The organism is Pandoraea norimbergensis, assembly GCF_001465545.3.
In the GTDB taxonomy this organism is placed as follows: domain Bacteria; phylum Pseudomonadota; class Gammaproteobacteria; order Burkholderiales; family Burkholderiaceae; genus Pandoraea; species Pandoraea norimbergensis.
Map to the genome: position 1 here is coordinate 803510 of NZ_CP013480.3, position 56994 is coordinate 860503.

Annotated in this window: 52 protein-coding genes and 1 pseudogene (2 of these 53 only partly in view); 26 read left to right on the forward strand and 27 right to left on the reverse strand. The window is 62.8% G+C overall.

The annotated features are described in order from the left end of the window. The 7 genes from AT302_RS03635 to AT302_RS03665 all read right to left on the reverse strand — a co-directional run. Nucleotides 1-245 carry the 5' end (the start) of an ABC transporter permease gene (locus AT302_RS03635; RefSeq protein ID WP_058377256.1) on the reverse strand. The gene continues 748 nt to the left of window position 1, outside the view, so 245 of the gene's 993 nt are visible here — the first part of the coding sequence; its start codon is at nucleotides 243-245; its stop codon lies off the left edge, out of view. A 24-nt stretch (nucleotides 246-269) separates the two neighbouring features. Further along, nucleotides 270-1943 carry an ABC transporter substrate-binding protein gene (locus AT302_RS03640; protein ID WP_058377257.1) on the reverse strand — a complete coding sequence of 558 codons (1674 nt, stop codon included), beginning with the start codon at nucleotides 1941-1943 and terminating at the stop codon, nucleotides 270-272. A 99-nt stretch (nucleotides 1944-2042) separates the two neighbouring features. After that, nucleotides 2043-2480: a PaaI family thioesterase gene (locus tag AT302_RS03645; RefSeq protein WP_058377258.1), complete on the reverse strand. Its 438-nt coding sequence runs from the start codon at nucleotides 2478-2480 to the stop codon at nucleotides 2043-2045. Next, on the reverse strand, nucleotides 2477-3493 hold the full coding sequence (locus AT302_RS03650) for a quinone oxidoreductase family protein (RefSeq protein ID WP_058377259.1): 1017 nt from the start codon (nucleotides 3491-3493) through the stop codon (nucleotides 2477-2479). Before AT302_RS03650 ends, AT302_RS03645 begins: the two co-directional genes overlap by 4 nt. A gap of 178 nt (nucleotides 3494-3671) precedes the next feature. Continuing rightward, complete coding sequence (locus AT302_RS03655; RefSeq protein WP_058377260.1) at nucleotides 3672-4787, reverse strand: M14 family metallopeptidase; 1116 nt, start codon at nucleotides 4785-4787, stop codon at nucleotides 3672-3674. Then, on the reverse strand, nucleotides 4784-5644 hold the full coding sequence (locus AT302_RS03660; protein ID WP_058377261.1) for a VOC family protein: 861 nt from the start codon (nucleotides 5642-5644) through the stop codon (nucleotides 4784-4786). Before AT302_RS03660 ends, AT302_RS03655 begins: the two co-directional genes overlap by 4 nt. A 206-nt stretch (nucleotides 5645-5850) precedes the next feature. Continuing rightward, on the reverse strand, nucleotides 5851-6771 hold the full coding sequence (locus AT302_RS03665) for a LysR family transcriptional regulator (RefSeq protein WP_058377262.1): 921 nt from the start codon (nucleotides 6769-6771) through the stop codon (nucleotides 5851-5853). A gap of 124 nt (nucleotides 6772-6895) precedes the next feature. Between AT302_RS03665 and AT302_RS03670 the strand changes: the two genes are divergently transcribed. Then, complete coding sequence (locus tag AT302_RS03670) at nucleotides 6896-7339, forward strand: cupin domain-containing protein (protein ID WP_058377263.1); 444 nt, start codon at nucleotides 6896-6898, stop codon at nucleotides 7337-7339. A 12-nt stretch (nucleotides 7340-7351) separates the two neighbouring features. Here the strand turns inward: AT302_RS03670 and AT302_RS03675 are convergent, their stop codons facing one another. Further along, nucleotides 7352-8158 carry an aldolase gene (locus AT302_RS03675; protein WP_058377264.1) on the reverse strand — a complete coding sequence of 269 codons (807 nt, stop codon included), beginning with the start codon at nucleotides 8156-8158 and terminating at the stop codon, nucleotides 7352-7354. Nucleotides 8159-8198: 40 nt separating this feature from the next. Further along, a complete protein-coding gene (locus AT302_RS03680) occupies nucleotides 8199-8909 on the reverse strand; it encodes a haloacid dehalogenase type II (RefSeq protein ID WP_058377265.1) in 711 nt (236 codons plus the stop codon). Between the two features lie 119 nt (nucleotides 8910-9028). Between AT302_RS03680 and AT302_RS03685 the strand changes: the two genes are divergently transcribed. After that, nucleotides 9029-9877: a LysR family transcriptional regulator gene (locus tag AT302_RS03685; RefSeq protein WP_058377266.1), complete on the forward strand. Its 849-nt coding sequence runs from the start codon at nucleotides 9029-9031 to the stop codon at nucleotides 9875-9877. Between the two features lie 5 nt (nucleotides 9878-9882). Here AT302_RS03685 and AT302_RS03690 read toward each other — a convergent pair whose 3' ends face one another. Next, nucleotides 9883-11508, reverse strand: coding sequence for an MFS transporter (locus AT302_RS03690; protein ID WP_157125671.1), 1626 nt, complete (start codon nucleotides 11506-11508; stop codon nucleotides 9883-9885). Continuing rightward, nucleotides 11486-12031 carry a GlcG/HbpS family heme-binding protein gene (locus tag AT302_RS03695; protein WP_084656517.1) on the reverse strand — a complete coding sequence of 182 codons (546 nt, stop codon included), beginning with the start codon at nucleotides 12029-12031 and terminating at the stop codon, nucleotides 11486-11488. The genes AT302_RS03690 and AT302_RS03695 overlap by 23 nt, the downstream gene beginning before the upstream one ends. Nucleotides 12032-12251: 220 nt before the next feature. On the opposite strand from AT302_RS03695, the gene AT302_RS03700 reads away from it, so the two are divergent. Then, nucleotides 12252-13160, forward strand: a complete 909-nt coding sequence (locus tag AT302_RS03700) for a LysR family transcriptional regulator (RefSeq protein ID WP_058377267.1) — start codon at nucleotides 12252-12254, stop codon at nucleotides 13158-13160. Between the two features lie 74 nt (nucleotides 13161-13234). Then, nucleotides 13235-13696 (forward strand): GNAT family N-acetyltransferase, encoded by a 462-nt coding sequence (locus AT302_RS03705; RefSeq protein WP_058377268.1) that lies wholly within the window; start codon nucleotides 13235-13237, stop codon nucleotides 13694-13696. A 9-nt stretch (nucleotides 13697-13705) separates the two neighbouring features. On the opposite strand, the gene AT302_RS03710 is transcribed toward AT302_RS03705, so the two are convergent. Beyond that, a complete protein-coding gene (locus AT302_RS03710; protein ID WP_058377269.1) occupies nucleotides 13706-14578 on the reverse strand; it encodes a LysR family transcriptional regulator in 873 nt (290 codons plus the stop codon). Between the two features lie 167 nt (nucleotides 14579-14745). On the opposite strand from AT302_RS03710, the gene AT302_RS03715 reads away from it, so the two are divergent. From AT302_RS03715 to AT302_RS03745, 7 genes are all read left to right on the forward strand, one after another. Beyond that, nucleotides 14746-15597 (forward strand): transporter substrate-binding domain-containing protein, encoded by an 852-nt coding sequence (locus AT302_RS03715; protein WP_058377270.1) that lies wholly within the window; start codon nucleotides 14746-14748, stop codon nucleotides 15595-15597. An 11-nt stretch (nucleotides 15598-15608) separates the two neighbouring features. Next, complete coding sequence (locus tag AT302_RS03720) at nucleotides 15609-16289, forward strand: amino acid ABC transporter permease (RefSeq protein ID WP_058377271.1); 681 nt, start codon at nucleotides 15609-15611, stop codon at nucleotides 16287-16289. Next, entirely contained in the window at nucleotides 16279-16941 is a 663-nt protein-coding gene (locus AT302_RS03725; RefSeq protein ID WP_058377272.1) for an amino acid ABC transporter permease, read from the forward strand. The genes AT302_RS03720 and AT302_RS03725 overlap by 11 nt, the downstream gene beginning before the upstream one ends. Before the next feature lie 43 nt (nucleotides 16942-16984). Further along, entirely contained in the window at nucleotides 16985-17956 is a 972-nt protein-coding gene (locus AT302_RS03730; RefSeq protein WP_058377273.1) for an agmatinase, read from the forward strand. Nucleotides 17957-17964: 8 nt separating this feature from the next. Then, entirely contained in the window at nucleotides 17965-18711 is a 747-nt protein-coding gene (locus AT302_RS03735) for an amino acid ABC transporter ATP-binding protein (protein ID WP_084656519.1), read from the forward strand. A gap of 6 nt (nucleotides 18712-18717) precedes the next feature. After that, entirely contained in the window at nucleotides 18718-19131 is a 414-nt protein-coding gene (locus tag AT302_RS03740) for a RidA family protein (RefSeq protein WP_058377275.1), read from the forward strand. Nucleotides 19132-19360: 229 nt separating this feature from the next. Continuing rightward, the gene (locus AT302_RS03745; RefSeq protein ID WP_167365776.1) at nucleotides 19361-20581 is read left to right on the forward strand and encodes a hypothetical protein; all 1221 of its coding nucleotides are present in this window, start codon (nucleotides 19361-19363) and stop codon (nucleotides 20579-20581) included. 54 nt (nucleotides 20582-20635) lie between these two features. On the opposite strand, the gene AT302_RS03750 is transcribed toward AT302_RS03745, so the two are convergent. The 3 genes from AT302_RS03750 to AT302_RS03760 are packed head-to-tail and all read right to left on the reverse strand — an operon-like array spanning nucleotide 20636 to nucleotide 23640. Further along, nucleotides 20636-20950: an AtuA-related protein gene (locus tag AT302_RS03750; RefSeq protein ID WP_058377277.1), complete on the reverse strand. Its 315-nt coding sequence runs from the start codon at nucleotides 20948-20950 to the stop codon at nucleotides 20636-20638. 1 nt (nucleotide 20951) lies between these two features. Beyond that, the gene (locus AT302_RS03755; protein ID WP_058377278.1) at nucleotides 20952-22310 is read right to left on the reverse strand and encodes an acyclic terpene utilization AtuA family protein; all 1359 of its coding nucleotides are present in this window, start codon (nucleotides 22308-22310) and stop codon (nucleotides 20952-20954) included. Between the two features lie 25 nt (nucleotides 22311-22335). Further along, nucleotides 22336-23640, reverse strand: a complete 1305-nt coding sequence (locus AT302_RS03760) for a CitMHS family transporter (protein WP_058377279.1) — start codon at nucleotides 23638-23640, stop codon at nucleotides 22336-22338. A gap of 100 nt (nucleotides 23641-23740) precedes the next feature. Between AT302_RS03760 and AT302_RS03765 the strand changes: the two genes are divergently transcribed. Then, nucleotides 23741-24634: a LysR family transcriptional regulator gene (locus AT302_RS03765; protein WP_058377280.1), complete on the forward strand. Its 894-nt coding sequence runs from the start codon at nucleotides 23741-23743 to the stop codon at nucleotides 24632-24634. 27 nt (nucleotides 24635-24661) lie between these two features. On the opposite strand, the gene AT302_RS03770 is transcribed toward AT302_RS03765, so the two are convergent. Both AT302_RS03770 and AT302_RS03775 read right to left on the reverse strand, forming a co-directional pair. After that, the gene (locus tag AT302_RS03770) at nucleotides 24662-25252 is read right to left on the reverse strand and encodes a hypothetical protein (protein WP_058377281.1); all 591 of its coding nucleotides are present in this window, start codon (nucleotides 25250-25252) and stop codon (nucleotides 24662-24664) included. 259 nt (nucleotides 25253-25511) lie between these two features. Beyond that, a complete protein-coding gene (locus AT302_RS03775; protein WP_084656010.1) occupies nucleotides 25512-27848 on the reverse strand; it encodes a mechanosensitive ion channel family protein in 2337 nt (778 codons plus the stop codon). Between the two features lie 161 nt (nucleotides 27849-28009). Here AT302_RS03775 and AT302_RS03780 point away from each other — a divergent pair, with 161 nt between their 5' ends. Next, nucleotides 28010-28318 (forward strand): hypothetical protein, encoded by a 309-nt coding sequence (locus AT302_RS03780; protein ID WP_157125673.1) that lies wholly within the window; start codon nucleotides 28010-28012, stop codon nucleotides 28316-28318. Nucleotides 28319-28488: 170 nt separating this feature from the next. On the opposite strand, the gene AT302_RS03785 is transcribed toward AT302_RS03780, so the two are convergent. Together AT302_RS03785 and AT302_RS03790 are read right to left on the reverse strand one after the other, a co-directional pair. Beyond that, nucleotides 28489-28905, reverse strand: coding sequence for a Spy/CpxP family protein refolding chaperone (locus AT302_RS03785; RefSeq protein WP_237172052.1), 417 nt, complete (start codon nucleotides 28903-28905; stop codon nucleotides 28489-28491). 150 nt (nucleotides 28906-29055) lie between these two features. Continuing rightward, entirely contained in the window at nucleotides 29056-30045 is a 990-nt protein-coding gene (locus AT302_RS03790; protein ID WP_058377283.1) for a LysR substrate-binding domain-containing protein, read from the reverse strand. A 219-nt stretch (nucleotides 30046-30264) separates the two neighbouring features. Here AT302_RS03790 and AT302_RS03795 point away from each other — a divergent pair, with 219 nt between their 5' ends. Genes AT302_RS03795 through AT302_RS03805 form a run of 3 tightly spaced genes read left to right on the forward strand, consistent with a single transcriptional unit; the run spans nucleotide 30265 to nucleotide 33693 of the window. Beyond that, the gene (locus AT302_RS03795) at nucleotides 30265-31635 is read left to right on the forward strand and encodes a 2-hydroxycarboxylate transporter family protein (protein WP_218918983.1); all 1371 of its coding nucleotides are present in this window, start codon (nucleotides 30265-30267) and stop codon (nucleotides 31633-31635) included. A gap of 40 nt (nucleotides 31636-31675) precedes the next feature. Then, on the forward strand, nucleotides 31676-32854 hold the full coding sequence (locus tag AT302_RS03800; protein ID WP_058377284.1) for a CaiB/BaiF CoA transferase family protein: 1179 nt from the start codon (nucleotides 31676-31678) through the stop codon (nucleotides 32852-32854). A 20-nt stretch (nucleotides 32855-32874) separates the two neighbouring features. Next, nucleotides 32875-33693 (forward strand): HpcH/HpaI aldolase/citrate lyase family protein, encoded by an 819-nt coding sequence (locus AT302_RS03805; RefSeq protein ID WP_058380081.1) that lies wholly within the window; start codon nucleotides 32875-32877, stop codon nucleotides 33691-33693. Between the two features lie 9 nt (nucleotides 33694-33702). Here the strand turns inward: AT302_RS03805 and AT302_RS03810 are convergent, their stop codons facing one another. Next, nucleotides 33703-34290 carry a BPSL1445 family SYLF domain-containing lipoprotein gene (locus AT302_RS03810; RefSeq protein ID WP_058377285.1) on the reverse strand — a complete coding sequence of 196 codons (588 nt, stop codon included), beginning with the start codon at nucleotides 34288-34290 and terminating at the stop codon, nucleotides 33703-33705. Between the two features lie 199 nt (nucleotides 34291-34489). Beyond that, nucleotides 34490-36217 (reverse strand): mechanosensitive ion channel family protein, encoded by a 1728-nt coding sequence (locus AT302_RS03815; protein ID WP_058377286.1) that lies wholly within the window; start codon nucleotides 36215-36217, stop codon nucleotides 34490-34492. Between the two features lie 232 nt (nucleotides 36218-36449). Between AT302_RS03815 and AT302_RS03820 the strand changes: the two genes are divergently transcribed. Continuing rightward, nucleotides 36450-37598, forward strand: a complete 1149-nt coding sequence (locus tag AT302_RS03820) for a hypothetical protein (protein ID WP_157125674.1) — start codon at nucleotides 36450-36452, stop codon at nucleotides 37596-37598. A gap of 22 nt (nucleotides 37599-37620) precedes the next feature. Here the strand turns inward: AT302_RS03820 and AT302_RS03825 are convergent. Continuing rightward, a pseudogene (locus AT302_RS03825) lies at nucleotides 37621-38481 on the reverse strand (hypothetical protein); the annotation flags it as partial. Nucleotides 38482-38823: 342 nt separating this feature from the next. Here AT302_RS03825 and AT302_RS03830 point away from each other — a divergent pair. Together AT302_RS03830 and AT302_RS03835 are read left to right on the forward strand one after the other, a co-directional pair. Beyond that, nucleotides 38824-40323, forward strand: a complete 1500-nt coding sequence (locus AT302_RS03830; RefSeq protein ID WP_084656011.1) for a sensor domain-containing diguanylate cyclase — start codon at nucleotides 38824-38826, stop codon at nucleotides 40321-40323. After that, nucleotides 40308-41720 carry a DUF2252 domain-containing protein gene (locus AT302_RS03835; RefSeq protein ID WP_058377290.1) on the forward strand — a complete coding sequence of 471 codons (1413 nt, stop codon included), beginning with the start codon at nucleotides 40308-40310 and terminating at the stop codon, nucleotides 41718-41720. Before AT302_RS03830 ends, AT302_RS03835 begins: the two co-directional genes overlap by 16 nt. A gap of 18 nt (nucleotides 41721-41738) precedes the next feature. Here the strand turns inward: AT302_RS03835 and AT302_RS03840 are convergent, their stop codons facing one another. Beyond that, the gene (locus tag AT302_RS03840; RefSeq protein WP_084656012.1) at nucleotides 41739-42110 is read right to left on the reverse strand and encodes a response regulator; all 372 of its coding nucleotides are present in this window, start codon (nucleotides 42108-42110) and stop codon (nucleotides 41739-41741) included. Between the two features lie 257 nt (nucleotides 42111-42367). On the opposite strand from AT302_RS03840, the gene AT302_RS03845 reads away from it, so the two are divergent. Together AT302_RS03845 and AT302_RS03850 are read left to right on the forward strand one after the other, a co-directional pair. After that, nucleotides 42368-43117 (forward strand): DUF2092 domain-containing protein, encoded by a 750-nt coding sequence (locus AT302_RS03845; protein ID WP_237172053.1) that lies wholly within the window; start codon nucleotides 42368-42370, stop codon nucleotides 43115-43117. Nucleotides 43118-43121: 4 nt separating this feature from the next. After that, nucleotides 43122-43640, forward strand: coding sequence for a hypothetical protein (locus AT302_RS03850; RefSeq protein ID WP_058377293.1), 519 nt, complete (start codon nucleotides 43122-43124; stop codon nucleotides 43638-43640). A 27-nt stretch (nucleotides 43641-43667) separates the two neighbouring features. Here AT302_RS03850 and AT302_RS03855 read toward each other — a convergent pair whose 3' ends face one another. Together AT302_RS03855 and AT302_RS03860 are read right to left on the reverse strand one after the other, a co-directional pair. Next, entirely contained in the window at nucleotides 43668-45584 is a 1917-nt protein-coding gene (locus AT302_RS03855) for a sensor histidine kinase (protein WP_058377294.1), read from the reverse strand. Next, nucleotides 45581-46204 (reverse strand): response regulator transcription factor, encoded by a 624-nt coding sequence (locus tag AT302_RS03860; protein ID WP_058377295.1) that lies wholly within the window; start codon nucleotides 46202-46204, stop codon nucleotides 45581-45583. The genes AT302_RS03855 and AT302_RS03860 overlap by 4 nt, the downstream gene beginning before the upstream one ends. 469 nt (nucleotides 46205-46673) lie before the next feature. On the opposite strand from AT302_RS03860, the gene AT302_RS03865 reads away from it, so the two are divergent. The 5 genes from AT302_RS03865 (at nucleotide 46674) to AT302_RS03885 (ending at nucleotide 54667) form a co-directional block, all read left to right on the forward strand. Further along, on the forward strand, nucleotides 46674-48659 hold the full coding sequence (locus tag AT302_RS03865; protein ID WP_058377296.1) for an alkyl/aryl-sulfatase: 1986 nt from the start codon (nucleotides 46674-46676) through the stop codon (nucleotides 48657-48659). Between the two features lie 229 nt (nucleotides 48660-48888). Beyond that, entirely contained in the window at nucleotides 48889-50418 is a 1530-nt protein-coding gene (locus AT302_RS03870) for a DUF1214 domain-containing protein (protein ID WP_237172054.1), read from the forward strand. A gap of 153 nt (nucleotides 50419-50571) precedes the next feature. Next, nucleotides 50572-51987, forward strand: coding sequence for a DUF1254 domain-containing protein (locus AT302_RS03875; RefSeq protein ID WP_237172055.1), 1416 nt, complete (start codon nucleotides 50572-50574; stop codon nucleotides 51985-51987). 234 nt (nucleotides 51988-52221) lie between these two features. After that, entirely contained in the window at nucleotides 52222-53559 is a 1338-nt protein-coding gene (locus tag AT302_RS03880; RefSeq protein ID WP_058377298.1) for an MFS transporter, read from the forward strand. A gap of 124 nt (nucleotides 53560-53683) precedes the next feature. Beyond that, nucleotides 53684-54667 carry a M14 family metallopeptidase gene (locus AT302_RS03885; RefSeq protein WP_058377299.1) on the forward strand — a complete coding sequence of 328 codons (984 nt, stop codon included), beginning with the start codon at nucleotides 53684-53686 and terminating at the stop codon, nucleotides 54665-54667. Between the two features lie 115 nt (nucleotides 54668-54782). Here the strand turns inward: AT302_RS03885 and AT302_RS27915 are convergent, their stop codons facing one another. Both AT302_RS27915 and AT302_RS27920 read right to left on the reverse strand, forming a co-directional pair. After that, nucleotides 54783-56231 (reverse strand): GntP family permease, encoded by a 1449-nt coding sequence (locus AT302_RS27915; RefSeq protein WP_058377300.1) that lies wholly within the window; start codon nucleotides 56229-56231, stop codon nucleotides 54783-54785. Continuing rightward, nucleotides 56232-56994 carry the 3' portion of a patatin-like phospholipase family protein gene (locus tag AT302_RS27920; protein ID WP_058377301.1) on the reverse strand. 290 nt of this gene lie beyond the right edge of the window, so the window shows 763 of its 1053 coding nt (coding positions 291-1053); its start codon lies off the right edge, out of view; its stop codon occupies nucleotides 56232-56234.

Below are 56994 nucleotides of genomic sequence, written 5' to 3' on the forward strand. Positions count from 1 at the left end.
TAGCCGAGATCGAGATGCGCGACCGCATTGATGTAATGCAGCAACTGCTCCCACAGCGGCTTGTCCATGCCGTATGTCACGCGCAGGCGCTCGATCAAGGCCGGGTCGGTCACCTGCTGCTCGGCCGTCATCACGTCGAGCAGCGTGCCGGGTACCGACTGGATCAGGCAGAAGTTCATGACGATGACGCCAAGCAGCAGCGGCACCGCCTGCACCAGACGGCGGAACAACAGACGCGTCACCATGGCGGTGGCCTCCTCATCGAGCCGTCACGACGCGAGCCAGACGTCGGCGAGCGCATCGCCCTGCACGTTGGCACTGGTCGTGGCGCTGCGCACGTTGGTGCGCGAGAGCGTGAACGATTCCATCTCGACGAGCGGCACCAGTGGCACATCGGTGGCCGCCAGGCGGGCGAAGTCGTGCGCGAGCTGTTTGCGCTTGGCGTTATCGGTCTCGACCGTGAGCCGGTCGACCAGCGCATCCATGGCCGGGTTCGAATAGCCGGTGGCGTTGCGGAACGCGGCGCCCTTGACGATGCCGTCCGTCGTGAAGAACTGCGTCACCACCGGCACCAGCTCTAGCGGCGCGGTGAAGTTCGACACGGCAATGTCGTAGTCGTAATCGCTGTAGATGCGCTTGAGTGCCGTGGCGCGGTCCACCGAATCGAGCTTCACGGTGATACCGACATCCTGAAACGCCTGCTTCAGATACTGGCCGAGCTTCGCGTTTTCTTCGAACCATGCGGCGGCGACGAGATTGAGGGTGAAGCGCGAGCCGTTCTTCTTCGGCAGCCCGGCCGCATCGAGCAGCGCGTTGGCCTTGGCCGGATCGAACGGATACTTGGGCACGTCATCGGTGAAGAACAGCGGGTTACTGCGGAAGATCGGCGACACCGCCGGTTTGCCGCGCCCGAAGTAGATCGTGTCGATGATGAACTTGCGGTCGATGGCGAGCAGCAGCGCTTGCCGGACCTCGCGACGTTTGACGTGTTCGCGTCGCTGATTGAATTCCACCGTGACCGTCCACGCGGCGTTTTCATAGCCTTTGGTGTCGAGCACGATCTTGCCGGTCTTGACCAGACGCTCGATCTCGCGCCCGGGCACCGGGTTCGAGAACGCCACGGCGAGTTCGCCGGTCTCCAGCGCAGCAGCGCGCGATGCGGGGTCGCCCCACCAGCGGATGATGAGCTTGTCCGGATACGGCTGCGCCGCATTCCAGTACTGCTCGTTGCGGGAATAGGCGACGTGGCTGCCGCGCACCCATTGCCCGTATTTCCACGGGCCGGTGCCGACGGGCGTGTTGTTGAGCGGGTTCGTGATGATGTCTTTGCCCGCATACAAGTGCTTGGGCACGACGACCTGATACTGACCGGCGAGAATCGACTTGAAGAAGAACTCCGGTACCGGGGTCGTGAATTCCAGCTTCACGGTATGCGCATCGACGGCGCTCACACGCTTGAGCGCCTTGAGGGCGACACCCGCAGAGATCGGCTTCCAGTGTTCCTGCACGTTGTAGACGACATCGTCGGCAGTGAACGGCGTGCCATCGTGCCAACGCACGTTCTGGCGCAGCGCGACGGTGTAGGTCTTGAAGTCGGCGGAGGCGCGCACGTCGGTCGCCAGCACCGGCTGAAACGCCAGCTTCTCGTCGATCTTGAGCAGGCGTTCGAGAATCTTGGTCGAGGTCATGAACGGACTGGAACCGCCGCCGCCCGGCACAAACAGCGCCTGCGGCTCAAGCCCGCCCCAACTGGCCACGAGCGTGCCGCCGCGACGCGGGACAGCAGCGCCCGGCGCATCGGCGGCCACGGCACGCGTTGGCGAGATCAGCCAGCCTGTGGTGCCGGCAACAGTGGCAGCAACAGTGGCACCAGCAGTGGCGAGCGTGCCGCCAGCGGTGCGGTAGAGGAAGTGGCGTCGGGACATGCCCCGGGTATTGCGCATGATGAACTCCGGAAAACGCGGCGCTCACGCTTTTGCGCTGGCGCCTTGATACGTGTGGCGTACGTCGGTGCGGCGTTTTTGCCGCATCAGATCAATGCTTCAAGCGGGTGGCAGCGTGGCGTAGCTCGCTCGGCCGATGGCCACGAGGGCGCCTTGCGAATTGAAGAGATCGACGTCGGCCACGCCGATGCTCTTGCCGAGGCGGCGCACGCGGGCAACGGCGCGCAGATCGGTGTCGATGGCGGGGCGCAGATAATCCACGCGGAAATTGACCGTCGGCAGACCGCGGCCGACGAGCATGCCCACGGCAAAGTCACCGACGGTATCGATCACGGCCGCGAGCGGGCCGCCATGCCACTGACGGGTGCCGGAGCCGCGCTCGAACGCGTTTTGAAACGGAATCTCGACGTCGAGCGTTTGCGCGTCGTGGTCGATGCCGGTCACGCGCATGCCGAGCCACGCGATGAAAGTCGACTTGTCGAAGGCCTGCTGAACCTGTTCGGCCGAGAGAGTGACGGGGGTGACGGCGGTGCTCATGCGGCCACCAGTACCTTGCCGACGATCTGGCGGTTTTCCAGAGAGGCGAGGGCGTCGGCACCTTGTTCCAGCGGCCACTTCTTGTCGACGAGCACGCGCAGCTTGCCCGAGGCCACGAGGTCGAGCAGTTCGTGCAGGTCTTCGCGCTCCCAACCGTTCGAGCCGCGCACTTGCAATTCGAACGTCCAGATGAAGCGCAGGTCTTCCTTGGGATCGAAGCCGGCGGTGGCGCCGCACGTCAGAATGCGGCCGCCTTGGCGCAGGCAGCGCAGCGAGCGTGTCCACGTGTCGCCGCCGGTGAAGTTCACCACGACGTCCACGCCGCCGTTGTTACCCGCGCCGCGACGGCGTGCCGCCTTGCCGTAGCGCGTGCGCACGACTTCCACAAAGTCTTCTTCCGTGTAGAGGATGATGTCGTCCGCGCCAATTTCGCGCAGGCGCTCGCCTTTCTCGACCGAGCCTGCGCAAGCAATGACCTCTGCACCCGCCAGCTTGGCGAGTTGCACGGCGCACACACCGACGCCGCCGCTGGCGCCGAGAATCAGCACACGCTCACCGGCTTTCACCTGCCCGATGCGCTGCATCATGCGCAGTGCGGTCCCATAGGCCACCGGCAACGCTGCGGCGTCGTCGAACGATACGGCGTCCGGCAGGCGTACGAGTTGGTGTGCCGGTACGCGGCACAGTTCGGCCAGACCGCCGTGGGTGGTCTCGCCCACGAGGCCGCCGGTTACGCGATTGATCGGGTCGACGAGCACGCGCTCACCGACTTGCCAGCCGTCGACGCCCGGGCCGACGCTGGCGATTTCCCCAGCAACGTCGAGCCCGATGATGACGGGGAACGGCAGCTTGATGCCGGGCATGCCGCGACGCGTGAACACGTCGTGATAGTTCAGCGACGAGGCGCGCACGCGCAGCACCACTTCGCCGTCACCGGCCACGGGATCGGGGAAATCGGTTTCGAGACGGAGGGCGTCGTTGCCGCCGTGTTCACGCAGGACAATGGCTTTCATAGTGGCGATTCGTCAGTTTCAGGGTGAGCGACGCCCTCGGGCAGTCGCCGATCATTTAAAAAAGAAAGCGGGAAACGAACCCTGTTGGTGCCTATCGATGCAGGTCGCGGCTTAGGTGGCTAGAGCCGCGGGGCATCGAGTCGGGGTTGGCTGGATTCGTATCAGGAAGGTCAGGCGGTCATGAGGCTTCGGGCGCGCTCGCCAGTCCGTGAATCGCCTGCGCAGTGATTTGCAGGCCATGCGTGAGCACGCTGTTGCGCCACACCGATGACACCGGCAGGAACGCGTCGAGCACGTCCGCGCGCAATTGACGGTCGCGCAAGGCGTCGGGCTTGGCCGGTGCACGCGAGCGCAGCCATTGATCGAGCCGGTTGGCGACGCTGGCGTTCGAACCACGCGTGCCGAATTCGACTACGGCCCCGATCACCGGGCGGCCCTTGGCGAATTGCTCCACGCCACGGAACACGAGCCCCTGATAGTCGGGGCGGCGCAGACCGTGCGGCCGTTGATCGAGCACACGTTCTGCACCCCACCAGCGGGCGGCTTCGCGTTGTTCGGCACTGTCTTCGCCGTTGAAGCACAGGAAGAACGGCTCGCCGTACTCGCCAATGCCCGTGTGCCAGTCGATCAGACCGATGCGCTGCGCCTGCGACAGGTCGCGCTCGATGATCGTCTGAAGCGTGACGTTCGACCATTCGCGCGATTGGCCGCCATAAATCAGGCCGTCCGGGTGCGTGTACTGGCCGCTCGCCAACGTATTGAACAGGGCGTCGGCACCCTGTTCGGCACGAAACGCATCGATGGTGCGTGCGCTCTGCGCGAGACCGTCAGTGGTCCATTCCAGCGGAATCAGATGCTCGTGCAGTGTCGCGTAAGCGGCGTTCTGCGGATACGGCTTGGCATGGTCGACGAAGTTGCGATTCAGATCGACGTTGTGCTCAGTCGTACGCGTGGCATGGGCAAAGCCGTAGGGATTGAGCGCATGCACGAAGGTCACGGCGACATCGGCGGGCAGAGAGTGGGCGGCGTGCGTGAGCCATGCCGTTTGCACGGCAGACCCTGCGCCGCCTTCGAGCCCATGCGTGCCGCTGATCGCGAGCAGTTGATGCGGTGCGCGAGCCGGGCCGAGCCGGGCGACGTCGATGCTCAGCTCACTGCCGTCAGGCGCTTTCGCGTCCGGGTGAACGTACGTGCTGAGGTCGGCGCCCGCGTGATCGGCCGCGGTGCGAAAGCGCTGACGCGCATCCGCATAGTCCACGCCGAACGCCTGCCACCAAGTGGGTTGCTGGCTCATGCCAGGTCTCCCTCGATGAATTGCAGCGCGACGTGGAAGCCGTCAGCGGCGGCCACCAGCACGCTGCCGTCGGCCAGCGTCGTCGACGGTACGCGGTTTTCCTTGAGCGTCGCCAATACTTGGGCGAGCGAGCGCGTGCGCAGAATCAACGCGACGTTGCGCTCGCTGCCGTCTTGCGTCGTCTCGACCTTGCCAAAGCGGCGTTCGGCTTCAGCGGGCGTGACGAATTGCACGCGTGCGCGACCGGCTTGCAGCGCATAGCCGTCGTGACCCGAGGCCGTGAGCACACCCGGGCCGAAGACGCGGTCGTAGAGGGCGGCGGTCACGGCAGGGTTCGGCGACGCGATGACGAAGCCGACGATGTCGGTCACGCCATTCGGGTGTTCGCGCCACTCATCGCGCCACACATGTTCTGGCGTGAAGTGGTGGCAGAAGAACGTGCGGCCGTTGCGCACGAGTTCCGTCGACAGGCGCACGGTGCGGAAGCGGGCATCTTGTGTGGTGCCGTCGGGCAGGCGCACCGGGCGGAAGAATTCGGCGGGTGTTTCCACGGCGACGCCGCGTGCTTCCAGTCCGGCGTGCAGCGCGTGCGAGTCTTGCGTCTTGAAGACGAGTCCGGTCAGGCCGAGCGGGGCCTGCGTCACGTCGGGGCGTGCGGTCGACTTGCCGGCTTCGTAGCCGAGCAGTTCGAGATAGTTCTCGCCGAAGATGGCCAGATGGTTGCTCGTGCCCAGCGAATGGTGACCGCGCTCGGTCAGGGCGAAGCCCAGACGGCGGTAGGTGTCCACGGAGGCTTCGAGTTCGCCTTTGACGTTGATGACAACGTGATCGAGGACCGGGGCGGGGATCTGGCTCATGCGCGGCCCCCGTTGCTGTGGCGTTGGCGGCGCTGGATCAGCGGGGACGAAACGGACGAAACGGACGAAACGGACGAAACGAGGGTGGCGGCGATGGCTACGCCTTGATCGATACGACTGGACACGACAGCTCCCGGCAGAAATAGGACGACGCGTCCATTCTAGGAGGAAGTGTCCGCCGGGCAAACTGACCGTTTTTGCTTTGCTTAGCGACGCTGGCGGGATCGTGAGGCGCTCACGACGCCGGGGGCCTCGGCAGGGGCTTCAAGGGTGTTCACGAGATGGTCGGAGAACGCCTTGACGCGGGGGCTCAGTTCGCGCCGTGAAGGGTACACGAGATAGAGGCCCGCTTGCGAGGACGTTGGTGACGACTTGCCCGCCGGTGTGGCGAGCGCCCAACGCACGAGTTCACCGCGCGCAACTTCGGGTTCGCAGGCGTGTTCGGGCAAGACGGCCACGCCGGCCCCCTTGAGCGCCAATTGTTTGAGCAACGCAAAGCTATTGGTCGCCACCACCGGGTGAGCGGGCGGGGCCAGTGCAGCGGAGCGGGGCAGCGCGGCGGGAGCGGCGCGGCTTTTGAACGCCAGTTGAGGCGCATCGGGCATCGCAGCCTTTCCATAGGCCGGATTGACGAATCTCCCGAAGCTGAAGGACGCAATGCGCCGCGCGATGACGTGATCGCCGCCCGGGTTGCCGCCTCGAATCGCCATATCGAGGTTGTCGTCCACAAAATCGCTCACGCTGTCGTCGACGAGGATGTCGAAGCGAATCCCGGGATGCGCGGCCCGAAACGAGACGATGGCTTCGCTCAACGCCTCAAAGGAAAAGTCGAACGGAACACTCATGCGGATCGACCCGGCGAGCGCAGACACGCCCGGCACACCCTGATCTTCGGCCTCGCGCAGTGCTGCAATCGCCGGGGCGACACGTTCGTAATAGGCCCGTCCGTCGTCCGTCAACGCGATACGCCGTGTCGTACGCCGCAACAGCACTACGCCGAGATGCGCTTCGAGGGCGGCCACACGGGCACTGACTGTTGAGCGGGGAATATCCAGCAGGCGTGCCGCGCCCGAGAAGGCGCCGCACTCCACGACGGTCACGAAGGCGAGGGTGGCATTGAGATCCATTGTCCAGTCCATTGGCAAGTCTTGCCAATTTTAGACGGCTTATCGTGCAGATGGCGAGTCGGCAGAATGCGGGTGAATCTCACCGTGTGTGAGCCTCAATTTCCGAGAAGGAGCCAGACGTTTCATGCAATCCGAATTCAATCCGCATGCCGACACCGTGTCTTTCGCCAACATGGAAGTCCGCTTGATCGAAGGCGTTAGCACGCCGCGCCACGGCAGCGCACGCGATCTCACCATCATGGACATGACGGTCAATCCGCACGGCGGCGCGCCGATGCATCGTTCGCTCGATGAGGAAAAGACGTTCGTTCTCTCGCAGGGGCGCTTGCGATTCACGGTGGGTGAGACGACGCAAGACGTCGCCGCTGGCGACACCGTCAACGTCGCGAAGGGCGAGGTGCACGGCTTCACGAACGACACCGATACGCCCGCCCGCATGTTGCTGGTGTCGACGCCCGCGCGTCACGACGCGTTCTTCCGCGCCATGGCGGCGCTGCCGGTGCCGCACGAGCCCGAGGCAGTGCGCAAGGTATGCGAGACCTACCGGCAGGTGATTCTGGGGTTGTAACCCCGCTCCGGCTTATTGGTCGAACGGCACACCCGCTGCGCGCAGCCGTCGCATGGCGCTATCCAGATGGGCCCGCGCACTGTGCGGGTCGCCTGCGCGCATCTCGGCGGCGGTGCGGCGCGCAATGGCTTCGGGCACTGGGCGAAGTTCGCGCCCGGTACTCATGGCCTTGCATTGCACTTCGCAAGCACGCTCGAGGTAGTAGAGGTCGTCCCATGCTTCTGCAATGTTCGGCCCCGCGACCATCACGCCATGATGTTTCATGAAGACGATATCCGCATCGCCCATTGCTGCGGCGATGCGGTCGCCTTCTTCATTGCCCAGCGCGAGGCCGTTGTAGTCGGTGTCGAGTGCCACACGGCCGTAGAACTTCAGTGCCGTCTGCCCTGCCCAGACGAGCGGCTCGCCTTCGCTCATCGCGAGTGCCGTGGCCCACGGCATGTGCGTGTGAAAGGCGACGCGCACGCGCGGGTTGGCGCGATGCAGACGCGCATGGATATAGAAGGCGGTCGCCTCGGGCACACCGTCGCCCGCGACGATACTGCCGTCAAGATCGCACACCAGCAGACTCGACGCCGTGACTTCCTCGAACGCCAATCCGAACGGGTTCACGAGAAACCATCGGTCGCTGCCGGGCAGCATGGCCGAGAAGTGGTTGCAGATACCTTCCTCAAAACCATGCATCGCCGCCAGACGAAAGCACGCCGCGAGTTCTTCGCGGGCGGTGCGCACGGCGGGGGCATCGAGATCAATATCTGCCGTACGGCCATGCGGCGATGTCGTCGCACCATCGTTGTTCAGGGTCAGCGTGTGTGCCATGTCGTCGTCTCCATGAGCGAAGGGGCTGGCGTCGTGCGCCTTACCAGCCGCATCCGTCGAATAATGGCACCACGGCGTCGAGCGTGGGAAGTGTGGCGTCGGGCGTGTAGTCAGGCAGGCGCTGACGGCCCGTGCCGCGATCGATCCAGACGCAGCGGAAGCCGATGTCGCGTGCCGCCGCATGATCGAGATGCGGGCTGGCACAGATATGCACCACGTCGTCCTTCGTCACGCCGAGTTGCGCATGCGCATGGTCGAACAGACGCCGGTCCGGTTTATACGCCCCGGCTTGCTGCGCGGTGATTACCCGGTCGATATGGCCGCCGAGTTGTGCCACGTTGCCCGCGATGATGTCGTCATCCGTGTTGGATACGATGCACAACCGGTAGCCGCGCGCCTTGAGTGCGGCCAGCGTGGCGACAACTTCAGGGAACGGTGGCATGGCCGAAATATTGCCGGTCAGCACTTCGATGTCCTGCGGCGAGGCTTGCAGCCCGAGGTCTTGCAGGGCGAGTCGCAAGCCTTCGCCGGCCACGTCGCGAAAGCGCTGGAACGGCGGCGTTTGCTCAAGCCGGTGCTCGTGGTGATCGAACCGTGCAAGCAGGTCGCGCGTGGCGATCCGATGATCCGGCTTACTCGCGAGAATGCGCTCGACGGCATTGCGCAGGCCTTCATCCCACTGGATCAAGGTGCCGTAGCAGTCGAAGGTGAGCCATTGCGGCCGGGAGCTTTGCTTGAGCGAGTGGGACATAGCGGGTGGCGCGCGAAGCGCGTTATCGATGGGAACACCGCCAGCGTATGGTGTTCGACTCATATTTTGAAATTAAATTAAAATGCATCACTTATCGATAATGTAAATATGGTGCCGCCATGCTCGACCTTGGCTTGCTCAGAACACTTGTCGCCGTCGTGGACGAGGGCAGCTTCACGCGTGCGGCCGAGCGGGTGCACCGCACGCAGTCGACCGTGAGTCAGCAGATTCGCCGTCTCGAAGACGATCTGGGACGGCAACTGCTGATGCGCGACCGCTCCGGCGTGCTGGTCACGCCTACGCCGCACGGCGAGTTGCTGGCGCAATACGCGCGCAAGCTGCTGGCGATCTCGACCGAGGCGCTCGATGCCATGGAAAGCGATAACCGCGTGACGACGGTGCGGGTGGGCATGCCCGAGGACTTCGATGCGCGACGCATGGCCGACATCCTGTCGCAGTTTGTGCGGGCGCAGCCGGATATCCGGCTCGAAGTGCTGGCGGGGATGAGTACGGATCTTCGTCAGCGGCTCGCGGCGGGCGATCTTGAACTGGCGCTCGTGAAACGCGAGCCCGGGCAAGGGGAGTGTCTTGCCGCGTGGCCCGAGCGATTGGTCTGGGCGATGGCGGCCGACGCGGGCGCGCAGGCCTTTGCCGATGCCCCGGTGCCGCTCGCGCTGTTTCCGCAGGGATGTATCTACCGGCAGCGCGCCATTCGCAGTCTGGACGCGCAGCACCGGCCGTGGCGCATTGCATTCGGCAGTCACAGCCTGACGGGGATTCAGGCCGCCGTGTCGTCAGGACTTGGCGTATCGGTGTTGCCCGAGAGTGCGCTGCTGGACGATCACACGGTATGCAACACGCTGCCCCCGCCACCGCCGTCGGAAATCGCGTTGATCGACGGTGGCGGTCCGGCATCGGCGTCGCAACGCGTGCTGGCCGATTTTCTACGTCACACGGTGATGGCGTAACGCGATCACACGGCGCCCGACGCCGACTCGCCCCGGCGCTCGCGCGCGTCGGCGGGCCCCATGCTCATCTGCACGGCCAGCGCACACAGGAACGCGAAGATGCCAGCGGCAAGAAACGCGCCGCTGAAGCCGCTGCTGTACGCCACCCGACCGGCGTCGAGCAGCGCGGTGTTGAGTGCGGGGGGATACAAATGCAGTGCCTGCGCAAAGTCGCCTGCCGAAATAGCATCGGCGAAATCGAGCCGGGTGGCCACGTCGTGGGCAGCAGCGACCGGCGCTGTACTCACCACCTGCGGCAAATGCGCGGCGACGCTGCGATGCACGCCCGCCGTGAGGACGGCGCCCAGCGCGGTGTAGCCGAGCAAAATTCCCGAGAAGCGGAACGTTGTGCTGATGCCCGAGGCCATGCCCGCCCGCTCGCGCGCAATCGTGCCCATGATGGCCTTCTGCGTTTCACCGTTGAGCAAGCCGCCGCCGCTGCCGAGCACGAACATCGCGAGCATTAGCGACAGCGTCGAATGGGCCAGATCCTGCGACGACACATACGACATCGCCAGATTGCCCACACCAGTGAGTCCCAACCCGATTACGAGAATCCGGTACGACGGCAGCCATGCTGCCAGCCGCTTGCCCACTTGCGGCAGCAGCAACATCGCCACGGCGAACGGCAGCATCGCGATACCGGCACCCAACACCGTCTCGCCCCGCGCGTTCTGGAGAAATTGCGGCAACAACGAGGCCATCACTTGCGCACACGCGGCGTACGAGAACATGGCGAGCGTGGCACCGGCGAAAGGCCACGAGCGGAACAGCGACAAGTCGAGCATCGGATGCTCACGTGCGCGCTCCACCATCGCGAAGACGATGAACAACGCACCGCCTGCCGCGATGCGCAGGAGAATGCCCGGGCTGGTCCAGCCCTGCGCCGGGCCGACGATGAACGCCCATGTCACGCAGAACATCGCCGAGGCAAACAACGCGATGCCGGGCACGTCGACAGGACGCTGCACCTGCGCTTTCGACTCGGGCACGATGCGCACGACGGCAAACGCCAGCGCCGCACAAATCGGCGCGTTGACGTGAAACGCCCAGCGCCAGCCCAGTGTGTCGCCGATGATGCCGCCGATGAGCGGCGAGAGCACCATCGTCAGGCCCATCACCGCGCCCCACAAACCCCATGCGCGGGCGCGGGCTTCCTTCTCGTGAAAGCCGTGACCGATGATGGCGAGCGCAGGCGCGAGCAGGAAGGCCGCCCCGACGCCTTGCGCTGCGCGAGAAAAATAGAGCCACTGCGCCGTGGGGGCGAGGCCGCACGCGAGCGAAGCCAGCGCGAAGCCCGCGATGCCGCACAAAAACACCCGGCGGCGGCCAAAGCGGTCGGCAATCGACCCGGCGGGCAGCAACAACGCGGCGAAGCACAGCACATAGGCGCCGATGACCCACTGCACGTCGGCGAAGCTCGCATGCAACTGCGCCGAGATTGTGGGCAGCACCACGCCGACGACATTGGTGTCGAGCACCGTCATGGCGCAGCCCGTCGAGGCCGTCAGCAACAGCGCCAGACTGCCCGTCGCCGAGCCTTCCGGCGACGTGGCGGCGCTACCGGAGTTAGCGGACTTGGGCGTTGCCATGGTTGCTATCCGGTTGTGTCAGGCCATCGACACCGGCCTTGGCGATTTCTTCGTCGTGCTGCGGGGTGTCGGCCGACACGCCAATGGCGCCGACCACCGTGCCGTTCACCACGAGCGGCAGGCCGCCGCGCATGAGCACGTAACCGGGGGCCGTGCCTACGGCGCGACGGCTGCCGTTCAGGGCATCTTCAAGCACACCGCTCGGGCGGCGGAACAGGGCGGCGGTACGTGCCTTGCCGGGTGCGAGATCGACACCCGCCGGGACGGCAGCGTTGTCCATGCGTACGAGCGCGATGGGCAGGCCACCGGCATCGACGACCGAGATGACGCACGGCCAGCCTTCGGCAGCCGCTTTGGTCTGCGCCGCGCGAATCACGTTCTGCGCCGCGTCGAGCGTGAGCACCGGGCGCGTGGGCAGTTCGGCGGCACGCGCGGTAAAGGGGGCTGCGCCTGCGCACAAGGCAATCGACACGGCAATGGCCTGTGCGGCGTGGCGAGGATTGAACGTGTTGAAACGAGACATCGACATCATCATGAAACTCCCTGCAAAGGTGACAAAAGCATGCGAACGATCGACGTTAGTTGTGGGCGATTCGCATGTCGTCATTCGATCACGCCAGGGCGCGTGAGTCATTGCCGGGCGGCGGCGAAGTTATTAGGTTCAACCTAATGAAATGCACGGTGACGGGTGAACGGCGGGCGCGGTAGCATGGCAGGCACCCCCTGCCAACGATGAGGACTTCGTGGAACTTCGGCACTTTCGCTACTTCGTGACGCTTGCCCAGACACTGCACTTCGGCCGCGCGGCGCAGGCGCTGGACATTGCCGCGCCCACGCTGACCGTGCAGATTCAAGACATCGAGCGTGATCTTGGCGTGCAGCTATTCGTGCGCAGCCGGCGCGACGTGCGGCTGACGCCCGCCGGTGAGATGTTCTTGCAGGAAGCGCGTCAGGTACTCGCGCAAGCCGAGCGGGCCGTGCTCGCAGGGCAGCGGGCGGGCCGTGGCGAGACCGGGCGGGTGGAGATCGGCTATGCCGGATCGGCGGTCTTCTCCGGCGTGTTGCAGTCGCAACTCGCGACGTTCCGGCAGGCGTGGCCGGGCGTGATCGTCATGGCGCGCGAAGTCCCTCAGGGCGAACTGCCGATGATGCTTGTCGAAAACCGTATCGACATCGCATTGCTGCGCATGCCGATGAATCTGCATACCCGCCACCGGGCGCACGTGCTGTTTCGCGACAGCTTCTGCGTGGCGCTGCCCGCCGGTCATGCGCTGGCTGCACCGGCCGGTGCCGTCGATGCCGATGCGTTGGAGAACGAGCGCTTCATCGTGCCCGAGCAACCGCTGGGCACCTACGAGGTGGCGCGTCGTGGTGGCTTTACGCCCGTCGGCATGACGACCCCCGGCTCGCTGGTCGCGGTGCTCTCGCAAGTGGCGCTGGGTGAGGGGGTGGCGATCGTGCCGGACGTGCTGGTCGGCGCGACGGCGATTCCGGGTGTTGTCTTCAAGCCGTTGGCCGGACCGCCGATTCACTCTGAAATTTCTGCCGTTTTCCGCAGCTTCGAGCCGTCGCTGGCGGTGTCGCGCCTGATTGCACAAATCACCCAGACGCCGGCGATTACGTCGTACGCGCTGTTCGATCGGGCAGAGTGAGTGGCGATTGTCACATCGGGTCGGTATCGTCGCCGATCCCGCTACCCGTGTTGCCGTTCACGTATTGACCCGTCATGTCTTTCGCGCCGCTCGTTCGCATTGCCAAGCCCGCCGATTGTGGCGCCCTTCAGATGCTCTATCGCCAATTGGTCGACGATGATCGGGTGAGCGTCACACCGTCGCAAATCGAAGTGCTCGCACAAGACACGCGCACGCGGCTGTTCGTCGCTGACGTGGAGGGCATCGTGCGCGGCACGGTGATCGTCACCGTCTGCCCGGACGCGATGTATGCCGATCAACCGTTTGCCGTGATCGAGAACATCGTTGTCGATACGCAGTGCCGTGGCAGTGGCGTCGGCCGTGCGTTGTTGCGTGAAGTCGAACGATTCTGTCTCACGCAGAACTGTTCGAAGATGATGCTGCTCAGCGCAGTCGCCCGTGCCGAGGCGCATCGGTGCTTCGAGCACTCGGGGTTTCTCGGCGATATCAAACGCGGGTTCGTGAAGTACCGCCGCCAATTTGCGCAGACTAGCTGACGCGTCGCCTTACTCGTCCGGATGAAAGCGGGCGAGCAGTTCCAGAAACAAGTCCAGCGCCCGTGTGTGCGGTCGTGAAGTTTCGGTGATGGCGCTGATGGTGTTCTCGTACTCCGGCCCCGAGGGGACTCGCACGAGCGCGTGCCGCTTCGAAAATAGCGATGCGTAATACTGCGGCAACAGCCCCACGTAATGCCCGGATAGCACCAGCATCGCGACCGCTTCCAGCCCCGAGGCCGCCGGGCCGCGGGTGAGCCCCAGCGTGTTGAGCGCCTCGTGCACGAACGGCTGTGAGCGATAGACGAGCGGCAACGTGTTCGCGTCGCGCAAGCGATGGCGCGCCACGAATAGCTGATGGCGTTCGATAAAGAGCCGCTGGTAGTTGAAACCGGCTTCGCGCCGGTACATCCCCCGAATGGCGATCTGCACCCGGCGTTCGCGCAACGCGAGATCGAGTTCGTTGAAGGTCATCACCGTCAACTCGACCTTGACGTCGGGCGCCTGCGCCTTGAACTCGGCCAATGCCTCGGGGATATGGCAGCCCACATCCGACACGATGTGCTCGACCATGCCGATCGACAGCGTACCCGACAACACGCCACGCACCGCGTCGATTTCCGGGCGAATCCGTTCCAGCGACTTGAGCGCGTCACGCGCCAGTTCCAGCGCTACCTTGCCCGCGTGCGTGAGCACGAACCCGGATGGGCCACGCTCGCAAAGCCGCGCGCCCAGCGTCTCTTCCACGTCGCGGATGTGACGGCTGATTGACGCCTTCGACATATTCAACTGCTTTTCCGCCGCCGCGAAGCCGTTGGCCTGCGCCACGGCACAGAAGATGCGCAGTGAGCGCAAGTCCCGTTCGTTGAAGTCCCGTCCCGCCATGAATCGGTTCCTGAGAAGGTTTCGTTTTTTGCAACCATACCAATAAAAAAATCATTTTTCATGATCTTTTTGCCCGCATACAGTGAATTGCAAGGCGCCTGACATGAGGTCGTCATGACCCGCAGGGCCGCCCCGATTCAACAACACCCCACAACGCGAGGCACGCTATGAAGACCTGGTCCAGAAGATCCTTTGTGAAGGCGACGCTTGCCTCGGGCGCGGTGTTCGCGCTGCCGACGCTGGCATTTGCCGAGGGCGGCACGCTCGCCGACATCAAGAAGCGCGGCAAGCTCACCGTCGGCACTGAAGCCGCGTATGAGCCGTTCGAATATGTCGAGAACGGTCAGGTGGTCGGCTACGGTCACGACGTGCTTGAGTTGATGGCCGCCAAACTCGGCGTGAAGCTCGAACAGATGAACCTGCCGTTCCAAGGCTTGCTGCCGGGCCTGATGTCGCACAAGTTCGACTTTGTTGCGACGAGTGTCGGCATCACGCCCGAGCGCGCCAAGCGCTTTGCGTTCAGCCAGCCGGTGGGCGTCGTGCGCTCGGTGCTGATGGTGCGCGCCGACGACACGTCCATCAAACGCGATATGGACATTGGCGGCAAGACCGTGGGCACGCAGATGGGCTCATCGTCCCAACCGGTCGCCGACGAGTTCGAAAAAGAACTGAAAGAGAAGACCGGCAAGGGCTACGCGGGCACCAAGCTGTTTCAGGCTTACCCGGATGTCTCGAATGCACTGTCGAACAAGACCGTGGACGTCGCGCTGATGCCGTCGAACATTGCTGCGGTGCAGATGCGCAAGCAACCCAACGTGTTTCGCATCGCCGGTGAAATCGGTCAGCCCAAGCTGCTCGCATGGGTGGCCAATCCCAACGACCTTGAAATCCGCAAGTTCATCAACGACTCGCTCGATGAGTTCCGGGCGAGCGGCAAACTGGCCGTCTTGCAGAAGAAATGGTTTGGCGCGCCGATGGAAACGCCGCGTGAAAACTATCTGCCCGCTGGCGCGATCTGACGGCCGCCGCCATGCTCGACTGGATCGATAAAAGCGGCGTCATCGCCCCGTTTCTCGAGGGTGTGGTTTCGGGCACAGCCGTGACCATCGGGGCGTCGGCGGTGGCGTTCGTGATCGGGATGGCGCTGGGCATCGTGCTGCTGATTGCGCGCATCGCGCCGTTTGCGCCAGTGCGCTCGTTCGTGGTGTTGTGGGTGAGTCTGATTCGTGGCACGCCGGCGCTGATTCATATGCTGATCGCGTACTACATGGTGCCGGCGATGCTCGATATCTCGATCTCGCCGATCACCGCAGGCATCGCCGCGCTGGCCTGCAACACGAGCGCCTACATCGTGGAGATTCTGCGCGGCGCACTCGGCACGATCTCGCCGGGGCAGCGTGCTGCCGCGTATGCGCTGGGCATGCGCGCGCCCTACGTCTGGCGTCACGTCTTGCTGCCGCAGGTGATCTACCGGGCGATTCCGCCGCTCACGAGCGAGTTCACGATTCTGCTCAAGGCGTCGTCGCTGATGTCGATCATCGCCGTGCCCGAACTGGCCACCGTGGCGCGCAACGCGACATTGCAAACGGATCTGCCGTTGCAGGTTTTCGCGGTCACCGCAGCGGTGTACTTCGTCATTCTGTTCTGCATCTCGGCAGCGTCGCGACTGTGCGAACGCCGGGTGTCGAGGATGCTGCCCCATGGTCATTGATTTCACCATCGTCAGAGACGCCGTCCCGGTCTTGCTCGAAGGGCTGCGCGTCAGCGCGCTGGTCAGCGTGATCGGCATTCCGCTGGGCATTCTGATCGGCATCGTGGCCGCGTATGCCACGCAATCCCGCACGTTGCTCAAACCCGTGGCGCTCGCCTACGTGGAGTTGGTGCGCAACATCCCGTACCTGATTCTCGTCTACCTGTCGTTCTTCGGGCTGCCCAAGCTCGGCATCGGTGCGTCGGCGATGACGGTCGCAGTGGGGTGTACGGCGTTCTACACGGGCGGCTATTTCTGCGAAATCCTGCGCGCCGCGCTGCGCAGTGTGGCGCGAGGCCAGACCCATGCGGCGCTCTCGCTCGGCATGACGTACTGGCAGACGCAGCGCCACATCATTGCGCCGCAGTTGTTCGGCTTTCTCGTGCCGCCGACGACCAGCCTCGTGATCATGATGTTCAAGGACTCGGCCATTTTCTCGGTGATGAGCCTGCCGGAGATGACCTACCAGAGCAATCTGCTCACCGCCAATACCTTTGCTTACGTCGAAGTGCTCGGCACCACGGCGTTGCTCTACTGGGTCAGCAGTGTGGTGCTGGCCAGCGTGGGGCGGCGTCTGGAGACCGTGATCGGACGACGCGCCCGCCACGTCTGACGGCACTGCGACTCTCTCGAACGTCACCACCAAGGACAACACGATGACTACCTATACCGTTGCGCCGCGAATCGGCCACCCGACGTTGCTGTACTCGGAACTCGATCTCGATATCGATAACCTGAAGGCCGATATCGCCGTGCTCGGCATGCCGTACGGCGCGCCGTACGCGGCATCGGACTTCAGCAACGACCAGACTAATGCGCCCTCCGCGATTCGTCAGGCGACGGATCGTGTGGCGCGCAAGCCCGATCACTACGACTTCGATATCGATGGCCCGTTGTTGCAGGGTCGCACCGACGTGCGGTTTGTCGATTGCGGCGACATCATCCCCGACCTGACGAAACCGGGCGAGCACTATGCGCGCGCCGAAGCGGCGGTTCGCAAGATCGCGGCGGGCGGTGCCATGCCCATCGTGCTCGGCGGCGACCACGGCATCACCACGCCGGTGTTGCGCGGGCTCGATCAGAAGGGGCCGATCACGCTCGTGCATATCGATGCGCATCTTGACTGGCGCGACGAAGTGAATGGCGTGCGTGAAGGGCTGTCGAGCCCGATTCGCCGCGCGTCGGAAATGGCACACGTGGATCGCATCATCCAGATCGGCCTGCGCGCGCAGGGCAGCGGACGCGAAGCCGAGTTGGTGGCTGCGCGTGCCTATGGTGCCGAGTTGGTCACGGCCTACGAGTTGCACGATATCGGGATGGACGCGGTGCTCGACCGGATTCCGGACGGCGGCAACTACTACCTGACGATCGACGCGGACGGCCTGGACCCGTCGACGATGCCCGCCGTGGCAGGGCCGGCACCGGGCGGCGTGACGTTTGTACAGGCGCGCAAGCTGATTCACGGACTGGTGCGCAAGGGGCGCGTCGTGGGCATGGATATCGTGGAGATTCAGCCCGAGAAGGACGACGCGAATCTGATCTCGTGCGTGACAGCTGGGCGGTTGATTCTCAACCTGATCGGCGCTTCGATTCGTGCAGGGTATTTCGACAAGCAGGCCGACAAATGAACTCGCCGGTGAGTTCTCCCGAACCGGTCATCGATATCCGGGGCATCGACAAGTGGTACGGCACCCACCACGTGTTGAAGGCGTGTTCGACGCAGGTGAGCAAGGGCGAAATCGTCGTGGTCTGCGGGCCGTCGGGCTCGGGAAAGTCGACCTTGATCAAGACCGTCAATGCGCTAGAACCGATTCAGAAGGGCGACATCGTGGTCGACGGGGTGTCGCTCATGGCGAAGACGACACGGTTGCCGAATCTGCGCAGCAAGGTCGGTATGGTGTTTCAGCACTTCGAGTTGTTCCCGCATCTGGATCTGACGCGCAACCTCACGTTGGCACAGCAGATCGTGCTGGGGCGCGACGCCGATACCGCGCGCACCAAAGCGCGCGCGTTACTCGATCGCGTGGGGCTGTCGGCGCACGCGCACAAGTATCCGGGCCAGTTGTCGGGCGGTCAGCAACAGCGCGTGGCGATCGCGCGCGCGTTGTCGATGGACCCGAAGGCGATGCTGTTCGACGAACCGACGTCGGCGCTCGACCCTGAAATGGTCAACGAAGTACTCGACGTGATGGTGGAGCTCGCCCGCGACGGCATGACGATGATGGTGGTCACGCACGAGATGGGCTTCGCCCGGCGCGTGGCGCATCGCGTGGTCTTCATGGAAGACGGCGCCATCATCGAAGACTGCCCGACCGGTGCGTTCTTTCAGGACACCGCCAACCCGGCCGTCAAACGCTTCCTTTCGAAAATTCTGACGCACTGACATCTCATGACGCACACCCGAATCCGCAAATTCAACACCCGCGAAACGTATCCGGAGCAGAAGCTCGACAACGATCTCTGTCAGGCGGTAATCGCGGGAAACACTATCTATCTGCGCGGCCAGATCGGTCAGGATCTGGACACACGCGAGTCCGTCGGCATCGGCGACGTGACGGCGCAGACCGAGAAGGCGATGGCCAACGTGGCAATGCTGCTCGAAGAGTGCGGCAGCAAGCTGGAGGACATTTGCAAAGTCACCGTCTACATCATCGACCCGCGTTATCGCGAGGCCGTTTATTTGGTGATGGGCCGGTGGCTCAAAGGCGTATTCCCCGTGTCGACCGGCATCGTGGTGCAGGCGCTGGCGCGCCCGGAGTGGCTGGTCGAGATCGATGTGACGGCGGTGAAGCCGGGCGCGTAGCTTGTGGGCGGCGTGGTGGAGGGAAGCTTTCAAACAATGGTTTACTTCACCGGTTTGCCGGTCGACCCGGGTATCGTCGCGGTGAGCTTGCCGTGGCGCGATGCGCCGGGAGCGGGAGGGCAACGACCGGAGACGCCGCCGTATGAAAGAGACAGTCGAGTCAAAGGGGAAGGGGAGCCATGAGACGGCGCGCGCAGGGGGCCGGCCAACGGGGAGCCCCTCCGCGCTCGTGGCCGATCTTCGCCCCTCAAGTGCGGCCCACAGCCAGCTTCGACAACTCATCGATGGCAGTGCGCGTGGCGCACCCGGGCGTACGTTGGCGGGGTTGATTGATGGCAGTTCCCGCACCGCCGCGCAGCGACGTAGTGTTGCCCCCCGGCCTGTGGCGGCAACGACCAACGAGCCGATAGTGCAGCGGGTGATCAAAATCGCCGAAGACGAATACACGACGTACGGCGGCAAAGATACGACCAGTCTCGTCGAAGAGGTCGACGCGGATGACCGTTCCGAATCCTGGAAGCGAGGCTGGAAGTCGCATATCCGGGAAATGGCCGCTGAGAAAGACGGGTCCTACGACTACGGCAATCTCGAGGCGTTTATTGTCGCCCTCGGGGAAGAGTACGAAAAGGAAGGCGGGGACGAACTCTCGCGGCCAACGTTTCCGAAGCGAGCCTACACGCTAGCGAAAGGGACGGCCTCAGTGCAGAGCGGCAAGGACATGAGCGATATCAGCCTGAGCGATAACGATCTCGCGCTTCCTCACCGCATGCCGTTCGCAGACATTCGCAGAAGTGTGGTGTTGTTCGCCACCGGATTGGAGACCCCGTCCGATCTTATCCGTTGGACAGACCGACTCGTCACCGCCACCGAGCAGCGAAAAGAAATCAATCTGAAAGCAGACGTCAAGGGTTTGCTGCCGAAAGGCTACGAAGAGATGGTCGACGAGCAGATCGCAGAATTCGAGGCCGAGCGCGCTCGTGTCGTCAAGATATGGGAGGCGCCGAAGTCGAAGAAGGACGTCGCGTTGGTGCGCACGTTGCTGGCAAAAGCGAACTCACTGCACGGCAACATTCCGGATCTTGGCAGTCATTCCACGAACAACATCCGCGTCAGCGATCGGCTGCACGCCCGCTTTGTAGATAACCAGATGAGCCCCGGAACGAAGGCCGCATTCGCGATGTCACCCGGGCGCATCGGCAAGGGCGTTGCCACGACAAAAGACAAGAAGGGGATCGTGACTGTCGATAACAGAAGTGTTCCCGTCAGTCAGGTGAACACCCATCACGAACTCTCTGCGACCCAAATTCCGTCGAGTGACCTCAAGCCGCTAAAGCTCAAATTCTCGATCGATACCACTGACGGATCGAAGGATGAATCGGAAGACGATTCGGGCGACGACCTTGACGATATGCCGGAATTGGTTTCCGGCGACGAGTCGGAAACCGATTAAAAGCACGGCACATGTCGAAGAAGGTACAGCCGTTGCAGCGACGTTCCTATTGACCTACCGTGTGATATCCGGGATTTCAATAGCCATCAGTGCCGAACTCAGCGACTTGCCGTGGGCGTCCAGCGCGAGCGAGCGCGTGACGCCTCCGCCCAGCGCGTTGCCCAGCACGAAGTTGAACGCAGCAATGCGCGGCAACTCGTAGCGAACCACGTCGCCGAGCACGACGTCGCTCAGGAAGGCCTTCACGTAGGCCGGCGTGAGCGTGGCGCGCAGGTGCTCGTAGTGCTGCGCGTCGTAGCAGATGACAGAGACGTTCAGCGTATTGCCCTTGTCGCCGGTGCGCGAGTGCGCCAGTTCACGTAGTTTCATCTCAGGCCTCGACAAAGGAGAACGCCGGTGTCGCGTGTTCGCGCGGCAACAACACCGATTGCACGGCGAGGACTTCGCGCGTCGACTTGGTCACACCGCCGCCGCCCGCCGGGCCATTCGTGTACAACGTTTCCACCTCATTGCCGATGCGCACGGCCTGTTCTGCCGACGTGGTGCGTCCCGTTACGCGCACCCGCACTTCGTAGGGTTCTGCATGATGGGAGCCCGCTGTTTCGCCGTGCAGGGCGTTCACGCCGATCAGGTCGAAGCGTAGTTCGCTCGTCTGCACGCCGGTCAATGCCAGTCGTTCGCGAACAATGTCGAGGGCGAGCCTCGCACGTGCTACAGCACCGGGGCCGGCATACGAAATCTGGCCTTCACCGATGAAACCGTCGGCATAGCCGACTGACACCTTCAGCGTCCCGGTGCGCGGCGTGCCGTGACCCCCGGTGACCCGCACGCGGTCCGTGGCTTCTTCCGTCACGACGACCTCGGAGAAGTCGGCAACGACGTCAGGTTGCAGATACCGGCGCGGATCGTGAATCTCGTACAGCAGTTGTTCCTTGCAAGTCGCAGGCGTCACCTGACCTCCTGATCCCGGCACCTTGGTGATAACCACCGAGCCGTCGGCAGACACTTCGCCAATCGGGAAACCGAGTCGCGAAAGATTCGGCACATCCTTGACGCCCGGGTCGGCAAAGTAGCCACCCGTCACTTGCCCCGCGCATTCCAGCAGATGGCCGACAACAGTGGCCTGTCCCAGTGTCTGCCAGTCATCCATGCGCCAGCCGAACGCATGAATCAGCGGTGCGGCAAAAAGCGATGGATCGGCGACGCGGCCGGTCAGCACGATATCGGCACCGGCGGCGAGCGCATCGACGATGCCCGCAGCGCCCAGATAGGCGTTCGCCGACACGATGCGATCTTGGTATGCCGCGACGGGCTCGCCGGATTCTTCAAAGGTCAAATCGCTGCGCAAGACCACGTCGAGCACGTCGTCGCCGGTGACGGCGGCGATCTTCACGTTGTCGAGTCCGAGCGAGCGGGCGATTTGTGCGGTCTTTTGTGCGGCCGCCAACGGATTGGCCGCGCCCATGTTCGAGATGATCCGCACGCCGTTGCGCATCGCAGCGGGCAGCACCGCACGCATGCGCGCTTCGAGCAGTGGGTCGTAGCCTTGTTGCGGGTCGCGGCGCCGCGCCTGCTGCGCAATGGCAATCGTGCGTTCGGCGAGGCATTCGAAGACGAGGTAATCGAGCGCGCCATGTTCCGCGAGTTCGACCGCCGGTTCGATGCGGTCGCCGGAATATCCCGCGCCCGCGCCGATCCGGATGCGGCGAGTGTCTTGATGGGCTGTCATGCGAATAGCATCCGGTGATGACTGCTTAGATGGGAAAAACACCGAGGACGACGGCCGCGATCGTCATGACGATCGACGCACCGAACAACAACGGGAACGTAAATTTCTGGTGATCGGCGAGGTCGATGCCGCACAAGCCCACGACGAGGAAGGTGGCCGGGGTGAGCGGGCTGACCGGGAACCCGGTCGTCATCTGGCCGAGTAAGGCGGCCTGACCGACGTGCACCGCCGGCACACCCAGTTGACCGGCCACTTCGGCAATCACGGGCAACACACCGAAATAGAACGAGTCGGGGTCGAACAGCATGCTCAGCGGCATCGACATCAGCCCGAGCGCGACGGGGATGTGCCCGGCCATTTCAGGCGGCACGAAGCCGACGGCGGCCTGCGCCATGGCCTTTAACATGCCGCTGCCCTGCATCACGCCGGTAAAGACGCCCGCGGCCAGCAGCACGCCGGCCATCATCAGCGCGGCGCGCGCATGGGCGTCGATGCGCTTGCGCTGCATGTCGACGTTCGGGTAGTTCACCATCAGCGCGATACACAGGCCGACCATGAACATGATCGCCGGCGGAATCTTCTCGCCCATGACGACCATGGTGCCGAGCACGATCAGCGTAAGCACGATGTTGAACCAGAAATTCTTCGGGCGACGCAGCGCCTGCTCCTCTGGGGTGAGTTCGCGCTTGGGTACTGGCACCGAAGCACCTCCGCCGGTCAGACCCAGACGCTTCTCCTCGCGGCGGCCCAGCCAGTACGCCATGCCAAACACGAACACGAGTCCCACCGCCTGCACGGGAATCAACGGATTGAACAGACTCGACACGGGCAGATGCAGCGATGCCGACGCGCGAATCATCGGCCCGGTCCACGGCAGGAAGTTGATGCCCGCGGCCATCGATACGGCGGCGGCCAGCACGCGCCGGTCCATGCCGAGGCGATCGTAGAGCGGCAGCATCGCGGGGATGGTGACGAGGAAGCAGACCGCACCCGAACCGTCGAGGTGAATCAGCAGCGCCAGCAACGTCGTACCCACGACGATGCGGCTGGGGCGTGTGCCCACGGCGCGCAGAATGCGGTCGATGATCGGGTCGAGCGTGCCCGCGTCGGTGATCGTGCCGAAATAAAGAATAGCGAAGACGAACATGCCCACGACCGGTGCCAGGCTCTTGAGCCCGTCGATCACGAACTTGCTGGTCTGAAAGCCGAATCCGCCGATGAGCGACGCGGCGATCGGCACGATGATGAGCGCTACGAGCGGCGACATCCGCTTCGAGAGAATCGCGCCGAGCAGCACGACGATGGTCGCCAGCCCCAGTAATGGCAGCATGTGCTTGTCTCCAAATATTGTCTTTTAATGCGATGGAGCGTAAGTTCGGGGCTGTGATAAATCAATTGAAATGATTTGATTGCAGTCATTACAAACCATAATGGATCTGAACCTTCGGGATATTCGCGCTTTTATCGCGGTTGCACAGACCGGCAGCTTCACGCGGGCGGCGACGCGGCTGCACTTGTCGCAACCAGCACTGACCGTGCAGATCCGGCGGCTGGAAGAGACGGTGGGTGTGCGGCTCTTCGATCGCAATAGTCGCAACGTCGCGCTCACCCCGACCGGTCGCGACCTGCTGCCGCTGTTGCAGAAGTCGCTGCAAGACATGGAGCAGGTGCTGGTCGACGCGCGCTCGCTGGGCGACGGATCAACCGGTACGGTGCGCATCGCATGCTTGCCGACGTTCGCCGCGAGTGTGTTGCCGGAGCTGATTCAGGAAGTGAAGGCCGTCGTGCCGCGTGCCGGGTTTCATGTGCGCGACGCGGTCGCCGGTGTAGTGAATACACTGGTGCGCAATGAAGACGTCGATATCGGCCTGACGGGGGGGGAGTTGAATGACCCCGCGTTTGACGTGTTGCACGCGGGCGGCGATCGACTGGTGGCCGTGTTGCCGCAACAGCATTCGCTGGCACGTCGCAGGCGCATCACGTTGGCCGATCTCGCAGGCGAACCGCTCGTGTTGACATCGCAAGGTACGAGTGTGCGGGCGGTGGTCGACAGCGCTTTCGCCAATGCCGGTCACACGCCGGAGATTGCCTGCGAAGCGACTTATATGATGACGGCCGTCGCGATGGTGCGTGCGGGACTGGGTGTGACGATCCTGCCCGCGTCGGCACGTGAGGTGAGGGCCGAGCCTGAGTTGCGCGTGAAGGCGATTGACGATCCCGCGTTCCTGCGTCCCATTGCACTGATCAAGAAACGCGGACGCACGCTGCCGCCGGTGGCGGACACCTTCGTCGCCATGATGATCGATCGGCTTTCGTCGGTCTAAGTGGCGCGCCTGACCGAAGAGGCGTGTTCAGAAGCGTCGTCGCACGTAGACGGTCGCACCGGTCTCGTGCGAACGGAACAGCGCAACACGCGCGCTGGCCGAGACGACCCAGTCGTCCGTACGGACCTGCAAGCCGCGCTGAGGTTGCGAGCCGAGCTTCGAATCTTCGTTGTTCCATTGAACGATGGAGACTTGCGCAACCGATGACGGAAGCCCGCGAAGCGCGCTTGTTCCGGTGGATCCCGTCGCTTGCCCGGGAGGTTGTCCCGGCGATGCGGCGGCGCTCCCTGTGAGGTGACGCACGTCGTAGCTGGGCGGCACGATATAGGCACTGTCGACGGTGTCGTCGATGCGCGCGACTGACGGCGTGAAGGGGAATAGTGCAGGACCCTCGTTCGAGGCGGTGGGCGCCGGAGGCTGAGGCGTCGTCTCGAAGCGGTGGAGGAAGTGGCGAGGCTCGGGAGCCAACGCAGCGGTCTCCGGCGGCATCGAGGCGATAGGGGCAATGTTTGCCACCATCATCCCTTCGGATGAGTCTGTGCCGGGTCCGCCCGCGAATGCGAATCCGCCGAGCGAAAAGAGCATTGCGCCGACAATCGTTTCGTTTAGGCACGTCATGGACATGCCTCCCCTGGAGCGGTTGAAACGTCACGTGAGGGCCCCTGCTTCCTGACTGACCGCCCTTGCGAGCGAGCGTCCGGATGTTTTGCTTCGTATCAGTGCTTATCTTGTGGACTGCACGTACAAATTGTAGTCAGCCAATCGCGCTTCGCCACCCCAATTTGTGCTGATGCCGTGGCTCGCTATCCGGGCGTTCCGTCGCCAGCCCCGTGGCATCTGCCTCCGACGCGAGGCGCGGGATTAGGAGTGCGGGAATTTACTGATGCGGCGCACCGTCCTCGAACGCCACCATGCTGCGCTGCGGGTTGGCGATACGGATGCCTTGCTCGCGAAAGCGCTCGGCAATGCGACGGTTGAATTCGCGTTGCACACCCCAGCGCGTTGTGTCGGTGCACTGCATTTGTCCGCTGAGCGCGATGGCTGCCCCGTCGACCTGATCGACGCCCCAGTAGCTGAAGTCCGACTTGATGCCGTCGCGGTACGCGGGATCCTCTCGCAGTGCAGCACCAATTTCCTTGAGCGTGGCCACCGCGCGGTCGATGTCTTCTCCGTAGGCAATGCTAACTTTCACCGCGGCATTGCCCAGCCCGCGATTCGTATTGTTGACGGTGGTCACCGAGCTGAACGGTACGGTGTACAGCGAACCGTCGCTCGCGCGCAGCCGGACCGTGCGGATCGACAGATATTCCACGGTGCCCGAGACGCCTGCGAGGGTGACCCAGTCGCCGACCTGTAATGCGTTTTCCATCAGCAGGAAGATGCCGGTGATGAAGTCCTGCACCAGCTTCTGCGAGCCGAAGCCGAGTGCGACGCCGAAGATGCTGGCACCGGCGAGCAGGGGGCCGATGTTCACGCCGATTTCGCTCATGCCCGTGAGGATGACCACGAGCGCAATGCACGAGAAGAGCAACGCACGCAGCATCGGCAACAACGTGCGCAGGCGCGCGGCGCGCATCACGTCGCCCTGATGCGTCCATTGCTGAAGACGCCGCTCGATGGCGATGTTCGCGGCTTCCCACACGACGAGTGCGATGGCGGCAGCCACCGCGATCGTGATCAGCGCCGAGGCCAGGCGATGGCCGATGGTGCTCGATTCAAAGGTCTGCCAGACCGGCACGCCCCAGACCTGCAATAACAGCGCCACACTGATGATGCCGACAATGACCGAGATGACGCCCCGGACCAGCGGGTAATAGCGGTAGGCGTGACGGTGGACGAGCGTGCGGTCTTCGTCACGTCGCTCGAACGTGCGTGAGAGCGCACCGAACAGGACGATGGACAGCAGTCGCATGCCGATGATGACGGCAAGCGTGCGGCCGCCCAGCGTGATCAACACGCGATAGCCGTTGTGCACGTCGAGCGCCCAGATGAACCAGAGCGCCATCACGACGAAGATCGACGCCGGTGCCCACGCGCTCGCCAGCGTGCCGCCGACCATGGCGAGTGACGGATGCTTTGCGCAATAAGTACGAATGCGTGTTGCGACGGGGCGCGCACATTGAATGATGAGCACCGACACGAGCAGGTGGCCGATCAGGGCGACGGTCTTGAGCAACGCCACATGGCCCGCATCGCTGAGACCGAAGTTGGCGGCAATTTCCACCAAGGCCGTGCAGACACCGACCACCAACGCGATACGCATGATCCATCGTTGTGCGAAGGCGGCCCCGGTGTCGCCGATGTGCAGCAGCCGGAGTTGCGGCGCATCGGGCTGGAAGAACAACCGGCTGACGAGCGTGACCAGCCGGCAGATCACGTAGATATCGATGAGCGAGCCGAGCGCCGCTTCCACTGGCGTTCCGTCGACGACCAGCAACGACATCATCAGGCTGGCGACGCCCGCGAAGACGAGCAGTGGCAACATGCGTAGCAGCAGCGTGACGAACGCGCGTGGCATGCGCCCGAGCAGGTTCTTATGTTGCTGCGCGTGGCCCTGTCCTCGTGACTCCGGGCTCTCGGTCGCAGGTGATGTGTCCGATGGTGTCGCGCAATCGTGGCGCGCGGCCAGCTCGTTCAGCAGACGGCGCAACAACCGCCTTGCGATCCATTCGATCGCGAACGCGGGTAACAGCACCGAGAGAATGATCAGCACGGCATGCAGGAGGTCGGCGCGCGCGTCAGCGTGCCCCACGGTATCGCGCCACCAGCCGTTGACGGAACCGACGTCGAGCAGCGAGTGCAACGACTCGCGCAACCCGGCGCCGATTTGCGTTGCCCAGCGGGACCCCTGATGCACCAGCATCGACGCCAGTCCATTCGATTGCAAGGCGATTGGCGCAGCGGTGGCAGACGCAGATGACGCAGCGGCGGGGGCGCTCGCCGCTGCGGGCGGAGCGCTCAAGGCACCGACGGCCGCAATGGCCCGCAGCGTCGTTTCCACCCTCGTGCGATCTTGCGGATTTTCCAGCACGGAGAGCGCCTGTTGCGCCTGTTGCGCCTGTTGCGGCGTCAGCGCGGGTGCCGTGTTGACTTGCGCAGCCGACGCGGGCTGGGGCGCCGTAGGCGCGCTTGCCGGTAAGAGTGTGACGGGCGCGGCCGCATGTGCAGTCGTGACGAAGAGAGTAAGCAGCCAGCCGAAAAAGACGTGTCGCATTGGTTTGACAGAACGGGGGCACGCCGAAGCGCAAGCCCGTCATAGGGGGCGATGGGCACAACTTAACATGACCACGACTTCTGCCAAATAGTTCGACGCTTAGCGCACGGTGGCGTACAGACGCCGCCTGCCAAGGCGGTCAGTATCGACGACATCAACGGTTGTCGATCTCGGCCGCCGGCACGCTGGAGAGCACTATGGACAAATCAGGCAAACAACGCACCGGGCAGAAAAGGGACAAGCGAATGCTTGCGCCCCCCGGGCAAAAGAACAAGTTCCCCGAAAAGATGTGGTCGAATCAACATCCCCCGGAAATTACCCATTCGAAACTCGCCGGGAAGTCACCCGCGACGCCACCCGTGCATGCCCACGACACACCGCCTCTGGACGCCGTTGGCGATCAGGCGGCACATGTCGACGACGGCAAGACGCGCTCACAGGATCATCACAAGCAAAACCGTAAGCACTGACAACGAACGGTTGCCTTTGCAGGTATCGTTCGGCGAGGTCGTCATGTCTTACGAAACGCTGTTGTTCATCACACTCATGCTGATTACCGTATCGGCGCAATTCATCTGACGTTCGCAGGCTCAAGCAGGTTGTCCACCCGCACGGGGAATCATGCCCGTGCGTTGGCTTGTCATTTCGTCGGTGACGCGTGATGTTCTGCGGATCTGAAGACGGCGTCCGCGTTCGCCTTCTGCGCGTCGGACATGTTGTTGTACAAGGCCTCGAACGGCGGCACGAGTTTGGTGACTCCGTCGGCATGCATCTGCGCGAGATCGCGATACGACTTCATATCGTCGAGCGCAGTCATCCGGTTCTGATGGTCATTTCTCGATTGCGCTAACGTCGTCATGGTGTCTGCGTTGGCACGCATGACGTCCGCAAAGTCTTTCCACAAAGCTTCTTGTGTGCGCGTGATATGCAGTTTTGTGTGGAGATCGGTAATGCGCGTTTCGATACGGGAGCGCGCGGCCGTGTTCATCAGGTGCGGCGCCCCCGGCGTGCCTGCGCCCGCTTGCATCGGGGCGGCTTGTGCGAAGGGGGAAGCCATTGCGAGCGTGAAACATGTTGTGGTGGCAATCCACCGGGTGGAATTCGGTGAATCCGGCGATGACGGGTGTTCCATGACGGGGCTCCGTGTGACTTTACAGACTCACGATGCCCGCAATATCGCTGCCGGTCCGTTCGGTAACCGACGAAGTTACGCCGGTGCACGCAGGGTAATCCCTGTCCAATGACCGTCGGCTTGTAATTCCCGGATGAGGTCGGCAATGCATTGGCGCACGGCCAGCGTGGCCGAGCCCACCGGCAGCGAGTTCGACCAGCACACGCTGGCCGGTCGTACCATCTGGGGCGACACGATGCGCAGTGCTTTCGGCCGTAGCGCGGGGTCGCGAGGGGCGAGTGCCGATGCGGGCAAGATCGCGCACGCATCGCCTGCACGCGCGATATCGATCAGCGTGGGCAGCGAGTCGATGTCGGCAACGATGTTCAGCTCGACGTTGGCTTGCGAGAAGCTGCGCTCAATCAGCAGGCGCAGGCCATTCGATGCGCTCGGCACGACCAGTGGCACATTCGCCAGCCGCGCCAGTTCACAGGTGCCGCTCGCGACGTCGTTGCTGTGTTCGCGGGCACCGGGGGCGGTGTTAGCGTCAGCATAGATCTCGGGGCAGACCAGATGTCCGCCCATCACATACAGTTCCTCGTCGAACAACGGCATGACCGAGATGCCGCGCGTCTCCGAATCGCGAAACAGCATCGCGAGATCCAGCCGGCCGTTGGCGAGCAATTCGCCGATATAGCCGCTCATGCTCTCGAAAATCTGCAAACGAATGCCGGGATATTGCGTGCGCACCCGCTGAAACAACGGCACGGCGAGAATCGCGGCAATGGTCGTCGGGAAGCCTACCGCCACCGGCCCCGCTTCGCTGCCGCCCCCCTCGCGAACTTCTTCTCGAATCTGCTCCATCTGCCGCAGCACGACGCGCGCATGGCGATACAGCGTCTTGCCCGCGTCGGTCGGCACGACACCCTGCGCACTGCGAATCAGCAACTGCGTCTGAAGCTCCTCTTCGAGCGTGCGCAACTGCTGACTCAACGACGGTTGAGCAATCAGCAGCCGTTCGGCCGCTTTCGAGAGGCTGCCGCTATCGACGATGGCGACGAAGTTGCGCAGTTGCCGGACATCCATGAGCTTTGAGAGCAAGGAGTAAGGGGAGTGGGGCATAGCGTACCCCTATACGAGCTCCGATGAAATGGCGGCCGAAGTCAAAATTCCTAGTCGGCGAGAACGAATTTTGTGCTTAGCCATAGGTTGAGCCTATGCCAGTATCCGAATTCAGTATTTCCTCTCCGGCTTTTCGCGCGCCTATAGTGCGGCAGGAAAACGCATAAATCGGAGACAGAACAAATGCAGATGCGTGAACGCACCCCCCTTGGCTCGGCCGAGCATGCGCCCTCGGGCGGCCTTTCCCCGGCTGGCACGGCTCATCGGTTTCGCGACGCCTGGTGGCGCCTCATGGATATGCGCATCGGCATCGTGCCGCTACCCGTGCATATCGTGCTGGCGCTCGCGCTGATCGCGACCGCTGCCACCGGCAAACTCTCGGCAGAACTCTCGCCGATCATCGCCTTGCTCGCCGTGTGCAGTTTCACGTGCATGGAAATCGGCCAACGCATCCCGATCTTCCGCAGCATCGGCGGCCCGGTGATTCTGGTGACGTTCCTGCCGTCTTATCTGGTCTTCACGCATGCGCTGCCGCCTGCCGTGGTCAAGCGGATCGTCGACTTCTGGAAGGCCGGCAACTTCCTGTACCTGTTCATTCCCGCGATCATCGTCGGCAGCATTCTGAGCATGGACCGCAAGGTGCTGATCGGCGGCTTCCTGCGCATCTTCGTGCCGCTGGTCGCCGGTTCGCTGCTCGCGGGTGCCGTCGGGACTGCCGTAGGCACGCTGCTCGGCATGGGCGTGTTCCACACCGTGTTCTTCGTCGTGATTCCGGTCATGTCGGGTGGTCTGGGCGAAGGCGTCATTCCGCTCACGCTCGGCTACTCGGAAGTGCTGCACCAACCGGCGGGTGAATTGCTCGCACAGGCCTTGCCGGCCGTGATGCTCGGCAACGTGACGGCGATTGTGTTCTCCGGCGTACTCAACGCGATCGGCAAGCGCTATCCGTCGCTGACCGGCAACGGCCAGTTGATGCGCTCGGGTGACGACGATCTGCCGGAAACCGCCAAGTCCACCGCGCCGATCGATGCCACCGATATCGCCGCCGCCGGCATGATCGCCGTGTGCCTCTACTTCGTCGGCATGCTCGCGCAGAACACGCTGGGCCTCCCGGGGCCGGTGATGATGCTGGTGCTCGCGGTCGCGGCCAAGGTGTTCTTCGTGTTCTCGCCGCGTCTGGAGCGGGGTGCTGGCGTGGTCTACAAATTCTTCGCCACCGCTGTCACGTATCCGCTGCTGTTTGCCATCGGCGTCGTCATTACACCGTGGCAGAAGATCATCGATTCGTTCAACGTGCCGACGCTCGTGACCATCGTTGCGACCGTGGCCACGCTGATGGTCACCGCATTTGTCGTGGCACGCCGCATGAATATGCACCCGATCGACGCGGCCATTGTCGTGGGCACGCACAGCGGCCTCGGCGGCACTGGCGACGTCGCGATTCTCACCGCCGCGAACCGCATGCGCCTGATGCCGTTCGCGCAGATTGCTACCCGTATCGGCGGCGCGATCACGATCACGCTGAGCCTTATCGTGCTCGCCAAGATCGTTTGACGCACCACTCGTCTTTCACTTTCCTCCGGAGATCGTTGTCATGAGGCCACTCGACGGCATCAAGGTCATCGCGCTCGAACACGCCATTGCGGCGCCGTTTTGCACCCGTCAACTGGCCGACCTCGGCGCCCGCGTCATCAAGATCGAGCGCCCCGGCGTCGGTGACTTTGCTCGTGCCTATGACGCACGCGTTGAAGGCATGTCGTCGCACTTCGTGTGGACCAACCGCTCGAAAGAGAGTCTGTCGCTCGACCTGAAACAGCCTGCCGCGCAGGACGTGCTGCACCGCCTGCTGGCCGACGCCGACGTGTTGGTGCAGAACCTTGCGCCGGGCGCGGCTGACCGGCTCGGCCTGTCCTATGAGGCGTTGGCGGAGAAATATCCGCAGATCATCGTGTGCGGCATTTCGGGCTACGGCCCGGATGGCCCGTATCGCGACAAGAAGGCTTACGACCTGCTCATCCAGAGCGAGTCGGGGTTCCTGTCGGTGACGGGCTCGCCTGAGGCCTCGGCGAAAGCCGGTTGTTCGATTGCCGATATCGCGGCTGGGATGTACGCGTACACCAATATTCTGTCGGCGCTGCTGCAACGCCAGAAGACGGGACGCGGCTGCCGCATCGACGTGTCGATGCTGGAGTGCATGGTCGAGTGGATGGGCTTTCCGCTGTATTACGCCATCGACGACCAGAACCCGCCGCCGCGTGCCGGTGCCGCGCACGCCACGATCTTCCCGTACGGGCCGTTCGCCGCTGGCGATGGCAAGACGGTGATGCTCGGGTTGCAGAATGAGCGCGAGTGGAAGGTGTTCTGCGAGAAGGTGCTGGAAAAGACTGAACTGATCGACGACGAACGTTTTCGCTCGAATCCGCTGCGGCTTGAGAACCGCGAAGTCTTGCGCGCCATCATCAATGACGTGTTCATGCAGTTGAGTGCGGCGCAGCTCGTCGCCCGCCTCGATGCGGTCGGCATCGCCAACGCCAACCTGAATTCGATGCACGACGTGTGGAATCACCCGCAACTGGCGGCGCGCGGTCGCTGGACGCAAGTGCAGACGCCGAACGGTCCGGTGACGGCGCCGCTGCCGCCGGGCGTACCGGCGTCGTTCGCGCCGCGTATGGACCCGATTCCCGCACTGGGACAACACACTGACGCGATCCTCGCAGAGCTGGGCCTCACGTCCGCACAGATCGCCGAGATGCGCGCCGGGCACACCGTCTGATGCGCAAGGAGACACCGATCATGCCATTCCGTTCGTGGTTGTTCGTGCCGGGCAATCGTCCCGAGCGATTCGCGAAGGCCCTCGCTGCGGGCGCCGACGCTGTCATCGTCGATCTCGAAGATGCGGTGCCGCTTGCCGACAAAATCACTGCGCGTGCGCAGGTGCGTGAGTGGCTGGCGGGCGAGTTAGCCGAGGCGGACACCCCCATCTATGTCCGCATCAACGCGGTGACGACCGACTGGTTTGCCGACGACGTGCGCGCGCTCGCGGCGTTGCCACGTGTGGCCGGTCTGGTGGTACCGAAGGCGGAGGACACCACGACGTTGATCGCCGCGGCCACGGGGGCTCATGACGCGTTGCGTGTCGTGCCGTTGATCGAGACCGCTCGCGCGTTCGGTGGGCTCGATGCCATCGCATCCGCGCCGCGTGTCGAGCGGTTGATGTTCGGCACGATCGATTTTCAACTCGATATCGGTATCGAAGGCGATGGCGACGAGTTGCTGTACTTCCGCTCGCAACTGACGCTGGCGTCGCGGCTGGCGGGCATTGGGGCACCGGTCGACGGCGTGACCACCGTGTTTGATGACGCCGAGGCGATCGAGCGGGAGGCTCGCCGCGCGAGACGCCTCGGCTTTCGCGGCAAGCTGTGCATTCATCCGAAGCAGATTGCTGCCGTGCACGCCGCGTTTGCGTGGCGCGACGACGAGATCGCATGGGCCCGGCGCGTGGTCTCGGCTGCCGAGGCGAGCGGCGGGGCGGCCGTCGCGCTCGACGGGAAGATGGTGGACGCGCCCGTACTGACGAAGGCGCGGGAGATTTTGGCCAGTTTGCCGGGGTGAGGTGTCAGCTCACAGATCCAATCGGGAGATCTTGGTCCCGGACAGCGAGATGTCACCCATCAAGCCGCTGTTGGTCATGACAAACGCTTCAACAGGATGACTGGTCGTCGTCGTATCGATCTGACCATTGGCACCCACTTTGACAATCGCGACGGACGCGTCGGCACCGGCCGACCACCCGTTTGAGTTGACGAATTTGTCGAGCGCTTCCTGCGTCATGAACAGATAGACCATCGACTTCGATTGCATCCCCAACTGGGCGCCCACGGAAGCGGACGAGACGCTGTAATACCCGCTCGTGCGCGTTCCGACCCGCAGAACACCGTCACCGTGCTGTCCGCCCACGATCACACCGGCCTGAATGACGGAGGGAAACACCAGCACGCCTTGCGCCTTGCCCACCAGTTCGCGCGAACCGGGAACCGTCGAGAGCAGCCTCGAGAGCGTGCCGTCTGCTGCGGCGTCGATAGACTGCTTGCGCGAATTGTTGGCCTCGGGTGTGGCCGGTGAGTTGCCTGACGTCGAGCATCCCGAGAGGACGGCAACCAACGCTGCGGCGACAACGGAAGCCCGGAAAAATTGACGACGAGTTTGCATGACGATCTCCGATTTTTATTGTGAAGCACCCACCGATTGAGCCGAGCCCCGCGTGCCAGCGCCCGCGGAAACGGCGGAAATATCCCTGCGCACTCATCTCAGGGGCAATTGTCTGAGAGTGTCGGATTTGTGACGGCGCGTTGCCATTGGTAGTTGGGGCAGCACCGATTGCCCGTCGGGGCAGCGCAAGATATCGACGTCAGGTCTCGTTTTCACCACGGGGACCGGCGCTCTCCTGTGCGGGGGAGGGCGCCCAACCTTCGCGCGCGATGACAACCGGCATCTCCGGTTGTTCTTCGAAATGAGGCGACATGATCTGCACGCCATATTCGTTGAATACATCGACGATCTGACTATGCAGTTCGCTCAACATGACGAGGCGCTGCGCAGGATTGACCGGCGCGACATGCAAGTCGTATTCGATATAGAAGTCCGAGAGCGAACGTTGAAGAACGAAGGGTGCCGGTGATTGTGCGACGCTTTTCGTTCGTGCCGCAGCAAGACTCAGCATTGCCTGCACCTGCCGCCATGGCGTGTCGTAGCCGATGGTCACCGAGGTGACGACCAGCGCTGGCGCGTTGCCGTCCCGGCTCGAGAAGTTGTGCACGATGGCACCGACGACAACGGCATTCGGAATGGTGACTTCTTCCCGGCGCACGTTGGTCAGCTTGACCGACAAGGTGTCCACGCTCACGACCACCCCGGCCGTGTCGCCGATCTGCACCATATCGCCGGCCTGAAACGCGCGGCTGTATGTCACGACGATGCCGCTCATCAATTGATTGACGATGCCTGCCGAACCGAGCGAAATCATCAGACCCAATAGCACGCTCAATCCCTTGAAAACATCGCTTTGCGCGCCCGGAAAATACGGATAGGCAAACGTCAGCGCAAGCGCCCAGACCACGATGGCGACGATGCGACGGGAAGCATCGGCGGTGTCGGGATGCAGACCCGGGATATTGAGGTGACGTTGCTGGATCGCTGAAAAGACGTTGTTGATGAGATTGTGCAGCGCGCGTGTGAGGAGAAATATCACCGCAATGGCGATCAGCCCGGGAATTGCATTGACAATGCCCAGCGCGAAGGTGTTCAACAAGTCCCAGAGAAAGCTGCTCAAGCGCTCGCCCATGGGCTCGGAGACAGGGAAGCGCTCCAGCACATAGATGAGGTAGACATAGACCAGCGCGGCCACAAAGAAAAGAAACAGCAACTGCACGATCTGCCGCGCCAACTGGAATGCCGACCCGGTCCAGTCGAAAGTTTGCGACGTGCGTCGAAGCAGATGCGCCTCGACGGCATATTGGATGCGCGTCTGGAGCCGGGTTTGCAGCCGGCCGGCGATCCAGACCACGACGCCTAACACGACCGTTGCCAGCAGGGAAAGGAGGACGCCGCGAATGATGTTGGGCCAGTGCAATTGCGCTTGTCTGGCGGCTAACGCGGTATCGAGCCGCACCTGTGTCTCCTGAGCGATGACCTCGAACGGGCGGTCGTCGGCTTCGTCGACATCGCCCGTCAGGAGCGCAAAAAGAATACGGTCGCCGCGACGGAATACCATGCCGTGGTTGGGTCCCATCGACGCCTGAACCGCTTGCGTGGGGAGGCTCAGAACGCTCTCTGGCAAGCCGTCAAGCACGGCGTAGGAGCGCTCGGCACGTTGCTGCGGCGTGGCGCCACTGAGCGACGCGCGAAATGTCGCGATCGGACGATCCATGTATCGAAGATCGGCGGCAGACGTATCGGGTGCAGCGGCAGGGCGTGACGCTTGTGCGTGGACCGCTGGCGACACGGCGACAATCGCCAGACAGACGGCCAGCGACATCAGGAACGACGTCAAGCGCGAGGCAAGTTTTCGGCAAGACGACCGCATCGTCTCGTCTCGCGAGATGGCAGAGAAAGTCGCGGGTGCGTCAGTGCGGTTCATCGTGGACGCTCCTGAATTGTCACAGCGGACCTGTGGCGATTCTCGCGCGATCCAACGTGCCCCGGGGGGCAAAATGCTTGCCCTAAACCCCGATGGCGCGCTCGCGCATCCGGCGCAAGACTACGGGCCTGCACTACCTCACGCGACATCCGGCAAGGAGGCATTCATGGGGAATGAAATTCGGTCTGCCGACGCGAATCCCTCACAGCCCGACCCAGCGCCGGACATGGAGATGTCTCTCGTTCAAGGCGATCTCGGATTTCATCTCCAACGCCGTGTGCGGCTCATTCCCGCCGTCGGCATGGGCGCATGGCGCAGAGCGCTGATCTTCGCCGCCGTCAGCTGGCTGCCCCTGGCCGTGTGGGCGGTACTCACAGGTCGCGCGCTGCAAGGCACCGGCGACGATACCCTCACCGCGCATTTCGGCATTCATGTGCGCTGTCTTGTCGCGATCCCGTTGTTGGTCGCCGCAGAAGGTGTGGCGCAGAAGATGATGCCGCCGCTGCTCAAATACTTCGTCGAGAGTGGTGTCGTCACTGAACAGACTGCCCCGGAATTTCGGCGGCAGTTGTCACGCGTGGCACACCTTCGCGATCTCTCGCTGCCGTGGGTCGTCATTTTCGCGGTGGCGATCGCGTGTTCGACGATCGGTGCGCTGTACGGTCGCGCGGAAGATCTGGCGTGGATGAATCAAGGCGAGCGGGTGCGTGACATCACCTTCGGCGGCTGGTGGTTCGTGCTCGTCATTCGTCCGCTGTTCACGGTGTTGCTGCTCGCGTGGCTATGGCGCGTATGCCTGCTGTTCGTGCTGCTGCTCAAGATCGGCAAGCTTCCGCTGGCACTTGTGCCGTCACACCCAGATCGCGTGGGCGGCCTCAGTTTTGTGGAGCACATGGCATTCATGTTCAGCCCGGTGGCGTTTGCCATTTCTGCTGTCGTCGCCGCGTCGTTTGCCCACGAGGTTGTTTATCACGGCGCGAGCGCAATGCAGATGAAGACGCTGCTTATCTCAAGCGCCGTGCTGATTTCGCTCGTCTTTCTGATTCCCTTTCTACCGCTGGGTATCCCGCTTGGCAGGCTCAAGCGCCGGGCAGCATTCGAATACGGCAGCCTGGTGGCGCATCACGACCGGCTCGTGCATCAGCGCTGGATTTTGCATCGCGATGTGGGTCGGCCCGAAATACTCGATGCGCCGGAGTTGGGGCCCGTCGCCGACGTGCATGCCATCTACGACGCCGTGGTTCACATGCGCTCGATCCCGTTGAGCAAGGTGTCCATCGTTGCGATCGTCGTCCCGGCCACACTGCCGATGCTCTATGTCGCGGCGATGCAATTGCCGTTGTCTGCGGTGTTGGGCAAGGTCTTCAAGGCATTGATCTGACGGACCGGGGCGTTGACCGTAGTCAGAAACTCATGGCGAAGCCGAACGAGACGCCCTGCACGTTATGACCAAATACGTAGCGAGCCATGAGTCGCGTGCGCGTCACGACGACTGGATACTTGCTGCTGTCGAGTTCCAGTCCTACGCCGAGCGACGTCAGATTGTTAAAGCCAAGCACGCCCGCACTATCCCCGAAGTATTGCGAGTAAGCGGCTTCCAGCACGTAGCGAACCGGGCGGTCGAGCGCGCGCAGGCCCGTTGGCGCTCGCCAGCGTGACCACAAACTTACCTGCTGCGCATTGGCGCTCCCCTGAACACCCGCTGCGGAACTGCCGAAACTGCGCAGGTGGATATTGGTCAGGCGCAATTCGACGTCGATTTCGTACGCCTCGCGATAGTGCTCGAAATCGAGCATCAGCGAGCCGCCGAGTCCGTAGGCGTTCAACGCACCGTTGTCGAGAAACTGCGCATTCAGATCCGTCGCGCGATTGAGCAACGTTTCACCCACACGAAGATCGCTGACCACGCGCCCTAGGCTGCTGTTGAAGATCGGGCGGAGCACCAGTTCGTCGGAGAGCCGGAAATCCCAACCGACGCCGATGGTCGTGCTCAAGGTGTTCCAGCGCACAGGGAGCGAGCGATGTTCCGTGCCGTCCGAAGCAACGAACGTGGGGTCGTATCGGCTATAGGCCAACGTGCCTTCCAGATAGAGCGGGAACGAGCGGCTGAGCGTGAAGCCGCCACCCAACTGCGTCTGCCAGAACCCGGGGTTCCCGGTGGAGCCGTTGTTGATGGAGAGGGAGCTCGTTGTCACGTCCGGCACGGTGGTGTAGCTAATGATGGCCAGCACGCTGTTCGCATGACTTTTCACGTCGGTGCCGACGCGAAGGGGGGGGAGATTGCGCGAGCGCTGCCGAGGCGCTCAATGTCAGACAAGCCAGCGTCGCCAGCGAGGCGAAGTCTCTGCGGCGGTTGGCGGCCCGAACCACGCCTCCGTTGCATCTCGTTCTCGTCAGTCCCTTCATTGACATAGCCGGCTCGCGCGGTGGAAATCGCATGCATTCGCCATCGTGCGTCATTGTCGCGTCCGCCCAACCCTTGGGCCATCGGTGGGGAGGGCAACGGCATTGCCCCGACGGGCAGATGGCTTGCCCTCAGTCCCGATAGCCCCGGCTCCCGATAACGAAAAGAATGAGGGCGCGTCGATCACAGGGTTCGCAGGCACATGACTTCCCCCAACACGTCACCGGCTTCGTCACGAAGGTTTGGCCCACGGTTCGGACCGCTCGGCCTGACGCTCGTGGCGGTGGGGATCGCTGTGGTGATCGTTATCGGCGTACGTGCGACTTTGCTCTATGAGGGGCGCGTGGCGGTGCGCGACGACGCGCGCAATGCGAACGCGCGTGTGGCGCGACTTGCCGCACGCGTGATGGGCGACGACATCTCGGCCTGCACGCAAGCGCTTGACGCGCTCGGCATTGCGGGGCGGGCGGATCCCAGTGCGCAACTGACCAACTGCCTCGGACGTTTCGGCCATCCCGTCATCACGGATCAGTCGAGCGGCGTGCAGACGTTGACTTACGCTCAAGCGGTCATCGTCAACGACGCGGGCGAGGTGGTGTTCGAGGCGTTGCCATCGGCGACCTGCGTCGATCGCGCGCTGGTGCAGCGAATTGTTGCTGCTGGGCGGCGCGAAGGCGGCGGTGGGTTGACGGTGTCCATGTCCGCACCGCTATGCCCCGGGGACAGCGCTAAGGGATTGATGTTGACGCATGGTATTCGTCGTGCCGACGGTGGCTTTGCTGGCGTCGGTATCGTGACCGTCGACGCCGAATACTTCACGCGTCTGTTCGCCGGACTCGCCCCGGGCGAGCAGGGCGTCGTCTCGCTCCTTAGCAACGATGGTGTCGTGCTTAACGGCTGGGCGTCCGGGAATGCGAGAGATGACGGCGACGCACAGACGTCGTCAGGTGCCGACGGCGATTTCCTATACATTCGGCAGCCCCTCCCGGGGGTGCCGATGCAGATCGACATTCGCGCGCCCCGAAGCGAGATCTATGCCGAATGGCGAAAGCGGGCGTTCTGGGTCGCCGGTCTGACGGCCGGCCTCGGTGCTGCCTGCGTGGTGCTCGGTATTTTGCTGAGGCGTCAGGGCAGGCGCCGGAAGCAGGCCGAAGCCGCGCTGCAACAAATGGCCAGCACAGACCCGCTGACCGGACTCGCCAACCGGCGCACCCTTGACGAAGCCTATGACAGGGAATGGCGGCGTGCGGTACGCGAGCGAGCGCCGCTGTCGCTGCTGTTCATCGATGTCGATCACTTCAAGACGTTCAATGACCGGTACGGCCACCCGGCGGGCGATGACGCGCTCGTGGCCGTCGCCCGTGCGATCTCGCATTCGATCCGGCGCCCCGGCGATTTTTTTGGACGGTACGGCGGGGAAGAGTTCATGGTGATCTTGCCGAAGACGGACGCGGGTGGCGCGCGCGACGTTGCTGAGCGTGTGAGAGCCGCCGTGCGTGCCGCTGCGATTGCGCACGAAGGCAGCGAGCACGGCCGCGTGACCATCAGCATCGGTATTGCCGGCACGGGGGCGATGCCGACGGGCACCCCGGATTCGCTCCTGCAAGCCGCGGACGAAGCGCTTTACTCGGCGAAGCGCGAGGGGCGCGATCGCGTATTCATCCACGCAAACTCTGGAGGTGACCCATGCCCGGCGATTTGACACTGGAACAAAGAAAAGCGGCTGGCAAGCTCGCGCGTGAGCGCACGCCTCGCTCGAAGCAGGCAGACATTGGTAATGTGGACCGCGATCCCGTCGCGCTGCTGCGTCAAAACAGCGCAGGCCGTGTCGACGCACTGGTCCCGCTGCGATACGGACGCATGTCAGTGTCGCCCTTCACGTTCTATCGCGGCAGCGCAGTGCTGCAAGCGCACGATCTGGCCAGAACGCCGACCACGGGTTTCACGTTCCCCATTTGCGGTGACGCGCACCTCATGAACTTTGGCGGTTTCGCCACGCCGGAGCGGCAACTCGTTTTCGACCTCAACGACTTTGACGAGGTCGCGCCGGGGCCTTGGGAGTGGGATCTCAAACGGCTTGCCGCCAGCTTCGCGATTGCCGGTGACCACATGGGCATCGATCGCGGCACGATCCGTGATGTCGTGACATCGGCCGTGCGTGAATATGGCGAGCGCATGCAGGAGTACGCGGGTTATAGCGCCCTCGATCTTTGGCACGAAATCGTGACGTTCGATCGCATGGCTGAGGCCGCGGTGACAGGAGAGGGGCGACGATTGATTCGTAAAACGGCTGAAAAGGCCGCCGGGCGCTCTCACGAGGCGATGCTCGAAAAAATTGCGGTCCGTCAGGACGGGCGATGGGTAATTCAGGACGCGCCGCCGGCATTGTTTCATCCATCCGGGCCGAACTCGCTGTTGGGCAGCGCGCACGCGTGGTCGGACACGCAAGCGTGGAAGGGAAAACTTGCGAAGGCGTTTAACGAATACGTCGGCACGCTGCCGGTGGACCGGCGAGCGCTCATCGATCAGTTCCAGCTTCAGGACATCGCCTTCAAGGTCGTTGGCGTGGGCAGCGTCGGCACGTTCTGTCTGGTGATGTTGTTCGTCGACGCCCACGGCAAGCCACTGTTCCTTCAGGTCAAGGAAGCTCGGGAATCGGTGATCTCCCGGTACTTCCCCGTGGGGAAGGTGCATCACCAGGGCCTGCGCGTGGTGGCCGGGCAGCGCCTGCTTCAGGCGGCGAGTGACGCCTTTCTCGGATGGACGAGCGGTCCGAACGGAAGACATTTCTACTTCCGGCAACTGCGCGATATGAAGGTCTCGGCGGAAGTCGAGCGGATGAACGACACGATCTTGCAGGGTTACGCCCGCATTTGCGGCTGGGCGCTCGCCCGTGCGCATGCAAAGTCGGGCGGGCTCGCCGTGGAGATTTCGTCGTATATCGGCGACGCCAAGCGCCTGGCGGAATCCATGACGTCGTACGCGCTGGACTACGCCGAGCAGAACCAAAAAGACTACGACGCGTTTATGCGCGCCATCCGCTCGGGGAAGCTCGTCGCGCGTAGTGACGAAGATATGGCCGCCGATTTTCGAATCTGAAGCGGCAGCGCGGGCGAGTCACGGCGAGACCCGTGCCGCCCGCTCGATGGCGGCGAGCAGATCGCTGCCGAGAAAGGGTTTGGTCAAGACCTCGGCGATGCCGATACGCTGGATATCGGCACGGGTCTTGGCGTTGTCGTATGCCGTGACGAAGACGACAGGCGGGCGCGGGAGCGGTAGCGCCGCAAAGAACGCCGGTCCGGACGTGCCCGGCAGTTGTACGTCGGCGACCAGGCAATAGGCGCTGCGGACACACTGGATCAACCCCACGTCGTCTGCCCCAGCGAACGATCGGGTGCGAAATCCGTAAAGCTTCAACAGGCGCTCGACAGCGCGACGCATGCCTGTGTCGTCCTCCAGAATCGCGATGAGGTTCCTTGGTGTGGTCATGAGGCGGTCTTGTCCCTATGAATGCATTTTTCTTTGGAATGCGACGCAACCGCCATCGGGACTTGGGGCAACGCCGATACCCTGTCGGGCAATTTGGGGCAATCACCTAGGCATGGCAGACCTTGACCGCTACATTGGCTTTACGGCGTTGGCGGTCGAGTTTCGTGTCCGCGTTGCACCGTGCTCGACACTCTGAAGCCATTGATATCTCCTTGATTTGAGGCGCGACGATGAGACGACAGGCATTGGCAATTTTGATGTTGCTCACCACAGGCGCGGCACCGGCCGTGTGGGCACAAGGCACACCCGCGAGTGCGGCTTCGGCGCAAGCCAATGCGGTTGACCCGGACGCGGTGCAGGCGCTGCACACGATGGGAAGCTACCTGCAATCGCTCAAGCGATTTCGCGTGTCGACGGACCTAACCGGTGAGCGCGTGCTGGCGGATGGGCAGAAGCTTCAACATGGCGCGCAGGCCACGCTGGAAGTCGACAGGCCGGAGCATCTTCGCGCGATCATGAGAAGCGCGCGCAGCGAGCGCGAGATCATTTACGACGGAAAGACCGCAACGCTGTATGCCCCCGAGCAGAAGTACTACGCGTCGGTGCCCTTCAAGGGAACGCTGGCCGATCTCATCAAGGATCTGCGCTCGCGCTACGGCGTAGAGCTTCCACTGGCCGATCTGTTTACATGGGGAACGCCTGACGCGCAGAACCGGCAATTCGATTCCGCCATGTTTGCGGGACAGGACTATGTCGGAAACGATCTCTGCGATCATTACGCCTATCGGCAAGCGGGTATCGACTGGCAGATCTGGATCACGAGCGGGGACAAGCCACTGCCGCGCAAGATCGTCGTGACCCGCACGGACGACGATGCGCGCCCGCAGTCGGTGTCCGTTTTGTCTTGGAAACCCGGCACTTCCATCACACCGTCGACGTTCCAATTCCGCCCGCCGCCCGGCGCGAAGAAGATCGAAGCGCTCAAGCTGCCTGCCAGCAAGGGGTGACAAGATGAAAAGAAATCTCTCCCCCTCCCTGTCTGCATGTGTCGCCGCGACGCTGTTAGCCTTTTCCACGCTCGCGATTTCGCCATCGATGGCGGCGGGCCGTGGCGGTCACGGCGGTGGCGGCGGTGGTGCCCACGCGCGCGGGCAGGGTGCCGGCGACCATCAAGCCGGGCAGCGCAACGCACAGCGTCCGAATGCAGGCAATCGACAGGCCGATGCACGAACGCGCAACGTACGAAACACCAGCGTGAACAACGTCAACGTCGACCGGAATGTGAACGTGAACGTCGACAACCACGGTGGCTATCACGGTGGATGGGACGATGACTATCACCCGGTGGCCACTGCCGTAGCGGTCACGGCGGCGGTCGGTGTGACGGCCGCCGTGATCGGATCGGTGGTGCGCTCGGTGCCGGCCAATTGTGTCCCGGTCAACTATCGCGGCATGATTTATCAGCAGTGCGGCAGCACCTGGTATCAGCCGCAGGGCACGCAGTTCGTGGTGGTTACTGCGCCGTATTGAGTGGACGACGGCGAGCGTACTGGCTGATCAGGCGCTCGCCGTCTCGATGTCGGCGCAATGCACCGGATTGAGCATCGTGGAGGCAAGCGGGAGCCAGAGGACGAATTCGGTACCGCCACCGCTTCTGCGTCGAGCGTACACACTCCCGCGATGGGCTTCGGCGATGGAGCGCACGATGGAGAGGCCAAGCCCCGTGCCACGCTCCTTGGTCGTGTAGAAGGCTTCGAATAGTTGATCGACATTGTCTTGTGGAATGCCGATGCCTTGATCCGAAATGACGAGTTCGAGACCGTCGCCGGCGATACGTGTCGTGATCGACAGTTCGCGATCTTCCTGCTCGGCGTTCTCCATCGCGTCTAACGCGTTGATCGCCAAGTTGAGCAGTACCTGCTGCAATTGCACCTGATCCGCCAGTACTTGCGCCTCATTCGTGCCGAACTGGGTGTGCACGACGATGCCGCGACGACGGGCTTCCGGACGTACGAGCGACGTTGCGCGCTCAAGCACGGTGTCGAAAGTGACGGGCGCGAACGTGATGGCCTGCTTTTGGAGCAACGCGCGCAAGCGGACGATCACATCGTTGGCGCGCAGGGCATCGCGTCTGACGTCGGTCAGGATCTCTCGCAGTTCGGCGTCACTGTTATCGGAGGCCTGCATCATCAGGTCCGCCGCGTCGACGTTGCTGAGAATGGCCCCTAACGGTTGCCCGACTTCATGAGCGATCGATGCGCTGAGTTCGCCAACCGTCGCGATTCTCGAGGCTCGCGTGAGATCGGCATGGCGCGTCGCGGCTTTGCGCTCGGCAATGCGCCGCTCGCGCCGCTGTCTGAGCATGGCGACAATCGTGAACGCCTGCGCGCCAATGACGAACAGCGCCACCGCCATTTCCTTCCAGTACTCCCGATAGGGCGGAAGTGGGACGTTGAGCCACTTGCAGTCGGGGCCGAGAGAGCGTTCGGAGATTCCCAAACGTCGTAGCACCGCGATGTTGGCGATACATCGTGCAGGTAACGCCGGTGCTACCGCGCCGGTTTGGTAGGTCTTGTCCCCCATGAGCATGCGCGCGGCGATCTCGCCCGTCATGCGGCCGTTCTCTTCGAGGTCATACACCGCGCCGGCGGCCGCGCCTTGGTCGATATAGTTGGCATACCACCCGTAGATGGGAACGGGCGCGTCCTCGGCAGTTCGGTTGACCAGTTCAAAGGGAAAGTAACGTCTGCCGCCCTGATCACGGTACTGAGTTCCATACAGGACTGCGGTGGTGTGCTTGTCGAGCTTGGCCAACCGGCTGCGAAGCTCCGGCACCGGCAATCCCTCCCAACGCTCGATTGACGTCCATTTGTCGCGGCGCAATGCCGCAGCTTCGACGATTTCGTCGGAGAACCGTGCGTCCAGCTCCGCGCTGCCCCCGATGACAACCAAATGGGTTGCTTCGGGCTGAAGCGATTCGGCGATGGCGAGCGTTTTTCCGATCTCGATGCGGTACGGCATCAGCACGAACGTGGACGGAAATTCGCCCGTCCGTCTTAGCCACGCTTCCGGAACGCTGGTGACCAGCACAGGAGTCCCCGGCCAGATGGCCGCGTGATGCGTGCGGGCAAACTCGGCCGCGTAGTTGCCGATGGCGATCACAAGATCGATGTGCTGGCCGTCGTACTTCTTGCGGAGCAGGGCAAAGAGCTCAGGTGTGAGCCAGTCGGCACCGAATCGGAGGCCGTCGAGCGTGTCGAGGAAGGTTTCGCTGCCCAGCGGCAATTCGGCATTCAGCACGCTGCGGATCGCTTGCGTTTGCATGAGCACCGCCGCTTGCATGGGGTCGCCACCGGTGAGCAGGACCACCTTCGGTGGTTCCGCGCTCAGCGCCGGGAGCGTCACGACACCGCACAGGGTGAATATCACCAGTGATACGGCCCCCCGAAGGGTTCGACCGGCGATGCCGGTCACGACATTTGCACAGCCACGCCGGAGATTTGCTTCTCGGTGTGCCTGAGCAGCTCTGCCAGTGACGTGGCGCGAAATTTACGCATGATCTCCGCGCGGCACGTTTTGACAGTCCGTTCGCAAAGACCGAGTTCCGCGGCAATCTGCTTATTGCGCAGACCCTTGGCGATGCCTTGCAGCACGACCTGCTCGCGTCCGCTTAGCGGTGATTGGACGTCGTCGGCACAAGACGGCGTCTGCTTACGTTGCACGAGGCTGATGGCGGTTTCCACCGCATGCATCAGTGCATCGCGCTCAAACGGCTTGATAAGGAAATCCACGGCGCCAGCCTTCATGGCTTCGACGGAGCGTGCCACGTCCCCGTACCCGCTCATGAACACGACAGGCAGGTCCGGCGCCTGACGCCGAAGGGCGCGTTGCAAGTCGAGACCGCTGGGGCCTCCCAACTCGAGATCCAGGAGAACACAACCGGGGCGATCGTCCGGCTCGCTGACGAGGAATTCTCCCGCAGATGCATATTCCTTGGTGTCATAACCCGAGACACCCAGCAGGCGTGTCAGTGCTGACCGCATGGAGGCGTCGTCATCGACAACATGCACGACCGATTCACGACTGGCATTCATAGCATCTCCGCTTAGCTCGCGCGCTGAAAAGAATCTCCCCCGGGCGTTGAAAGGCTTTCCGTCGGTATGTAGGAATTATTCCGACGTGGGTAATTTAAATTATTACGTTTTACTGAATAAATAACGATTCAAGCTGGCTGGTGAAGCAAATGCACGAAATTTAGAATTTCAAGATAGTTCAATTGATAGCATCTCTGAATAAATTCGTAAAGAAAGTTCGACTGAATGGTGGCGTGGCGGTTGGCGTGGCATGAGCGTTTTGTAGCGTTTCGTAGCGATTCGCGATTTCTCGTGTTGTTATTCCCGCTGTGTGGAAATTTCGCGGATCAATTAATTTCCGATTGCCCAAAGGGGATTTGGCTTTTGCCCCATACACCTATGTCATTGGTGCAGGCAAATGTTGAGAATGACTTCCGTGGATATTTGGCCGGATGTAAAACGCTCACCCAATGTCTTTGCGGAGGACCTCATGAAACGCCAGTCAGTAGTTGCCGTGATAGCGCTTGTTGCCGCGACCCTTGCCGGGACCGTGGCGCAAGCGCAGTCGTCACCACCGCAGCCCGCCGATGCAACGGCGGCCACGCGCGACGCGAATCAGAAGTTGTTGAACTTCCTCCCCTTCGCGAACAAGCAGGACTTCGAGGACATTCAACGAGGATTCATCGCAGCGCTTCCGAATCCTGTCGTCAAGGGCGCCGCAGGCAACACGGTCATCGATCTCTCTCAGTACGACTTTCTGAAGAAGAACATGGCGGGTGAGGCGCCACCGACGGTCAACCCAAGCTTGTGGCGGCAGTCGCAACTGCTGTCGGCGCAAGGCTTGTTCAAGGTGATCGACGGCATCTATCAGGTGCGCAACGTCGATCTGGCCAACATCACGTTCGTGCGCGGCAAGACGGGCTGGATCGTGATCGACCCGCTGACGTCCGTCGAGACGGCCAAGGCGTCGCTGGATCTCGTCAACAGCAAGGTGGAGAAGCTCCCGGTCACGGGCGTGATCTTCACGCATAGTCACGTGGATCACTTCGGTGGTGTGCGCGGTGTCGTCGACGAGAAGGATGTGCGCTCGGGCAAGGTCCCGCTCGTCGCGCCGGAGGGATTCATGGAAGAAGCCGTCAGCGAAAACGTGTTCGCTGGCACTGTCATGAGTCGGCGTGCGTCGTATATGTACGGCAATCTGCTGCCGAAGGACCCGAAGGGTAACGTCGGCGGTGGCCTGGGTCTCACGACGGCGGCCGGCACGATCACGCTATTCGAGCCGAGCAAGCTCATCAAGAAGACGGGCGAGACGCTCAACATCGACGGTATCGACATCGTCTTCCAGATGGCGCCGGGTACCGAGGCGCCTGCGGAAATGCTGTTCTACTTCCCGCAGTTCAAGGCGATTGATCTTGCCGAGGACGCGACGCACACGCTGCACAACATTCTCACGTTGCGTGGTGCGAAGGTCCGGAGTGCGCAGAAGTGGTCCCATTACCTTGACGAGACGATTCGCCTCTGGGGCAATGACGCTGTCGTGTCCTTCAGCAGCCACCACTGGCCGCAATGGGGTAACGATCGTGTGGTGCAGCATCTTGAGAAACAACGCGACCTCTATCGCTATATCAACGATCAGACGCTTCGCATGGCCAATCAGGGCATGACGATGCACGAGATCGCGGACAAGTTTCAATTGCCCGATTCGCTGGCCAAGGAGTTCTATAGCCGCGGGTATTACGGCAATCTGAAGCACAACGTGCGCGCCACGTATCAGCTCTACCTCGGATGGTGGGACGGTAATCCCGCAAATTTCGACCCCTATGCGCCGACGGATGAAGCGAAGCGATACGTTGACCTGATCGGTGCAGACAAGATGCTCAAGGGGGCGAAGGCGGCGTTCGACAAGGGCGACTATCGCTGGGCTGCCGAACTGACGAACAAGGTAGTCTTCGCGCAACCGACGAATCAGGCCGCCCGTAATCTTGAAGCCGCTGCGCTGGAGCAGTTGGGCTATCAGGCGGAATCGGGGCCGGCGCGCAACTTCTACCTGAGCGGCGCACAGGAGCTTCGAGGCGGTGTGCATAAGGTGGCCACGCCGAATACGTCCTCACCCGACATCATTCGCGGCATGACCACCGAGATGTTTCTGGACTTCCTTGCGATTCACTTGAATGGGCCGAAAGCAGCGGACAAGGCGTATGCGTTCAACGTGACGTTCCCGGATACCAAGCAAAATTACGCGTTGACGGTCAAGAATGGCGTGATGAACTACAGCAAGGACACGGTGTTGCAGAAGGCCGACGCCAACATCTCCCTGAATCGTTCGACGCTCGACGACATTGCGCTGGGCAAGCTGAAGCTGGGGAATCTTGCGGACAGTGGGCAGGTGCAGTTCGACGGCGACCGGGCGAAGTTCAAGGAGATGCTCGGTCTGTACGACAAGTTCGACTTCTGGTTCACGATTGCGGAACCGTGATCAACCCGGTGCAAGGTTGCTAGTGAGTCTCCTGGGCCCGTATGCGAAGTGCATACGGGCTTTTTTTCAATCGAATACAAGGGCGATTTCAAAGGCAATACGCCGATATTGCCCCAATGTGCAATACGGTTGCCCCTTCTCCTAATGGCAGCGCCTAGCAAAGTATTTGATGCTTTGAGCAGGCTGAACCATCAAGACAATGACTTACCCGCCGGAAGGTGGAAACTTCATGGAGAGCGGTGCAATGACCGTGTCGCGCAGAGAGTTTCACCGCATGAGTCTGGCCGTTGTGGCTGGTTTGACAGCAACGGGTGGCGCCTCCGCCGTCGCCGCCGACGCGACGCCGGGAGGCCTGACATCTGGGGCAGGCAGCCCGATGGAGCCCTCGGGCGGTCAGCCGCCTGCGGGCTCGACCGCATCGATTAAAGACTTCGACTACCAGATCAAGTATCAGCGCGCATTCGAAGCGGTGCTCTGGAACATGCCGGCGATTGCGATCTATAGCTTCCGGCGGGCGGCCTTCGATAATCTTGGCGTCAAAGACAACGACATCATCTCCTATTCGGCCCCGGCGACACCGAGGCTCGAAGCCATCACGGCAAATAGCACGACGCCGTACATTGCCGCTTTTACCGACCTGAGAAAGGGGCCCGTGGTGTTGGAGGTGCCCGCGGCCGGTGCCGAGGGGAGTGTCTATGGGCAGGTCGTCGACGCCTGGCAATTTACGATCGCCGACGTCGGACCCTCGGGACTGGATCAAGGCAAAGGGGCGAAGTTCCTGTTCACTGGTCCGGGTTACCAAGGCACGGTGCCCAAGCACTATATCCATGTCGCTTCGCCTAACTTCCGTATCGCACTGGCGTTCCGCTCGGTGCGGGCACCGGGCAAGAGTGCGACAGATGCCTATCGATATGCGCAGCGGCTGCGAATGTACTACTTGTCCGAGGCAGACAGTCCGCCAAAGCAGCGCTTCATTGATCCCATTTCAGAGCGTTACCCGACGCTGCCGTATTTCGACGAGCGTCATTTCGACGACATGCACGCAATCATGAGCGTAGAGCCGGTGAATCCGCAGGACAAAATCATGATGGGTATGCTCACCTCGCTCGGCATTCAGAAGGGCAAGCCGTTTGCGCCGGACGACGTCACGAAGAAGGCCATGCGTCAGGCGGCCATCGACGCTTGGTTCTACCTGCAATATTGGTACGATCATTTCCCGCGGGAAAGGCTGTTCTGGCCTGACCGGCACTACGCCTCGCTGCTACAAGCGGACGATAACAAGCGGTTCACCTTCGTCTACGACGACCGGATTGATCTGATCAATCGCGCGGCAGAGTACTTCTGGTGCACTTACATGCCACAGGTGCTGGGTGCTGACCCGGCGACACAGTATTTGATGGCGTTGGCGGACAGCAACGGCAATCTCCTTGAGGCGGGAAAGCTTTACAAACTCGAGGTTCCCGCGCAGATGCCCGTCAAGCAATTCTGGGCGCTCACTGTCTATGACCGCGCAACCAACGCGTTCATTTACAGCGAGTCGAACCGGACTACACTCTCCTCCTACGATCTGGGCACCATGAAGCGCAACGCCGATGGCGGCGTAACGCTTTACGTCGGCCCCAGCGCGCCGGCCGGGCTTGAATCGAACTGGATTCCGACCTCCGGAAAGCGCCCGCTGCCTGCCATGCGCCTTTATGGGCCGACGGCCGCACTGAACAACAAGACGTTCAGATTAGCTGACTTTGAACTGGCCTCTTGAACAGGTGGACAAATGAAATCGAGCAAGCAAAATCAGCCGTCGCGTCTGTTGGCGGGTGCCATCACTGTCCTCTTTACGGGCATGACCGCATACGCTGCCAATACGTCTGCGCAGAGCGCACTCGCACAGACGCTGGAGGCGAGTCGCGACGCGTTGGCCTCGGCGCCGTTCGCGGGGGACTTTCCTACCGCAGAGTCGGCGAAGGCACTCAGCGAAGAGCTGTATTTTCAACGGGCGGTCCAGGTCTACTTGTGGTCGCTGCCGGCTGTGAATCTGTACGCGATGAAGGAAGGGTCGGAGAAGACTTACGGTGCAGGGTACAACGTGTTGCCTGTCTGGAAGCAACGGCTCAATACGAAGACGAAGGTGACCACGCCGAACTCGGACTGTCTCTACGCGATGGGGTACGTGAACCTGGCCAAGGACGGTCCGATCGTCGTTGAGGTTCCGCCGAATACGCAGGGTATTTTGGACGACTTTTTCCAGCGCCCGCTGACCGGCCCAACCATCGCCGGCAAAGCGTACAGCGGCGACTTCGGGTTTGTCGGTCCGGACGGCGGCAAGGGGGGGAAGTATCTGATCGTCCCCTGGAACTACGATCGGCCGATACCGAAGGGCCATTACGTGTATCGATCGCGGACTGACAACGTGCTCGTATTCTTCCGCGTGTTCTTCTCGGACCCCAAGGATCTGAAGCCGGCCAATGACCTGGTTGCCGCAGCGCGCATTTATCCGTACGGCAAACGGGAATCAGCCACGCCGATGAAGTTTCCGAACGGATCGACCGAGCCGGCTGACATGTTGTTTGCCCACGATGGCGCCTACTTCGACATGCTGGCGCGTTTTGTCGAGCAGGAGCGCGTCGACCCGGCAGACATGGATTGGCGCGGCATGATGGCGGCGATCGGCATACAGAAGGGAAAACCGTTTCAGCCGACGCCACGACAGCGAGCGCTTCTGGACAAGGCGGCCCGCACGGCGTTCAAGATGAGCAAGACGGAAATTTGGGACGGTCTGAGCACCCAGCCGGGCGGACGGTATTACTCGGACCGGCAGTGGGAGAACGTATTCGCAGGACAGAATCCGCAATTCCAGGCAAGCGGCACGTTCACCAACCTGATTCAGCGCAATGCCTATTTCACAACGGCGTATGCGGCCAGTCCGGGCATGGTGGTGGATATGGTCGAGAAGGGGGCGAAGTATCCTTCGACGTGGCGGGACTCAGACGGCAACTACCTGCAAGGTGGTGCGACGTATCAGCTTCATTTGCCGCCCAATGTGCCGGCAGCCAACTTCTGGTCCGTCACCGTGTATGACCCGATCACGGCTTCAGGGCTCGACAACGGACAGCCGCTGCCGTCCCTGAACTCGATGGACAAACCGGCGCCGAATGCCGACGGCTCGTTTGACCTCTTCTTTGGTCCCAAGTCCCCGCCCGGGAAAGAGGCCAATTGGGTGCAGACCGTCCCGGACAAGGGGTACTTCATCATCCTGCGGCTTTATAGCCCAAAGAAAGCGTTCTTCGACCAAACGTGGAAGCCTGACGACGTCAAACGCATTTCTCAATAACAAGTGGGGCGGGGGGCCGCCGCGTGGAGATTCGCCGAAATCCCTGACGGCATTCGTTGTTTTTCATCAGTGGCCTGCCTCGCCACCCAATCAGCACGTTTGCGTGCCGAAACGGCACGAAGCCCGTTTTTATGCCGCCTACACTCCGCTTCCTGAGACTGGCTCGGTGTCCGCGTGCGATGCGCGCACGGCACCTACACTATCCCCAACGCCAGCGGATCCAGAGGAGCAGGCATGACCAGCAATTCCCGCGCCGCCACCCCGGCGCCCCACAACCCGTGGCGTGAAATCTGCGCCGCGAGTATCGGCAACGCACTCGAGTTCTATGACCTGCTGATCTATGGCTACTTTGCCATCGTGATCGGTCAGTTGTTCTTCCCCTCGCACGACGCCACGACCTCGCTGCTGCTCTCCGTGGGCACGTTCGGTATCTCGTTCGTCACGCGCCCGCTCGGCTCGATCGTGCTCGGCAGCTACGCCGACCGCGCCGGCCGCAAAGCCTCGCTCACGGTCTCGATCGGCCTGATGATGCTCGGCACCGCCATGATCGCGTTTGCGCCGACGTATGCGCAGATCGGCATCGCCTCGCCGCTGATCATCATCGTGGCCCGCATGCTGCAAGGCTTCTCGACGGGCGGTGAATTCGGTGCCGCCACCGCCTTCATGGTCGAACACGCCGATGCGAAGCGTCGCGGTTTCTTCGCCAGTTGGCAGATGTCGACGCAAGGTCTGGCCACGGTGCTTGCCGCTGGCGTTTCCGCCCTGCTCAGCATGCTGCTCACCGCCGATCAACTGAGCGCGTGGGGCTGGCGTGTCGCCTTCGCCGTGGGTCTGCTCATCGGCCCGGTCGGTCTGTACATTCGCCGCAATATCGACGAGACGGCCGACTTCAAGAAGCTGAGCCAACAGCAACGCGAAAAGTCGCCGCTGCGTGAAGTGTTCGGCCGCGACCGCGCCAACATGCTGCTCGGTGCCGGTGTGGTGGCCGCAGCGACGGCGTTCAACTACGTCCACAAGCTCTACATGCCGACGTATGCCGTCAAGCAACTGCACATTCCGGCGACGTCGTCGTTTGTCGGCGCGGTGGTGACGGGCCTGATGCTGATGCTCGCCGCACCCGTGGTCGGCCATCTGTCGGATCGCTTCGGCCGTATTCGCGTGATGCTGATCGCACTGATTCTCGTGGGTGTGACGACGTACCCGCTGTTCGTGCTGCTCAACCTGTATCCGACGTTCCAGACGCTGCTCATGGTGCAAGCGCTGGTGGGCTTGCTCATCGCGGTCAGCCTCGCGCCGCTGCCGGCACTGCTGGCGGATATTTTCCCGACCAGCACGCGCGGCACCGGTCTGGCCCTGTCGTACAACTTCTCGGTGACGTTGTTCGGCGGTTTCGCCCCGCTGATCGTCACGTGGTTGATCGACGCGACCCACAGCAAGCTCGCACCGAGCTTCTATGTGATGGCCACCGCTGTGCTCAGTATCAGCGCCGTGATCGCGTTGGGCCGTCGCGTGCGTGCCGGCAAGATTGCCGGTATTCCGCACCGCGCCTCGCGCGCGTCGAAGGCTGCCTGAGTTGTTTGCGCTGAGTTTGTTGCACTGAGTTTTTTGTACTGATTTTTGCCGCAACGACGACGCCTGCCGCCTCCCCTGTGGCAGCGTCGTCGGTTTTTTTTGGCATCCCCTGTGGAGTCTTTTCATGACCACGCTCGAAGCGATCCGCGCCGCTCTGCCGGCGTACCCCATCGAAGTCTCGTTCCCCGACATCACCCGTTGGCGCGAAGGCAACACCGGTATCGACTATCTACATACGTTCGATAGCGGCAAGCCCGGCAAGCACGTGATGATTCTCGCGCTCACGCACGGCAACGAGGTGAGCGGCGCGATTGCCGTCGATACGTTGCTTGCATCGGGCTTGCGTCCGGTGACGGGCCGCCTGTCGCTGGGTTTCGGCAACATCGACGCGTACGAACAGTTCAGCGCAGAGAACGCCGACGCCACGCGTTTTCTCGATGAAGACATGAACCGTGTCTGGACGCCGTCGGCACTCGACGGTGAGCGTCAGAGCCGCGAACTCACGCGTGCCCGCGCCATGCGTCCGTTTATCGACACGGTCGACCTGCTGCTCGACATTCACTCGATGCACGAAGCCTCGGCACCGCTGATGATGACCGGCCCGCTGGAGAAAGCCATCGCGCTGGCAGCAGAACTCGGCACGCCGGAGCACGTGATCATCGACAAGGGCCACGCCAACGGCACGCGCATGCGCGACTACGGTGGCTTTGGCGATACGGCCAGCCCGAAGAACGCGCTGCTCATCGAGACGGGCCAGCACTTTGCCAAGAGCGCACGCGATGTGGCGCTGGATTCGGCCGTGCGTTTCCTGCTGCATGCGGGTGTCGTGGCCGAAGCCGATGTTGCAGAATTTCTGACGCAGACCAAGCCGGCCAAGCAGAAGTTTGTCGAGATCACGCAGCCGGTTGTGGCACGTTCGATGGACTTCCGTTTCTCGCAGCCGTTCACGGGGCTGGAAGTGATCGAGAAGGCCGGGACCGAAATCGCCCGCGATGGCGACGAGGTCATCGTCACGCCTTACGACAACTGCGTGATCGTGCAGCCGTCGATGCGCCACCTTGGCGTGAACGTCACGATGATGCGACTCGGCCGCTTGCTCGATCGCTGAGCGCGCACGACGTGTGATGCACCGCTGATTGATTGACGATCAGATGTGACAAGGGGCCGGCAAATTTGCCGGCCCCTTTGTCGTTTGACGGCGGACGAAGTGACAGCAGAACCCGTCAGAACGACCCGGCCAGCGAGCCGACGACGATGACGGCGACTAACGAAATCAGCGCGCTCACGATGCTGGTCATGACGATGTCGAGATAGCTGTCGCGGTGCGTGCTGCCGCACACGGCCAGCAGCGTGACCACCGCGCCGTTGTGCGGCAGGCTGTCGAGCGTGCCCGATGCCATGACCGCCACGCGGTGCATCAGCGCCGGATCGATGCCGTGCTGCGCGGCAAGGCTCACGTACGCGGGGCCGAGCGCGTCGAGGGCAATCGTCAGACCACCCGATGCCGAGCCGGTGATGGCCGCCAGCAGATTGGCCGAGAGCGCGAGTGAGACGAGCGGGCCGCCGTCGATCGACAACACCCAATCGCGTACGAGTTCGAAGCCGGGCATTGCGGCGATCACGCCGCCGTAGCCGACGAGGCTTGCCGTACACATGATCGGCAGCACCGACGCGTTGGCGCCCGCGTCCATCGTTTTGCGAAGCGCGGGAAGGCGTCGCCACTGCAACGCGATCAACACGAGAATTGCGCTCGCCAGCGCGACGCAAACACCCCAGACCCCCGCGACGCTCTGTAGCGTAATGCCACCCCAGCGGGGTTCGGCGAGATAGCTCGCATCGAGGCGCGGAAACACCAGCACGTTCATGACGAAGTTGCCGGCGATCACGACAACGAGGGGCAGCGCGGCGGTGAGGATGCCCGGCAGTGCTTCGTTGCGATGCCCCTGTTCGATTTCTGCCGGGTCGAACTCGCGGGCAACGCTGGCACGCTCGCGCACGACGGTGGGGTCGGCACGCTTGTCCCACACTTCGTTATCGGCATAGCCATGGCCTGCACGGCGAGCCTGTGCCTCGCGCCATGTCAGCCACCACAGACCGACGGCGAGCATGATGGCGGACGCCATCAGCCCCAGCCCCGGTGCGGCAAATGGGGTGGTGCCGAAGAAGGGCATCGGGATCGCATTCTGGATGGCGGGCGTGCCCGGCATGGCCGACATCGTGAACGTGGAGGTGCCCAGCGCAATCGCGGCAGGCATGAGGCGCACGGGGATGTTTGCCTCACGAAATAGCGCATGTGCCATCGGGGCCAGCACGAAGAACGCCACGAACAGACTCACGCCGCCGTAGGTCACCAGCGCGCCGCCCAGCACGACCGCCAGCATGGCGCGACGTGCACCGAGCTTGTCGGTGAGAAAGGCGGCGATGGCGCGTACCGCGCCGCTGTCTTCCATCAGCTTGCCGAAGAGTGCGCCCAGCAGGAACAGTGGGAAGAACTGCGCGACAAAGCGCGCAGCGTTCTGCATGAACGTCTGGGTCCAGTGCGCGAGCACTGGTTCGCCTGAGAGCGCGGCGGCGAGCATGGCAGCAGCAGGGGCCAGCAACAACACGCTCCAGCCGCGATAGGCCAGCCAGACCAGCAGCAAAAGGCCAATGAGAATGCCGGCAAGCTCCATTCAGATCGACTCCATGAGCGCGTCCAGATCCAGCGACGAGCGCTCACCAAGATCAGCGCCGTGCTGTTGAAGAAAGGTCTCGGCGCAACGGCGTCCCTCGTCGCGCAGCATCACCAGAAAGTCCCACTCGGCGGAGAGTTTCGACGAGTAGCCGAGGGAGGTCATCATGTCGCTCGCGATTCGGTGCATGCGCATCTGCGCCCAGCGGCGGCCCTCTGCCGTACCGGCATCGACCACTTGGCGCAGCACCGCGATCATGCGCAGTTCCTTGAGCAACGTGGCGTTGAACGAGACTTCGTTCACCCGGTTGAGAATCTCTCGCGCGGAGCGTGGGACTTCTGCACGCTCGACCGGGTTGACCTGCACGAGAATCGTGTCGCGCGAAATCGTTTCGCGAACGAGCGGAGTGATCGTCGGGTTGCCCGCATAGCCGCCGTCCCAATAGGATTCGCCGTCGATCTCGATGGCGCGGTACAGCATCGGCAGACATGCGGTGGCGAGCAGCACATCCGACGTGATTTCGGCATTTCGAAAGACACGTCCGCGCCCGGTGCGCACGTTGGTGGCGGTGATGAACAACTGGATCGGGCAACTGGCTATCGCTTCGAAATCGATGTGATCGGCCAATAAGCTACGCAGCGGGTTGTATTCCAGCGGCGCGAGATCGTAGGGCGACACCACACGCGCGGCCAGATCGAAGAGGACGAAAAACGGGGAGTTGTCGAGCGACCAGCGGCCCAGCACCACGTCGAGCGGCGTGCGG

What these genes read in the sequence shown, in the direction of transcription:
- AT302_RS03640 (WP_058377257.1), bottom strand. Translation starts at nt 1,943, where the DNA reads ATGCGCAATACCCGGGGCATGTCCCGACGCCACTTCCTCTACCGCACC.
- AT302_RS03645 (WP_058377258.1), bottom strand. Translation starts at nt 2,480, where the DNA reads ATGAGCACCGCCGTCACCCCCGTCACTCTCTCGGCCGAACAGGTTCAG.
- AT302_RS03650 (WP_058377259.1), bottom strand. Translation starts at nt 3,493, where the DNA reads ATGAAAGCCATTGTCCTGCGTGAACACGGCGGCAACGACGCCCTCCGT.
- AT302_RS03655 (WP_058377260.1), bottom strand. Translation starts at nt 4,787, where the DNA reads ATGAGCCAGCAACCCACTTGGTGGCAGGCGTTCGGCGTGGACTATGCG.
- AT302_RS03660 (WP_058377261.1), bottom strand. Translation starts at nt 5,644, where the DNA reads ATGAGCCAGATCCCCGCCCCGGTCCTCGATCACGTTGTCATCAACGTC.
- AT302_RS03665 (WP_058377262.1), bottom strand. Translation starts at nt 6,771, where the DNA reads ATGGATCTCAATGCCACCCTCGCCTTCGTGACCGTCGTGGAGTGCGGC.
- AT302_RS03670 (WP_058377263.1), top strand. Translation starts at nt 6,896, where the DNA reads ATGCAATCCGAATTCAATCCGCATGCCGACACCGTGTCTTTCGCCAAC.
- AT302_RS03675 (WP_058377264.1), bottom strand. Translation starts at nt 8,158, where the DNA reads ATGGCACACACGCTGACCCTGAACAACGATGGTGCGACGACATCGCCG.
- AT302_RS03680 (WP_058377265.1), bottom strand. Translation starts at nt 8,909, where the DNA reads ATGTCCCACTCGCTCAAGCAAAGCTCCCGGCCGCAATGGCTCACCTTC.
- AT302_RS03685 (WP_058377266.1), top strand. Translation starts at nt 9,029, where the DNA reads ATGCTCGACCTTGGCTTGCTCAGAACACTTGTCGCCGTCGTGGACGAG.
- AT302_RS03690 (WP_157125671.1), bottom strand. Translation starts at nt 11,508, where the DNA reads ATGGCAACGCCCAAGTCCGCTAACTCCGGTAGCGCCGCCACGTCGCCG.
- AT302_RS03695 (WP_084656517.1), bottom strand. Translation starts at nt 12,031, where the DNA reads ATGTCTCGTTTCAACACGTTCAATCCTCGCCACGCCGCACAGGCCATT.
- AT302_RS03705 (WP_058377268.1), top strand. Translation starts at nt 13,235, where the DNA reads ATGTCTTTCGCGCCGCTCGTTCGCATTGCCAAGCCCGCCGATTGTGGC.
- AT302_RS03710 (WP_058377269.1), bottom strand. Translation starts at nt 14,578, where the DNA reads ATGGCGGGACGGGACTTCAACGAACGGGACTTGCGCTCACTGCGCATC.
- AT302_RS03715 (WP_058377270.1), top strand. Translation starts at nt 14,746, where the DNA reads ATGAAGACCTGGTCCAGAAGATCCTTTGTGAAGGCGACGCTTGCCTCG.
- AT302_RS03720 (WP_058377271.1), top strand. Translation starts at nt 15,609, where the DNA reads ATGCTCGACTGGATCGATAAAAGCGGCGTCATCGCCCCGTTTCTCGAG.
- AT302_RS03725 (WP_058377272.1), top strand. Translation starts at nt 16,279, where the DNA reads ATGGTCATTGATTTCACCATCGTCAGAGACGCCGTCCCGGTCTTGCTC.
- AT302_RS03730 (WP_058377273.1), top strand. Translation starts at nt 16,985, where the DNA reads ATGACTACCTATACCGTTGCGCCGCGAATCGGCCACCCGACGTTGCTG.
- AT302_RS03740 (WP_058377275.1), top strand. Translation starts at nt 18,718, where the DNA reads ATGACGCACACCCGAATCCGCAAATTCAACACCCGCGAAACGTATCCG.
- AT302_RS03750 (WP_058377277.1), bottom strand. Translation starts at nt 20,950, where the DNA reads ATGAAACTACGTGAACTGGCGCACTCGCGCACCGGCGACAAGGGCAAT.
- AT302_RS03755 (WP_058377278.1), bottom strand. Translation starts at nt 22,310, where the DNA reads ATGACAGCCCATCAAGACACTCGCCGCATCCGGATCGGCGCGGGCGCG.
- AT302_RS03760 (WP_058377279.1), bottom strand. Translation starts at nt 23,640, where the DNA reads ATGCTGCCATTACTGGGGCTGGCGACCATCGTCGTGCTGCTCGGCGCG.
- AT302_RS03765 (WP_058377280.1), top strand. Translation starts at nt 23,741, where the DNA reads ATGGATCTGAACCTTCGGGATATTCGCGCTTTTATCGCGGTTGCACAG.
- AT302_RS03770 (WP_058377281.1), bottom strand. Translation starts at nt 25,252, where the DNA reads ATGACGTGCCTAAACGAAACGATTGTCGGCGCAATGCTCTTTTCGCTC.
- AT302_RS03775 (WP_084656010.1), bottom strand. Translation starts at nt 27,848, where the DNA reads ATGCGACACGTCTTTTTCGGCTGGCTGCTTACTCTCTTCGTCACGACT.
- AT302_RS03785 (WP_237172052.1), bottom strand. Translation starts at nt 28,905, where the DNA reads ATGGCTTCCCCCTTCGCACAAGCCGCCCCGATGCAAGCGGGCGCAGGC.
- AT302_RS03790 (WP_058377283.1), bottom strand. Translation starts at nt 30,045, where the DNA reads ATGGATGTCCGGCAACTGCGCAACTTCGTCGCCATCGTCGATAGCGGC.
- AT302_RS03795 (WP_218918983.1), top strand. Translation starts at nt 30,265, where the DNA reads ATGCAGATGCGTGAACGCACCCCCCTTGGCTCGGCCGAGCATGCGCCC.
- AT302_RS03800 (WP_058377284.1), top strand. Translation starts at nt 31,676, where the DNA reads ATGAGGCCACTCGACGGCATCAAGGTCATCGCGCTCGAACACGCCATT.
- AT302_RS03805 (WP_058380081.1), top strand. Translation starts at nt 32,875, where the DNA reads ATGCCATTCCGTTCGTGGTTGTTCGTGCCGGGCAATCGTCCCGAGCGA.
- AT302_RS03810 (WP_058377285.1), bottom strand. Translation starts at nt 34,290, where the DNA reads ATGCAAACTCGTCGTCAATTTTTCCGGGCTTCCGTTGTCGCCGCAGCG.
- AT302_RS03815 (WP_058377286.1), bottom strand. Translation starts at nt 36,217, where the DNA reads ATGAACCGCACTGACGCACCCGCGACTTTCTCTGCCATCTCGCGAGAC.
- AT302_RS03820 (WP_157125674.1), top strand. Translation starts at nt 36,450, where the DNA reads ATGTCTCTCGTTCAAGGCGATCTCGGATTTCATCTCCAACGCCGTGTG.
- AT302_RS03830 (WP_084656011.1), top strand. Translation starts at nt 38,824, where the DNA reads ATGACTTCCCCCAACACGTCACCGGCTTCGTCACGAAGGTTTGGCCCA.
- AT302_RS03835 (WP_058377290.1), top strand. Translation starts at nt 40,308, where the DNA reads ATGCCCGGCGATTTGACACTGGAACAAAGAAAAGCGGCTGGCAAGCTC.
- AT302_RS03840 (WP_084656012.1), bottom strand. Translation starts at nt 42,110, where the DNA reads ATGACCACACCAAGGAACCTCATCGCGATTCTGGAGGACGACACAGGC.
- AT302_RS03845 (WP_237172053.1), top strand. Translation starts at nt 42,368, where the DNA reads ATGTTGCTCACCACAGGCGCGGCACCGGCCGTGTGGGCACAAGGCACA.
- AT302_RS03850 (WP_058377293.1), top strand. Translation starts at nt 43,122, where the DNA reads ATGAAAAGAAATCTCTCCCCCTCCCTGTCTGCATGTGTCGCCGCGACG.
- AT302_RS03860 (WP_058377295.1), bottom strand. Translation starts at nt 46,204, where the DNA reads ATGAATGCCAGTCGTGAATCGGTCGTGCATGTTGTCGATGACGACGCC.
- AT302_RS03865 (WP_058377296.1), top strand. Translation starts at nt 46,674, where the DNA reads ATGAAACGCCAGTCAGTAGTTGCCGTGATAGCGCTTGTTGCCGCGACC.
- AT302_RS03870 (WP_237172054.1), top strand. Translation starts at nt 48,889, where the DNA reads ATGGAGAGCGGTGCAATGACCGTGTCGCGCAGAGAGTTTCACCGCATG.
- AT302_RS03880 (WP_058377298.1), top strand. Translation starts at nt 52,222, where the DNA reads ATGACCAGCAATTCCCGCGCCGCCACCCCGGCGCCCCACAACCCGTGG.
- AT302_RS03885 (WP_058377299.1), top strand. Translation starts at nt 53,684, where the DNA reads ATGACCACGCTCGAAGCGATCCGCGCCGCTCTGCCGGCGTACCCCATC.
- AT302_RS27915 (WP_058377300.1), bottom strand. Translation starts at nt 56,231, where the DNA reads ATGGAGCTTGCCGGCATTCTCATTGGCCTTTTGCTGCTGGTCTGGCTG.